Origin of the sequence: Streptomyces sp. NPDC057486, assembly GCF_042802415.1 — a bacterium.
Lineage (GTDB): Bacteria > Actinomycetota > Actinomycetes > Streptomycetales > Streptomycetaceae > Streptomyces > Streptomyces yanii.
On the sequence record NZ_JBHVEE010000045.1, the window covers coordinates 1 to 54297 of the forward strand.

A 54297-nucleotide genomic window follows, 5' to 3' on the forward strand; every position below is an offset into this window, starting at 1 on the left:
TGAATGCGCCTTTCGTCGGGCTGGCGCCCCGATCGTCGGACTGGCGCCCCGAGGGGGATGCCGGCCTCAGCCATGCTGGGCCCGGCCGTTCTCCGACCGGTCGAGCCAATACCCGTCCTCGTCGTCCACCGAGGCTCGGAGAAACCATCGGTCCCGGATCGCCGCCGACCGGGGGCGGTTGCTGTACTTCGCTGCTGTACCGCGGCGGGCTATTCGCTGAGAGCGTTCGCGAGAGCCACGAAGATGCCCACGCCGAAGACGGCGAGGGTAACGAGCCCGACAACCACCAACGAGCAACACGAGGCGACCGCCACCATGACCCACGCCCGCCCCACGGCCCGGTGATAGTCGGTGTCGTCGTCCCAGTTCTGATCAACCACGTTGCCCCCGCCACTCATTGTCTGATCGGGCACGCAGGGCACCACGACTCAACGCTTCTGAAGGTGGCTCGTCGGTTGCGCGCCCCGTTACTCGGGCAAGCCCACCCAGTTCTCCGGGACGAGCGGCGCAGGCATCAGCCACACGGCGAAGGCCACCTGGGCCATCACCTGGAGCACCAGCGGCTCGGCCATGCCCACCCCGATGAGCGGAAACGCAAAGAGCACCATGGGGAAGGCCAGCAGGCACCGGAAGAGGGCGACCTCCATGTGCTGGTGGGCCAGCCCGGCCACGATCGCCAGGAGCACCGTGGGAATGCCGGTGAAGGCCAGCATCAGCAGGCCGACCCGCATGCTACCGAGGAAGGACGAGTCCGGGACCACCAGCGCGATGACGATCCAGACGGCCATGTCCAGCAGGACGTACGACAGGACGCACCGCCCCATCCGAACCAGCACCCGGCGCATGCCAGGGCCGGCCGTCGCGTGGGTCATGGTCATCAGCACTCCTTTGTGCGACTCGCACCCCGCAGCATTTGAACATGTTCAACATAGGCCATCAGTGGTCGTATGGCGAGGATGTCCTGGCACCCGGCGGTCGCAGGCATGGGTTGGTGGAGTCTCGATGGCCGATTCAGGCCTTCAGCGATTCTGAAAACCATCGTGGCAGCGATGTCACCGTGGGTTCACATCCCACACCCACCGCAGATGAACGGCCCCTGACCACGTGAATCGGTCAGGGTCGTACTCATGTGCACTGTCCGTCGATCACCGTGATTCCCCGTCAGTTCCCGGTCGTCCGCCGCCAGGACGACCGGTGGGGCACCCTGCACACCCGCCCGTTCCTCGAGTACGCCGTCGCCCTCTCCGAGCTCTACAACCAACGCCTCCTGGAAGAGATCTGCCGCGCGCTCGATCTGGCGACCGTGCCCCGCTACCCGACCGCCGGACAGCGGCCCGTGATGGAACTCGCGGGAATCCCCGAGCAGCTCATCGACTGGGCTGCCACCCGCAACACCGCGACCATGCACCGCCTGAAAGAACTCGCCGACCAGTACCAGGAACGCACCCGTCAGCCCCTCACCACCAAAATCCGGCGCCGGATGATGGAACGCGCCTCCCACGAGACCCGGCCCGCCAAGAAGAAGGCCAGCCGGCCCCTGTCCGCCTTGCGGGAAGCCTGGCGGGACGGCGCCGTTGCCCTGGTCGGCGAGGAGGTCGTCGACAACCTTCTGCGCCTGGCCCGCTTCGCCGCCGCAGCGATCCGTACCACTGTCCGCACCGTCGTGGACGTCGCGGCCGCAGCCCTGGAGATCACCGCGATCGTCTCGGTCCACCACGGCGGCCGCTTCCGCCACCGTCACCTGCTCGCCGAAGCCCGCCGCTACCTCACCCGCACCCTCCACGGACACCCCGCCCCACCCCACACCGACACCGTCATCACCGCGGCCGCCCTCCGCGACCACTGCATCCCCGGCCACCCGCCGAACCCCAACAAGCCGATACCGCTCGCGAACCAAACCTTCACCCCGGCCTGGGCACCCAAATCGCCCCGCAGCTCGACCACACCCGCCGCCCACCGGATCCACCACCGCGCCCGCGCCGAAGCCGCACGCCGCACCGCCCTCGCTCGCTCGCGCCGAAGCGCAACAGAGGCCGCCTGCACGGCAGCAAGAGCACACCCACAGGCGGCATCACAGCAACCACCGCTCCCCGCCCCGGGCCAGGCATCCGGCAGGCGAAGCCAGTGAGTCTTTTCCAACCTCATCCCTGTACTGCTCATCGGCCTGCTGACGACTGAACCGATCTGTAGCGGGGGCGTGACCAGCAGATCCGCAGTCTGTCCCGGCGGCCCAGACGCTTCGCCGAGCATGGTCAGCGGCGCTGACAGCCGGGTTAGCAGGGGCTTAGCCCTCCGGCAGCTCCCATGAGGCGAACCAGTGGGGGAACGGTCCGGCAGAGGGCGGGAAGGCGAACGGCGGGGTGCGGTCGGTGAGCAGGCGCAGCACGAACTCGCCGGTGCCGCAGTCGAAGCGCTGCCACTCACCGTCCAGGTACTGCACCAGAACCGGCCAGTCGTCGGGATCGGCCGGTCCGGTCAGCCAGTGGAAGGTCAGCTCCTGCTCGGAGGTCCCCCATATGAGCACGCCGCCGGGCGCGGGGTGGACCGGGTATGGCCGGTACAGGTCGGCGTACCGCGCCATGTCCTGGCCCCAGGAGACTAGATCCGTGCCCAGCGCACCCGGCACCAGCAGGTCCAGGTACTCGTCGAAGCTGCCCGCGCCGAAGGCGTCGACGATGTCCTTGTAGTCACCGGGCAGCGCGGTGCCCAGCGCTGCCTCCGTCGCGGCCCAGTCGACGCCGCACCGATCGGGCTCCGTCCGCCCGGTGGCCTCCCGCAGCAACGCCACCCACCCGACCCCGGGCGGGCGGGTGAACGCGCGCCGGGCGAGGATCACGACGCGGCGCGGGCCATCGGCGGTGGCCGTCACGCCGTATCCGAACCAGTGCTCGGCCAGCACCCACCCGCGCAGCTCCAGCAGCCCGCCCTCCCCGCCGATGGGGAGCCCACCCTCCCCGCCCACCGGCGGACCGTCGGGCACCCCTGCCGCCCTACCCCCGACGACCCAGGCACGTACCGGCAGACCCGCCCCGTCAACCACGTCCGCAGCGACGCGCTCCAGCTCGGCCAGATCCTCCGCGTCACTGGGCACACAGACATGCCCTGCCCCATGAATGGGCAGCGGGCAGTGCAATTCGGGCGCGCGCCAGGCGTCGTTCAGACGGGCGCGCAGAGCTGAGGCGTCCACGCGGCCAAGTGAACAGCACGGCACTGACATTGAGCCTTTTCAACCTGCATAAGCAGTACGCCGTTGGGCTGACAACAGGATGAAGCCCCTGGTAGGTGGGTTTTCAACCAAGATCACTAGTCTGTCAGGAGCTTCCGCGTGCTTGTCTACCCGTCCGGTATCGACCTGTCCAGCCGCTCTCTGCAGCACCTATCCGGTCTCCTCGCAGGCCACCGTCGACGGATCGGCTCCCGCTGGCGTCGCCTGACCTGTGGCCGGCAGGCCGTGCTCGTCCTGGCCCACCTGCGATGCGGCGACACCTACGCCCGCCTCGCAGCAGGTTTCCGCGTCGGAATCGCGACGGTCCACCGGTACATACGCGAGGCCGTGGACCTCCTGGCCGCTCTCGCGCCCACGCTGGAACAGGCCATAACGACGGTGCGGAAGAAGGCGTACGTGATCCTCGACGGCACCGTACTGCCGATCGACCGCATCGCCGCCGACCGCCCGTACTACTCGGGGAAGAAGAAGCACCACGGGATGAACGTGCAGGTCCTCGCGGATCCAGCCGGCCGCCTGATCTGGGCCTCGGACGCGCTACCCGGAGCCGTGCACGATCTGACCGCGGCCCGGACCCACGGCATACCCGCCGCTCTCGCCGCTGACGACGTCAAGTGCTGGGTGCGATCTCTCGGTTTCGTGTCAGTGAATGGTGTGACAGTGGCGGGTTCCCCGTGTGTTGCCCGGACGTACTGGTCAGCGAGTCATACGTCGGGCTCGCCGGACGTGCTGCCACTGTCATGAGATGAGAGATCGGGGGTGTCGGTACTGTCACCGGGCTGTATAGGCGCAGGTCGCGTACTGACACGAAATCGAGAGATCGCACCCAGCGCGCGTTCTTCGCCGCCCCTTGCCGCCGGGCCGAGCTCAGGTTCCACAACCAGGCGATCGACCTGCTCGAGGCTGTCAGCGACGAACCCGAGGCCGGCAGAGCCTCATTTACTCGGCCATTAAGACTCCACCGACCTTCCGGGGTCAGCGCCTGTAGCGATGCCGCTTCGGCTTCTCGATCGCCATCACGATGAGGCTAAGGATCATGAGGAAGAACCCCACGATCAGTAGCCATGTCGGTCGGCCCGTGAACAACGCCACGATGGCCAGGCCCAACCCCACCACGGAGCCGATGTGCGCCCAGAAATCGGGCACGCTCATCTGTCGCTCACTCATGCAGCCCCCTCGGACGTGCCCGTGCCCTACGGGCGAGCACAGCATCATCACCTGTACCGCCACAGTCAAGATCCGAGTTCGGCCATACCGCATTGAGCGGCTGACATCAGCGCCTGACACGTGGTTAGCCGCAGGCACGCCGACCTGCGGCAGCGTGCACCCCGTACGTGTGGGGACGGTCCCATCCTGGACCCGGGAGAGAGCAGGGCCTGGGCCGTCTACCCTGCCCAGTGGTATCCGAGTTCGGCGAGCTGCGCGAGCTGCTGGTCGGTGAGTCGGTGTGTCGGGCGTCATGGGAATGTCAGTGCTCTGCGACATGTGGCGTGTCAGCGTCAGCCGAGGCTTTGGGCATGGCCCGGGTCCCGATGATCTCCTGGATATTGCGAAGATCGACGCTATGACTATCCCGCTCTCCGTCGACCGGATCTTCGGCGACCGTTCCTTCGCCGAGATCGGTGACCCCGTACTGGCCGCCGCCGACGAGCGGCGTGGCCTGCTGGCCGTGGCGGGCGGGTACGACTTCGGCGGCACTGCACCCGTCGGTGTCTACGGCACGGGTGACCTGGCCTGCCACGCCCTCGTCCGCTCACGCTACGCGGTGCACACGATGGCTTTCCATCCCACGCTTCCACTGCTCGCGATCGGCACCGGCCACTACGACGGAGGCTACTTCTTCGAAGGCGAGCTGCTCCTGCTGCACCTGGAAACGGGCACGGCCATATCGCTCATCGAGCATTGGCTGGGCCGCCAGGTCCTGGAGCTGGAATGGCTCGACGAACAGGCACTGCGGGTGGTGATGGCACCACCCGACGACTGGCAGGACGACACCGCACGCGTCGAAGGACATGTCGCGGTGGTGCGCAGGCCGGACTGGGCCACTACGCCCGCCAAGTCCCTCACCGAGTACGACCTGGCCGGCCCGCGGGTGCCGGCACCGCGTCCCGACGGCAGCGAGGTCGCCCGCCGGATTCTCTCGGAGCTGAGCACGGACTGGGAATCACGCCGCAATGTCCGCGCGGTCGAGGTCCTTTCGGACGGTCGGACACTGGCCACGCTTGACGGAGTGCAGATGGAGTCCTGGCTGCCCTCGGGGGAGCGTGCGTGGATGGTTCCGGACGAGGAAGGCGGGCGCGAGATCGTCGTCGCCACGGACGAGAGATCCGCGTGGGTCGGGCTCATACGCCGCCGCGGCATGCGCGACTCCGTTCCGCAGTCGGTCGTCCGACTCTCCCTCGCCGACGGGAAACAACTCGACAGCATCGTCCCGTCGGCGCCCGTCTCGCTGGTGCGCTGTGCGGACGGCCGGCCTTGTCACCGAACGGACGCAATGGTGACCGCAGCCGGCTTCCCGTCCGGGGTGGACGCCGCATCTACTTCCAGTCGATTCTCCGGCCCTCGGGCCAGCCGAACTCCTACAAGAGCGAGCGCTGGGTCGCGGCCGTGGACCTGCAAGGGCCCGCGACCGGGAGGCCCGTCGTACCCCTCGCACGGTCGGCCCGGCGGCTGTTCCGGTACTCCTGGGAGCCCGGCGAGACGCACTTCGGCGGTCCGGGGGTCGAGGTCGAGGACGGAACCCTGGTCCACGCCGGGACCGTGTATCACGGCCAAGGGCTCCAGCCCGGCGGGTCGTTCGTCGTCCGGCGCGAGACGACCGACGGTCGCCCGCGGTGGGTGTTCCACACCGACCGGAAAGCCACCGCATTGGACGCCGACACGGCCACCGTCTACGTCGGGTACGCCGATGGAGAGGTGGTCGCACTGGACCTGGGCGACGGCACCGTGCGCTGGCGACAGCACCTCACCGTCGGCGCGGTCTCCGCCGTACCAACTGCTCTCACCGTCACAGCCAACAGTCGGTTCCTCATCGGCACCAGCGACGGCCGCATCCTCGAATGCTCGGCCGCGTAGCGACCTACCTCCACAACGCAGATGCCGCCGTACTGGAGAAGCGATCACGGGTCAACGATCGCTTCAGCTGGAGCGATTGAGCGCAGTCAGCGGCTGGTTGCGTCTCGCCCGGCCGTTGTAGCAGCGGCTTCGTCGTGTGCGGCGAGGGTGCGGCAGAGGGTGGAGCGGCCGATGCCGAGGTGCCGGGCGATCGAGGTGACGGACTCTTCGGCGTCGCGGCGGCGGAGGGCGACGGCGAGCATGTCTCCGTCGACGGCTGGCGGGCGGCCGCCGTGGTTGCCGTTGGCCGCGGCGCTGTCCAGGCCGATCAGGGTCCGCTCGTGGATGAACTCCCGCTCGACCTCAGCCATCGCGGTGGTCGCGCTCGGCGAGGCCCTGCGCGGAGGTGATGAGCTCGACCATGTTGCGGCCGAGCCGGTCGAGCATGGTGACGGTGAGGGTGTCGGCCGGGCGCAGATCGGCGAGGGCGGCGTTGTACTCGGGGCGGATTTTCTCCCGGGTGCCGATCCTCTCGAGTGGGAATGACCATCACCGACGCCATCCACCAGGCTGTGCTGAAGATCCCGAAGAAGGCGTGGACACCGGCCTACGACGCGGGCGGCACCGAGCGGCCCGGCGCCTGGGTCGCAGAGATCACCGACATGCCCGACCTGAGCACCTGGCCCAAGGGTATGCGGCTGATCGTCCGCAAGGAACGACCGCACCCCGGCGCACAGTTGCGCTTCACCGACGTGACGGACTGCGGCTGACCTGCTTCGCGACCAACACGACCGGCGGTCAGCTCGCCGACCTCGAACTGCGTCATCGCAGGCGGGCCCGCTGTGAGGACCGCATCCGAAACGCCCGCGACACCGGCCTGCGCAACCTGCCCCTGCACGACACCGCACAGAACCGGATCTGGCTGGAGATTGTCTCCCTCGCGCTCGACCTCCTCGCCTGGATGCCGATGCTCGCCCTGACAGGCGAAACCCGCCGCTGGGAGCCGAAGAGCCTTCGCCTCCGCTTGTTTTCCGCCGCCGCCCAGCTCGTGAACACCGGCCGCCGCCGCTGGCTCCGCCTGGCCGCCCGATGGCCCTGGACATCCGTAATCACCAGCGCCATGGACCGGCTCCAGGCCCTTCCTGCGATCTCTCGGTTTCGTGTCAGTGAATGGTGTGACAGTGGCGAGTTCCCCGTGTGTTGCCCGGACGTACTGGTCAGCGAGTCATACGTCGGGCTCGCCGGACGTGCTGCCACTGTCATGAGATGAGAAATCGGGGGTGTCGGTACTGTCACCGGGCTGTATAGGTGCAGGTCGCGTACTGACACGAAATCGAGAGATCGCAGCCACACCCGACGCCCCTGGGTGGATGAACCATACGAAGGGCTCACCACGTCCCGCAGGACAACGTAGGGAACCTTGACCGTTTGCCACCGAACTTTGACGAGCGGTTGTTTCCTGCCACTGAAGTTTGACCGGCTGGGACTCGGGGCGACTTGTAGGGGCAGTGGGGGCGCCGGCAGAGGTCGACGACGGCCTGCGGCTACGTTTTCGGCCGCCGCCGATTTGAGGCTGTCAGCCACCTGTACCCGATCACCGCGCGAACCAAGATCGCCGATAGGGCGGCGCCGACCGCAGCAAAACCGCCTCGTTCCGCCCAAGTTATTCCGGGGCCTGGGCTAAAGAACGCAATAATCAGCATGAACGGCCCCGAGAGGAGCAGCGTGAATATCCGCCAGTTCGTCCACTCGGACCACGACTCTCGTTGCCGACCGTCGATGTCCACGGGAAAGATCCAGGCGGCAAGCCGCATGGACCGCCATGGCTTGGAATCGTCTTGTCTGGCACCAGGCATGGAGACGAGTGTCCCAGACAGCGGGTGCCGCGCACATCGTGGTGCCGGTCAAACTTCAGTGGCAAGCGGCCAAGGTTCAGTGGCACCGGACACTGGCGGCTCTCCCGTAGCGCTCGCCCTCCCAGGACTTGTCAACTAAGCTTCAAGTCATGAGCCTGATGGAAACGAACCTGTCGGAGCTACTGAACAAGCCGAAGGCGACACTGGCCGCGCTACGAGGCGCCCGGCGGATACTGCTCCGGCGACGCGATGACGAGGACCTGGTGCTGACCACGGCCGCCCGCGCCGAGCAGGACAGCACCGTCATGGGTGCGACCAGCCGCATGTTCGTGGAGATGATGCGCACCCCGCAGGGCCGCACCCTGGTGCTGGACGTCCTGCCGGCGACCTTCCCCTGGGTGCGCTACCTGCCCGCCCACGACGTGCGGGAGTTCTCCGTGGAGCTGGTCGAGGCGCTGGGCGCCGCCGCCGAGCTGGACAACACGGCCGCGGTCGCCCAACTCATCACCGAGTGGCGGCACACCGCCGAGGTACACGCCGACCCCGAGCTCTACGCCGCACTCACCACCGACTCCGGCGAGGACTACGGCCCCGTACCCGAACCCGGCGGAGCCGCAGCGTGAGCCCGAAGCGCGGAGACCAGGCGGCACCCCCGCCCGGCGAAGACGAATGGGACGTCCGCTTCGCCAACGGCGAGGCCGCCAAGGGATGGGAGCAACTGAGCACCCAGGCCCCGAGCAACACCCGCGCCGCCTGACACCTCATGCGGACCGACCCGGCCCCGGCCACCCGGACCGAACGGCACCACCGGCTCAAGGGCGAGCTGGCCCACGGCACCCACCGCGGGGAGCCGATGGACCGCTGGCAGATCGAGGTCACGGCCGGCGGCCGCATCTGGTACCTGCTGGACGTCGAGCGCCGCACGGTCTGGATCGACCGCGCTTCCACCGGACACCCCAAGGCCACCGACCGCTAGAACGTAGCGGACAACAGGATGGGCCCGGCCACCAGGCCGGGCCCATCCTGTTGCCCGCCTCCAGATCTCCGGCACAGGCGAAGGCCACCGCCACATGGCACGCGCGTCCATGGGAAGTTCGCGTGCGCGTGTAGGACCCCGGCGATGTTCATGTCCGGAGGCACCCCGAGGCGGTGAACTTCACCGCGCGGCGCCGGCTCCGCCGGAAGGCCTTGCGCTTCGGAATGACGCCCTTGGTCGGATGGATATGCGCTGCGATGATGCGATCTCGACCGGATGGCGGTGGACGGGGCACCAGGTGACACAGTGGCAGATCTTGCAGGGAGATGTCTTGGTCGGTGAGCTCAGTGAGTACGGCTGTGATCAGCCGTTCTTCCTGGCGCGTTTCACTCCCGGACCAGGCTGGGAGAACGTGAGGGCGTTGTTCGAGGCATGGGAGGCCTTCAGGGGCCCGGATCCGGATGGGACCAGGTTCGTCGCCCTGGTCAAGCCATTGCAGGACTTGGAGCTCACACTGGCTCCGGTTGACGGCCGACAGCCTTCGTTGCAGCTCTTCAAGAACTGCATGGTGCGTATCAACGGACCTGAGGCCCGTCTCCGCTACTGGCACAGCGTTTGACCGTCCTCTGGAGCTGGCGCAGACATATCAGGCTGCAGGCCAGTTCGAGCAGTCCATGGTGGAGGGCGGCGCGTCGTTCGTAGCGGGTGCGGAGTCGTTTGAACTGGTGCAGCCAGGCGAAGGTTCGCTCGACCACCCAGCGCACTTTGCCCAGCCCGGAGCCGTGGGCGACGCCGCGTCGGGCGATCAGGTGGTTGATGCCGCGTTTCCACAGCAGGCGGCGGTATCTGTCGAAGTCGTACCCCCGGTCGGCACCAGCGGCCTGGAGAACGCGTCAGACATTGCAGCCCGTGAGCACTACACCCTCCTCAGAGCTGCACGCGTTTCTTGGGAAGGCGGCTACAGCGAAGACCCGCAGTTCTGACTCAAGGTCCAAAACGCTCCGAATCATCCACTGATCATCCTGCGTTGTCGCACCACAAAAGTTGAGCCAGAGCCCGTTCTCGTGAACAGAGCCAGTCAGCCGACCCTCTGGGCCAGCACTTGTCCCGGCCAGGACGCGGACAGAAAGTGGTCGGTGGGAGTGAAACCGTTGCGCTCGTAGTACGCGACCAGTTTGCTCCCGCCGCCCGCCCAGCAGTCGACCCGCAGCAGAGCTACACCGGCCCGCCGGGTCTCCTCCGCGGCATGGGTCAGCAGTGCTGCCCCGATGCCCAGACCGGCGTGCTGTCGGTTGGTGACCAGCAGCCGGACGTACCGCTCGGGTTCCCCGGCCGGCGCGATCGGCATCTGCGGACTGGGCCCAGAGTCCAGCACCAGGGCTCCGGCAGCTACTCCGTCCAACTCCGCGATGTACGGGGTGTTCTCGCTCATGTATCGCTCGACCCGCGCCACTCCGCCGGGCTTCTGCGAATACGGGGTCGTGCCCCACTGCTCGGTGTTGCCACGATCGTTCATCCAGACCACCGCGGCGTCGAGCATGTCCAAAATGGCCGGTGCGTCGCCAGGTGGTTTTGTTCACGAGTCGCGACGGCGGTTGTACACGGGTTTGGGAGTCGCCTGATTCCACGGTCGGATGATGTTCACGAGTTTTGAAGGCAGTTGGGTCCTTGCAGGGACAGCATCGAGGTGTTCCTGGTGAAAGGACCTGGTCATGCCGCGGATGTCGAAGGTCGAGCTGTACGCGGCGATCAGGCGTGACCATCGCAGCGGCAGACCCCCGCCTTTGCGCAGCCATCGTCGACCGGCTCACCTTCAACGGCACGATCATCGAAACCGGCACCGACTCCTATCGGCTCGCCTCCACCCGGGCCAAGGCCGCGGAACCTGCGAAGGCCGGCTGACACCCAACGCTTCCAGCCCGCTGGTTCTGCCGCCCTCACGGGCGGCAGAACCAGCTACTCAGGCGGCCAAAGTGCCCTGATGGAAGTACATCCGCCAGCCCGTTTCCGTCAGGCGCCACAACGAGCTCCGCCGAGCCCGACGGCCGTCGTGGTCGGTGAAGAACGTCAGATGGACGAGCCCCGGAGCAAGGACGACTCCGGTCATCTCGCTGACCTTGACCGGCGCCTCCGGAGTCACTGACCCGTCACTGGTCACGGAGAGTACCGAGTCCATGTTCCACCAGCGTCCAGAAGCCCCGATCTCGGTGAACTCCGGGTCCAGAAGCTCCAGGACACGGGACGAGGAAGCACGCACCTCGGGATCGAGTAGGCGCATCTCCCCATCGATAGCTGCTTGCACGGCCCGCTCATTCTCATCCGTCATGCGGAAACCCTACGGACGCCACTTCACACGGGACAGCGAAATGTTCACCCACCCCGCGATGGGACGGCGGTGACGTCAAAACTCGTGAACATCTCTCGGCGAGATGATCACCAACCGGCTCCGGAACTCATGGACAAGTGCCGCCGATTGACGTGAACGAAGCCAGCCAGGGTTGCCCGGTCTGATCCGTATGCCATGTGTGCTGTCGTTCATGGCAGAAGCTTAGGAGCCGTTGTCTATCCGGACTTCAGAGCTGCGGTGACATGGGAGAGTGGAAAGCCGGGACGCGGTGAGGGCGGTGATGATCTGCAGGGTTTTGTCGGTGGTGGTTCGGCAGTGTGATGTCAGTGCGTCAGGTACGAGGTTTCTTCTGTTCAGCGAAGCCGTGGTTGGCGCTGAGATTGCCCTTGAGCGGGAGAGGATCCCGGCGGCGACGGCCTGCGTCGGGCTGCTCGCAGACGCTGGTGCCTACGGCGGTCTCGCCACCACTCCAGCCGGTCGTGTGAGGTCTGCGGGAAGACGGCAGTGAGCGCAGCAAACCCGGTGGCAAACAGGGTGAGCGGCAGAGTCGCCCACCAGGGGGCGCCAGTGTGCGACAGCAGGACCGGTGAGGTGACGGCGGAAGCGGCCCCGACCAGGGGCAGGGCGCGGTGATGACGGTCGTCCACCTGGAGCCTCTTTTCCTCGGTGCGGGGCGGAGTCCCCTCCCGCGTGGATGCCCGTAAGGTCTAGAGGGATGTCGCGGAAACCGGATGCGTGGCCATCATGGGGCCGAGAGGAGGGTTTTCCGCAGGTGGGACGGGGTGCGCGCGAAAGACCAGCCGCATGCCGAAGACGCCAATCGTGAGGAAGATCTTCTGCCAGAAGGGGTGCCGGAGGCGCGGGCCGAGCAGGCCGCACCCGTCTACGCCCGCAGCGTCCGCGACAACGTCCTCGCACCGCTTACCACCCAGGAGCACGAACAGCTGACCGCCATCGGCGACAAGCCCCTGGCCCACCTGGACCCCGAGGCGTTGCCCGGCGCCGGAGAGCAGGAAGAACGACCATGACCGGCTACTCCTGCCCGTAGTCGTCCTTGTCCAGCTCATGCGCGTCCGGGCGCGCAGGGCGTCGGCGGGCGGGGCGGACGGTGTGAAGCTGTAGCGGCCGAGCAGGTTCAGGTTGCGATGCTTGAGCGGGGATGGCGTTCCATCAGACGTGCGAGTCTGGACCTCGTCGGCGAGCGTGGAACGCCGCACATCGTGATCACTTAGCCATCGAGACTGAATTGCTCGATGACCTGCTTCGCAACGTCTTCTGGCGAGAGGTGGGTGTTGTCGATCCGCAGGTAGTCCGTGCGGTCCTGGAACTCCGTAGTGGAGTTGAGCCGGTGTCTCTCGTCCATGGCCAGGAGCCGGCGCTGCGAGGCATCGAGGTCGCGTTTGGACGGCTTCTCGGCGAGCCGGGACGCGCCCGTGTTCCGCTGCAGCCTGGCTTCTTGGCTTGCTTTGAGCTCGAGGTAGAGAACTTGGCCGCCTCGCTCGCGGAACGGGAGGGCGTACTGCTCCAGCGCTTGCTGATCGTCTGGCTGGTCGAATGCCCACACGTAGGTGAAGATCAGGCCGGGCAGGTCGCTCGCGGCGACTTCTTCGATCAAGCTCTGCCGGAACCCGTCGACGAGGCGCATGAACGCCGGGCTGCCGAAGTCGAAGAAGCGAAGGACCGGTTCGATGGCCATGTGGTTGTGGAACAGGCGGAGCCCGGTGCGCGTGGCGATCTCGTGACCGACGGTCGCCTTGCCAACAGCAGGCGGCCCGACGATGTACAGGAGTGTCGGAGCAGTGGAAGAAGATCCTTCGGCCATTGCCCGAACCTAGACGGGACGTGGACTCCTTGGCCAGCGCTTTCCTGCTGAGCTCCCGCCCTTCCTGGTCAACAGTCTGCACTCGGTCAGGTCAGGCCGGGCCGCTGCTCATAAGGTGCACCGCTTACGGGACAGCCCTTAGTTTGCTCACCCCCCTGCTGACCCCGGGTTCGTAGCACCCAGGCCGTCTACTCCGCCCAGTGGTATCCGAGGTTGGCGAGGGCGGTGAGCTGTTGTTCGCTGAGCCGGTGGCGTCGGCTTTTCTGGTTGCTTAGCCAGACGCCCAGTCGGACCGTGGTGCCGTCGGGGAGTTCTTCGACGTGGGCTCTTCCGACGACGGTCTTCTCCTCGCGCTGGATGTATTGCTGGAGGGCCATGATGCCGCGTGTGAACGGGTCGGAGCCCTTCGTTGCCCCTGTCTTCGGAACGCTCCGCGCTGATGTCTTTTGGGCCCGTACAGCCGGTTTCATGCCCGTCTCGCCCAGGCGGTGTTGTTGCTCCGGGTTCAGGTGCGTCCAGTCCCGTACCTGCCGGGTGAGCCAGCGTCCGATGTCGTCCCCGCGGTGCGTCACCCCGGGCACGATCTCGTCGAGACCGGCACCGCCCGCGAGGAGCGCGCCCAGGCCGACCCAGTGGCGTTGCCAGTCAACGGTCCAGCCCAGTGCCCCGGGGTTCCAGTCGGGGTCTGCGACTTCGCACTTCGATGTCACCATGAGTTCTTATTCAACTGTCTTCAGTTTTCGCTGGCTGGAAGGCAGATCTGATGACATCACGCGAGAAGAGCTCGTGACATTAAATGAGAATGTCCAGAGCATTGAGGTGAGAAGTCCATAGGGATAGTACGCCTGATACTCCAGCTGTAGAACGTGATCAGTCGTCATGAGACGCTGCCCTTCGTGATCGCCAAGCTGCAGTGCGGGGTGTTGGACTGTGCCGATGTCGTTGAGCTGTCCCGGTTCTACCAGTCGCTTCTCGGCAGCATAGTGAACCAGCCGGATCCGCGGTGGTCGCTCGGCGACGGCTGGGCGATGCTTCACACCGACGGGCTCGTGCTGGCCTTCCAGCGGATGGAAGACCATCAGCCACCACGGTGGCCGGATCCGCTCGGCCCCTGCAGTTCCACCTCGACCTGGGTGTCAAGGACCTGGACCGAGCTCAGGAAGACGTCCTCAATCGGGGCGCCTCACTGCTCGATGAGGGGGATGGGACGCGGAGTTGGCGCATCTTCGCGGATCCGGCAGGTCACCCGTTCTGTCGCGTCCGGGACTGACAGGAGACACCACAAGGGTGCTGCCACTGTTGATCATCGTGAGTTGTGTGGACTAACGATGAGACGGTGGCCGCAGGCCACAGCATAGATCCCGCCCGATGGCGGGAGGCCTTCGAGGTGGCCATGAGTCGGATCGCAGGCCGGTTCAGCCGCTACGAACCCCGCCTGCGGGCTGGGCGGTTGGTGCTCGGCCTGCTGTCGGACCTGCCGCGCAAAAACTGCTGGACGATCGCGGAGTGGGCTGGGGAGGCCAGCCCGCACGGCATGCAGCATCTGCTGTGCCGGGCTTCCTGGGATGCCGACGCCGTCCGCGATGACGTGCGCGAATACGTCGTCGAGCACCTCCATGACGAGGCAGCGGTGCTGGTGGTCGACGAGACTGGCGATGTGAAGAAGGGTGTGCGTGCCGACAATCCCGTCACCTTATGCGACCTGCGCGTACTCGTGGATGAGGCCGCCAAGGCGGTCGCGCCGGATGACACGCGATGGGTCATCGGCGGCGGGTGGTTCGGGCGCATCGACACTGTCGGGGCAGCGCTGTCCGAGTGATCGGTGAGGCCGATGTTCGGTGTGATGGGTCGTGTACTCGTCGACGACGAGGCGCAAGTGCCGCTCTCCGGTGATCAGGGCGCGGTCGGTGGTCTCGCGGCGGCATGATCCGACCCAGCGCTCGGCGATCGCGTTCATCCGGGGTACGCCCGGCAGGATGGGCACCACGCGGGCGCCGACGGCGGTGAAGACCGCGTCGAAGCCCTCGGTGAAGTAGCCGGCGTTGTCGCGGATCAGGTACCGGATGCCGGTGGTGCGTGTGTGGTCCAGGTTCATCAGGAGGTTGCGGGCCTGCTGGATGGCCCATTCGGCGGTGACATGGCGGGTGACGCCGGCGATGTGCACTCGCCGAGTGCCGTGCTCGATGAAGAACAGGACGAACAGGCGCCGCAGGAAGACCGTGTCCACGTGGAAGACGTCGACGGCAAGGATCCCCTGGGCCTGGGCGGTGAGGAACTTCGCCCAGGAGCGGTCGGCACGCTGGGGCGCCGGATCCACCCCGGCCCGCTGCAGGATCTCCCAGACGGTGGAGGCGGCGACCTTCCAGCCCAGGTTGAGCAGTTCGCCGTGGATCCGGCGATACCCCCATCCGTCGTTCTCGCGGGCCAGGCGCAGTACCAGGGCACGCAGGGCCTCGGGCTTGGCAGGGCGGCCCGGCCCTCGGTGCGGGTAGGTCCACTTCTTCGCGACCAGCCTCGCGTGCCAGCGCAGCACGGTACGTGGGGTGACCAGCAGCTTCAGCGTCGAACGATGACGCTTGCTCAGCAGTCGGAGCAGGGCTGCGAGCACCGCTCGGTCCCCGCGGCTGAAGGCGGGCTTGGGACTGCTGCGCTGCAGGACGGCCAGCTGGTGCCGGAGCACCAGTATCTCGACATCCTTGACCGCGGAGGACCGCGCCAGCAGGCGCAGCCAGCCGAGCATCAGGCACGCGAATCGGTAGACCAGACGGAGCGTCATGACTCCCAAGCGTGCGCCGACGGAGTCACGAGCGCTTTCGACGTGATCACATCGTGACCCTCAAATCGCAGCTCAGCGTAGGTGACAGAATTGTCGGCACCCACAGGGCTCGTTCACCGCCATGCGCTGGGTGGAGGGGCTCATGGCCGGCACCCCCGACGGCGGCCGCGACCACGGCATGGACGCCCGTACCCGCACCTTCGTGACCCGCACTACGGAAAACCTCCTGCGCGCCTTCGCGGAGGGCCCCGCCGCACACCACCGTCCCGCACCGCGCGCGAACGTCGGCGAGTTGTACAGGAGGCGCGCGGTCTGAACGGCGACCAGCCGTTGAACGCGACGCGGGCCGGTCCCGAGGGACCGGCCCGCGCTGTTTTCACCGGAACTGGGTCACGAGACCTTCTTCAGCGTGAAGTTACCGGTGACGGTGCCCCCCTTCGCGAGCTTCACCGTGGTGGTCACTGGCTGGTAGCCGTCCTTGGACACGATCACCTTGACCGGGTTGAGGCGGCTGTCGAACCACAGGCCGTAGGTGCCGTCCTTGGTCGTCCGCAGGGTGTAGCTCGTCGTCGAGGCGTTGATCTGGATGGTCGCCCCGGCCAGCGGCGTGGTGCCGCCCTTGCCGTCCTCGCCGAGCACGGTGCCGGCGTACTTGCCCCAGTCCTTCGGCGGGTTGACGTGCATCTTCACGTCGACGTTGGAGCCCGAGTACGGGGTGTCGGTCTGGACGGACAGCGCCGCGGTGTAGTCGCCGGGCTGGGTGACCTCGGCGACCGTGGCGTCCAGGCTGACGGTGATCGTGGTGCTCTCCCCGGGCTGGAGCGTCACCTTGTCCTTGCTCGTGGACAGCCAGGAGACGTCCGAGGACTCGCCACCCTGGTCGTAGCCGGGCAGCGCCTCGACGGTGGTGACCGGCGGTACGCCGCTGCCGCCAGGGTTGCCGCCGATCTTGTAGAAGCCGGTGGCGCCACCCACGCGGTAGACGCTGGTGTTGGCGTTGGGCAGGGCGGACCAGCTGCCGGCAGCCGGGTCGAAGGCGAAGCCCTGGTTGGTGATGGCGGAGCTGTTGTTGACGACACCGCTGGAGATCACCAGCTTGCCGCTACCCACGCCGTACGCCGAGCCCCACAGGTCGGCAGGCATGTCGGCGATGGGCGACCAGCTGTTGGCGCCCGGGTCGTAGACGTAGGCGTGCTTGGTCGAGCTGCTGCCGCCGTTGCCACCGGCGCAGTAGAGCTTGCCACCGATACCGCCACAGGACTGCCAGGCGATCGGCTCCGGGTAGGAAGCGAGCTGGGACCAGCTGTCGGACGACGGGTCGTAGACCGTGACGTCCGTGGTGCCGCAGGTGCTGGTGCAGCCGCCGACGACGTACAGCTTGCCGCCGAGCACGGCGCTGCCCGAACCGGCGTACGGCTTGGGCGAGGACGCCTTGGTGGACCAGCTGTTCGAGGCCGGGTCGTAGACCTCCAGCTTGGCGTCGGGGTCACCGCTGGCACCCCAGCCGCCGACCACGTACAGCTTGCCGCCGATGAAGCCGTGGGCCGGGTTGCCCTCACGGGTGTCGGCCGCGGAGGCCAGCTTGGTCCAAGTGCCGGCGCCGGGGTCGAGGGCGTACAGCGCGTTGCTGTCCGCGCTGCCGGTGTAGCCGAAGCCGGAGTAGACCTTGCCGTCGTAGACGGCACCGATGTTGTCCTGCACCGCGCCCGGCAGGTTGGCCACCGGCTGCCAGGCGTCACCCGCCGCGTTGGCGGCCGGAGCCGCATCCGCGGTCTTGCCCTTGCCGAGGGCGAGCGGGGAGTAGTCACCCTCCACCAGGTTGAGCGGCGCGCCGCCGCTGACCTGCTGTGTGAACCCGCCCGGCTGCTCGCCCAGGGTGAGGCTGGCGGGCGCCCCGCCGGTGTTCTTCACCGTCAGGTCCTGGGTGCCCTTCGTGCCCCAGCCGACGGTCTTGTCGACCGAGCCGGGGGTGAACGCCAGCTTGCCGGCCGTCAGGCTGAAGTCCGCCTTGTTGGTGGCGTCCGCCGCCACGTTCACCGTCTTGTCCACGGCGCCGTACTTCGACTTGGAGGCGGTGAACTTGTGGCTGCCGGTCTTGGACGTGAACATCCAGTAGAAGCTGCCGCCGAGCGCCGGGTCGTCCGGGGTGGCCGCGGTGGTGGCCTTGTCCTGCGCGGAGTCGGTGTTGACGACCGTGGCACCGACGACACCGTCGCCGGTGTTGGCGTCCTTCACCGTACCGGCCACCAGACCACCGTTGACCGGCTCGTAGGACCGCTTGCCCACGAACACGTTGTCGAGCTCCCACCAGTAGCCGTAGCTACCCGTGAAGTGGAACCGCAGCTGCACGCCGGGCTTCCCGGCGTAGTCGGTCAGCGGAACCTCGACGTGGGCCGGGCCGGTCAGGGTGGTGGTGCGGTTCCAGACGTTGGTCCAGGTCGCACCGCCGTCGGTGGTGACGTCGATGTTGCCGGTCTGGTTGCTGAAGCTCTTGTAGTCGGTGTCGAACTCCAGCTGCGGGCTGTTGTTACCGGTCAGGTCGAAGACCGGGGTGATCAGCGAGCTGTCCTGCTTCTTACCACTGCCGATCTTGTCACTGTCGACCATGGCGAAGGCGCCGGAGCCACCGGTCTTGTTGCCCCGGTTACCGATGTCGGTGAAGGACCAGCCGCCGGTGGTGCCGTCGGCATTGACGATGCTCCAGCCCGCGGGGGCGTCGGTGGTGGAGTCGAAGGGCTCGGTCGGGCCGGACCGCTTGACCTCATAACCGGGCGCCTTGGCCGCCTGGGCGTCCGCCGGGACCGAGACGTTCACGGTCTGCGCCGCGTCATCCACGGTCACTTGCTTGGTGACGGCCTTGTAGCCGGGGTACACGGACGTGAAGTTCAGGGTGTAGTCGCTGCCCTCGGGCAGGTCGACGCTGTACTCGCCGGTGAACGGGTCGGTGAAGACCGGGGCGCCGGGCACGTCGTTGATGGTGATCTTCGTGTAGAGCGGCCAGCCGTGGCCTGAGCCATCGGTCACCTTACCGGTGACGGTCTGGTGGGGCACCGCGTCCAGCGCGAAGTTGGTCGTGACGGTACCGTCCGCGTCGACGACGACGCCGCGGACCTTCTTGGCCTTGTACCCGTAGCCGTACGCCGCCATGTCATACGTACCGGGCGGGATCGTCAGGGTGTAGTGACCCTGGGCGTCGGTGGTCGCCCGGTAGTCACCGGCCACGACGGAGGCGCCGGCGAGCGCCTTACCGGAGCTGTCGGTGACGGCGCCGGTAACCTCGCCGTGCGAGCCGATGGCCGCGGTTGCTGCGGTGCCCTGAGTGACTGCCGTGGCGCTGGTCGCCTGGGCGACGGGGAAACCCAGGACGGCGATGGCCGTCGCGGTCAACGCAGCCAACCGTGCGGAGTTCTTCCGCGCGGCCGGTCTGGAATACCTAGAAGTGCGCAATGTGTGACTCCCATGCTGCTGAGCTGGGGTCGACCCGTGCGCTGGTTCTCGGTCGACAGTGGATGGATTCATCCACCGAGATAACTAATGCATCATGGGCATGTCCTCGACAAGAGGGCCGTGCGTGGCAAATGCATGACCTGAACCCGCCAACGCGACCGGAACCACCACAACCTGGTAGGCCGTACCCACAAGCGGCGGAGACCATTCACGCTCTCCTGGTGCAAGAAGTGCCGTCGTGGTCAGCGCGCGGCGGCGCTACCGCGGCCGGGTCTGGGTGACGCGCCACAGACGGCGGGGAAGTCCGCCCTCCACGAAGGCGTGGACCTCGTTCGATTCCCAGCCGTCGGCGAGGGCGTCGACGAGATCCCGGGCGAAGAAGTGCACCGCGAAGCCACCGCTCTCCCAGATGCCGTCGCCGTGCCCGGTTCCGGCGCCGAAGTGGGCGTCGCCGGTGTGCCGCACGGTGTAGACGAACATGCCACCGGGTCGCAGGACCCGGCGCACCTCGTCGACCAGTGCGTGGATCTCCTCGGTGGACAGGGCCATGCAGAGCAGCATGTGGGCGAAGACCGCGTCCACGGAGGCGTCGGGCAGCGGCAGCGGCTCCCGCACGTCATGCACCGTGGTAGTCACCCGTCCCCGGATCCCCTGGGCGCGGGCGGCACCCCGCAACTGCGCCAGGCCGATCGGGCTGAAGTCGACGGCCCGGACGGCGAAGCCCTCGCGCGCGAAGTACAGGGCGTCGCGGCCATGCCCGGCGCCCAGGTCCAGGACGTCCGCGGCCCCGGCCGAGCGGAACACCTGTGCGGCGTGGACGGCCGGGTCGGAGGGAGCGTCACCGTACATGCCGGGATGGGCGGCGTAGGTGTCCTGCCAGTGGCGCCGCTGCCCCTCGGCCAGCTTCCCGTCGTCTTCGGCCATGATCACTTCGCTCCCATCGAGCTCTGTGATCAGCATAGGGTCCGGGATGCCGCCCCCGCCGTCCGCTCTTCCGCCGGGCGCCCGGCACCCCGGGACGGGCGGCGGCGCCGCTGTCCCGCCCAGGGGCCCGGCGGCGCGGGCCGGGCGCCCGCGGCTGACCAACCCTCAGCAGATCCTCGGCAGTTGCTCCCCGATCGGCAGGTCGACCACCCGTGTGCCGCCCAGGCCGGTGCGAGCCACCACCATGCCCGGATGGTCCGCCACCACCTCTCCGATGACCCTCGCCTCCGTACCCAGCGGGTGTACCCGCATCGCGTCCAGGACGGCGTCGACGTGCTCGCGCGGTACGAACGTCACCAGCTTGCCCTCGTTGGCGACGTACAGGGGGTCCAGACCCAGCACGGCGTACCGGGCCGGCCATATCCCCGGCTCGCTCTCCATCCCGATGGAGGAGCTGGTCGAGCGGATCAACGAACTGCCCGAGGACACCGAGATCGTCGTGTACTGCCGTGGCGAGTACTGCGTCCTCGCCTACGACGCGGTGCGCCTGCTGACCGACCGCGGTCGACGCGCGATCCGTCTCGACGACGGCATGCTCGAATGGCGCCTGGCCGAGCTGCCCGTGGACGTCGGAGAGCTGGCATGAGCGGCGGCCCCACCGCCACGCAGCGACCGGTGTGCCGCTGAGACGATGCCGCCGACCGGGCCGACGTTCCGTGCCGGGCGCCGGTCACCGTACGGTGCTGCCTGACGACTCGTCGCCCGCGAGGTCTATCGCGCCCTGACCACCGCACCAACGGAACGAATCACACAGACCGATCTCGCGCCGGCGGCTTGACAGTCAGAGGAACGTCCCCGCACCGCCCGTAGTCCGGCCACCCGCCCCGCGCAGGACGGCCGGGCCCCCACCCGACGGCCACGGCCACCCAGCGAAGGAACACCGTGACGAGCACCGCCCCCGCAACAGCCGGCCTATCGGCCCATCCGCAGGCCCAGCGCCGTACCCTGACCGAGCGGGCTCGGCCAGATCGCGGCCGCCGCACCCGGCGAGGGCTCGACGGTCGCGAAGAACGCCCGCAAGGCGGTCGAGCTTGCGGAGGTAGTTGAAGGCCTTGTTCTCCGGGTCGCCGAAGGCGATGAAGGAGAAGAAGACGGCCGCGTGGTCCTTCGCGGCGGCCGTGAGCGCCTGGGTGGCGGGCGTCTTCGTGTCCGGGGCGCCGTCCGTCTGGAAGATCACCAGGGCGGGCAGGACGGGATCCGAGGACTTCTCGTGGTGGGTGACGACCGCTTCCACCGCCGCGTGGTAGCTGGTGCGGCCCATGCGGCCGAGGGCCGAGTGGAGGCCGTCGATCTTGCTCTCGTGCTCGGTGAGGGTGAGCTCGCCGATGCCGTCCAGCTCGGTGGAGAAGAAGACGACGTGGACCGTGGCCTCGGGGGGCGCCATGGCCGGCCTGCTGCTCGGCCGCACGGCCCCCGGCTTCGCCCGCCCGCTCGCCGTCCTGCCGACCCTCACCTCACTCGTACCGGCGGTGCTGGTCGCCGCACGCCAGGGCGGTGGCCGGGTCATCGACACGGCCACCGAGCTCACGCCCACCGGCTCGGTCCCCATCGAACTCGCCCTGCAGATCGACGGCCTCGCCGCCCTCGTCGCCATCCTGGTCGGCGTCGTCGCCACCTGCGTGCAGATCTACTCGACGGGCTATCTCCGCGACGACCCGCGCTACCCCTCGTACGCCGCTCTCGTCTTCCGGCTGGGGGAGCTGCGGACCGCCGCGAGCCGCGAGGCGCTGGAGACCTCCCGGCGAACCCGCTTCTACACGCTGTACCTGCGCACGGTGTTCTTCCCGGTGGTGGAGGCGTCGTACGCCCTGCCCGTGGCGGGGGTGCTGCTGATCGGCGGGGTGCTGCACGCGCACGGGACGGTGAGTCTGGGCGCGGTGGTGGCGTTGTATCTGCGCCAGTTCAGCCAGCCGCTCGACGAGATCCTGGTGCGGGTCGAGCAACTGCAGAGCAGCGGCGCCTCCTTCGCCCGGGTGGAGGGGCTCGCCCGGCTCCCCCGTTCGGTGCCGGAGGGCGAGGGTCCCGCTCCGGCGGACGACCGGATCGATGTGACCGGGGTGCGCTACGCCTACGACCGCGGAGGCGAGGTGCTGCGCGGGGTGGACCTGACCGTGCGGCCCGGGGAGCGACTGGCGGTGGTGGGCCCCTCCGGCGCCGGAAAGACGACGCTGAGCAGGCTGCTGGCGGGCATCGACGCGCCGACCTCGGGTTCGGTGACCGTGGGCGGGGTGCCGGTGGCCGGTCTCGCACCGGAGCGGCCGCGCCGTCAGGTCGTCCTGGTCACCCAGGAGCACCATGTCTTCCTGGGCACGGTACGCGACAATCTGTGGGTCGCCGAGCCGTCCGCCACGGACGAGGAGCCGTGGGCGGCCCTCACCGCCGTCGGCGCCGACGACTGGGTGCGCGAGCTGCCCGAGGGTCTGGACACCGCGCTGGGCGAGGGCGGCCACCGTACGGACGGCTCCCCAGGCCCAGCAACTGGCCCTGGCCCGGATGGTTCTGGCCGATCCGCACACCCTGATCCTCGACGAGGCGACGGCCCTCCTCGACCCGACTACCGCCCGCCGCACCGAACGCGCACTGACCGCCGTGCTGGAGGGCCGTACCGTCATCGCCATCGCGCACCGCCTGCACACCGCGCACGACGCTGACCGTGTGGCGGTGATGGAGGACGGCCGACTGACCGAGGTCGGGCCGCGCGACAACCTGGTGGCGGCGGACGGGGCGGACGCGGCGCTGTGGCGCTCGTGGCACGGATGACGGACCGGCGGCGCCGACCCACTTCGGTGAACGGTTCGTACAGCGAACATGACCATCCGACCAACGACCGATTCCAGCCAAGTTCTTGATGCGCACCTGACAGTTCACGCGTTCTCCTGTCAGGCTTCCCAAGGTCACTCCACAGCAGCCCCGCTGTGCCACCGCTGTGTCGTGGCTCATCACCTTCGTGCATCTGGTTCCGCGTTCCGCCTTGTTCTGCCCGGACGGTCACCCGCCGTCCGGCCCCCCTTGGCCGCGCGATCCGCGGCCACGCAGAAGGAGACAGTGTTGAGACGCAGTTCCTCTCGCAGACCCACCGCCCACGCCCCCTCCCGTCGTGCCGCGGTGGTCGCCCTCGTCGGCGTCTCCGCCCTGCTGGCCGCCGCCGTCCAGGCGGGCACCGCGGGCGCCGCCCCGGCCGGGCCCGCCCCGTCGAAGATCAACCCCGCCCACACGGCCGTGAAGCTCTCCCCCTCGCAGCGCGCCGAACTGATCCGCACCGCCGACGCGGCGAAGGCCGACACCGCCCGCGACATCGGCCTCGGCGCGCAGGAGAAGCTGGTCGTCAGGGACGTCGTCAAGGACGGCGACGGGACCGTCCACACGCGCTACGAGCGCACGTACGCCGGACTCCCCGTCCTCGGCGGCGACATGATCGTCGACACTACTTCGGCCGGGAAGACCAAGCAGGTCATCAGGGGCTCCAAGGCCACCATCAAGGTTGCCTCGCTCGCACCCTCGATCGCCGCCTCGAAGGCGGAACAGCAGGCGCTGGCCGCCGCCAAGGACGCGGGTTCGACGCGGACCGATGCCGACGGCGCCCCCCGCAAGGTGATCTGGGCGGCGAGCGGCACGCCGGTTCTCGCGTACGAGACGGTGGTCGGCGGCCTCCAGGACGACGGCACCCCCAACCAGCTGCATGTCATCACCGACGCCTCCACCGGCAAGGAGCTCTACCGCTACCAGGGCATCCAGACCGGCACCGGCAACACCCGGTACAGCGGGCAGGTCCCCCTGACCACCACGCAGTCGGGGTCGACGTACACGATGACCGACGGCGCGCGCGGCGGCCACAAGACGTACAACCTCAACCACGGCTCGTCCGGAACCGGCACGCTGTTCTCGCAGACGAACGACACCTGGGGCGACGGCACCAACACGAACGCCGCCACCGCGGGCGCGGACGCGCACTACGGCGCCGCCGAGACCTGGGACTTCTACAAGAACACCTTCGGTCGCAGCGGCATCCGCAATGACGGCGTGGGCGCCTACTCCCGCACCCACTACGGCAACAACTACGTCAACGCCTTCTGGGACGACAGCTGCTTCTGCATGACCTACGGCGACGGCTCGGCCAACAACAACCCGCTGACCTCGATGGACGTCGCCGGCCACGAGATGAGCCACGGTGTCACCTCCGCCACCGCGAACCTCACCTACAGCGGCGAGTCCGGCGGGTTGAACGAGGCCACGTCCGACATCTTCGGCACCGGCATGGAGTTCTACGCCAACAACGCCTCGGACCCCGGTGACTACCTCATCGGCGAGAAGATCAACATCAACGGCAACGGCACCCCGCTGCGCTACATGGACAAGCCCAGCAAGGACGGCGCCTCCCTCGACTACTGGACCTCCACCGCCGGAAACAAGGACGTGCACTACTCGTCCGGTATCGCCAACCACTTCTTCTACCTGCTCAGCGAGGGCAGCGGCGCCAAGGTCATCGACGGCGTCAGCTACGACTCGCCCACGGTGGACGGGCTTCCGGTCACCGGCATTGGCCGGGCCAAGGCGCTGCAGATCTGGTACCGGGCGCTGACCACCAAGTGGACCGCCTCCACCAACTACGCCGCGGCCCGCACCGGCACGCTCGCGGCGGCGGGTGAGCTGTACGGCACCTCCAGCCCCGAGTACAACGCGGTGATGGACGCCTGGGCGGCGGTCGCGGTCGGCTCGCGCTCCGGTGGCGGCGGCAACCCCGGCGGCACCGTGTTCGAGAACCAGTCCAACGTGTCGATCCCGGACGCCGGCCCGGCGGTCACCTCGCCGATCACCGTCTCCGGGGTGAGCGGCAACGCCCCGTCGAACCTTCAGGTCACGGTCGACATCGTGCACACCTGGCGAGGTGACCTCCGGATCGACCTGGTCGCCCCGAACGGGACGTCGTACCGCTTGAAGAACAACAGCATCTCCGACTCGGCGGCCGACGTGCACCAGACCTACTCGGTCAACGCGTCCTCCGCCCCGGCCAACGGCACCTGGCAGCTGAAGGTCCAGGACCTGTACGCCGGTGACACCGGGTACATCGATGGCTGGAAGTTGACCTTCCCGTAAAACCCTCCGCTAGGTCACTCGAACCTCGAGGACAGGGCGCCGTTCCGGAGATTGCGCATCCGGAAGGGCGCCCGTTCATTGCGCCGAAACACAGATCAGGCAGACGACTTTCGGCCAACATCACCTCGGGATCCTGACATGTACGCGACCTTTATGCCACGCTTCCACCGCACGGATCACCCGCACCGCAACTCACATCTTCCGCACGGCCCCCCATTCGTGCGGTCGCCCCGGCGCCGCCACCGGCAAGAAGCTCCACGAGTACCAGGGCATCGAGACCGGCACCGGCAAGACCCTCTACTCCGGCACGGTCACCGTCGGCTCGTACCTGTCGGGCTCGACGTTGCGCTTGCCGGAAACCCCATCCATGCTGCTCACGCTGCATGTTGGTACTCATTCAGGATGCCGCCGAGCCGTTCGCGTCGGCGTATGTCGAGGCGGGCTATCTCGTCCGGATCGGTGATCGGTGTGGGCAAGGGGCGTAGCGGCCGAGTGTTGGCGATGCCCTGGTGTGGGCGGTGGGAGTTGTAGAACTGCTCGAACTCGCGCAGGGCATGCAGCAGATGGCGCTGGTTCCAGATCAAGGTGCGGTCCAGGAGCTCGCGTCGGCAGGTCTGCACCCATCTTTCCATGATCGAGTTCATCCTCGGCGTCCGGACAGCGCTGAGCACGGCCTCGATCCCCGCGTCCTTGAGGATCGCGTCGAACAGGGCCGGGAACTTGCCGTCCCTGTCCCGGATCAGGAACCGGGCCCGGCAGCCGGCGTCCTCGAGGTCCATGACGAGATTCTTCGCGGCTTGCGCCACCCAGGAGGCGGTCGGGTGCGCGGTGGCGCCCAGGATCCGGATCCGTCGGTTGGTGTGCTCGATAACGGCGAAGACGTACAGCCGCGCCCCGGACAGGTTGACCGTCTCGAAAAAGTCGCATGCGAGCAGGGCGTCTGCCTGTGAGCACAGGAAGTCGGCCCAGGTGCTGGAGGAGCGCTGGGGCGCGGGATCGATCCCGGCCTCCTTCAAGATCTCCCAGACGGTGGACGCGGCCACCTTCACCCCCAGTACGAGCAGCTCGCCATGCACCCTCCTGTAGCCCCAACTGGGGTTCTCGTTCGCCAGGCGCAATACCAGGGCCCGGATGGAGTGCACGGCCCGCGGTCGTCCTGAGCGCTTGGGTCGGGAGGCGGCGCCGTGGCGGCGTGCGAGAAGGTCGCGATGCCAGCGCAGTAGCGTGTCCGGGCGTACCAGCAGCCGCACTCTGCGGAGCACATCCCTCGGGAGTCGGTGCAGTAGCGCCGCCAGGAATGCCCGATCGCTCAGGGTGAACCGCACCCTCTTCTCGCCCAGTTGGCGTTCCAGGACCGTGACCTGATGGCGCAGGGCAAGGATCTCCGCGTCCTTCTCTCGATCGCTCATCGGTACCAGGCGCAGCATGGCGAACGCGTTCGCCATGCCCAGGTAAGCCAGTCGAAGCAGCATGGTCGATCATCATGCCGTGGTGATCGACAACCACGCGAGGGCACTGGCTCAAGCGACCGCCGTGGACATCGCCTACACCGTGCACACCGGCTCCCACCAGCGCGGATGAGTTTTCGGCAGGCGCAGGTCCAGGAACTGCGCCCGGTCTCCAGCGCGCAGATCACCGAGTAGGGCCAGCCGGGAACGGGAATGTGCTGGTCCTTGCCCCGGCCGTAGGTGTGGCACAGGATCCGCTGCGGTGAGGTGTGCGCGCTGGGCCGCAGCCAGCAGGTGATGTCGGCCGCCAGTACCAGCCGACCGTCCGCCGCCCGCGGCAACGGGATCGCGGCCAGGGCTCGCCGGAGCCGGGCGACCTCGAGGCGGCCTGCGGCCAAGGCGTCGTAGAGGCCACCGTGTCCGCGACGGTGTTCGCCCACCAGCGACAGCTCCACCAGTGACCGGACCGGGCCATCCGCACACAACACGGCATCCGCAAGCTCGAACAACGCATCCGCACGCCGGGTCAGGCAGGAGTAGAAATCGCCCCGGAAGCGTGACAGTTCCGCAAACGGATCCTGCCGGACAGCGTGATGTAACAGACTCATCCCCACGGCCTTCGTGCTGAGCTTGTGTGTTCCTTGGTCGGATCACATGCTCGGCCGAAGGCCGCCCTCGTGTAAGGCGGTTGCCAGTCCGAGTGATCAAGTACGAGGAGCCGTTCGACCTCCGAGGTTAAAGATCAAGCTATGGGCTGTCCCGTAATCCCTGGCGGGCGCACGACGCCGGCTACGGCACCTCGCTGCGTTGTCGGAACGCCCGAATACACCCAGTATGAGGACGGTCCTCCGCCTTGCGATGCACCGCATCCGACGCCGCGCGCTGATCCACCAGGGATTACGGGACAGCCCTGAGCTAGTCGACGCGGGCCTGGCTGGCCAGCAGTTCGGACCGGACGAGTTCCAGGAGGCGACCCGTCCAGTTCCGGCCCCGGCCTCCGTTGTCGCCCCAGAAATCCGAGTCCGCGTCGTCGTAGAGCAAGGACGCGTCACCCGTGGCCGTAAGGACCGTGGCGAGGTCGGAGTGCTGCTCGTACTTGGCGCGCAGCAATCGGGCCATGACTGCCGTGCGGATCCGCTCCCAGCCCTCCCGTCGCGTCGCCCTGGCCGCAAGTGTGTGGGCCTTCGCCCCCGTCGCCGCGGTGACGACCGAGATGCGCGCCTCCGGTTCGGCGACGGACTGGGCCCAGTAGGCGTGCGCCACCGACGGATAGGTGACGTCGTCCAGGGTGATGGGTGCGGGGTAGTCATTACGCAGGCACCGCTTGTCCGGGTGCTCGAGCGCGCGCTGCGGATACGAGTGGTACAGCTTCACCGCGGGGGCGAAGGAGTTCACCACCCCGTCCGCCGGCACCCGCGAAGGTGCCTCGGCCAGCCGTCGGCGCCGCTCCTCGAAGTACGCGACGGCCTCGTCGTACTCCTCCTGCGAAACCCTTTCGTCGGCCCGGCAGGGGAAACGACCGCCCGGCCCCGTCACCAGGACCTGCAGGGGGCGGTCCTTGCGGTCCATGTCGCCGAGAGCGTAGTGACGCACGGTCTCGGGGATGGCCAGATAGGCGGCCCTGGCCGCGGACCGGTTCTCCTCCGTACGCTCGGTGAGGAACATTTCCACGGCGGCCAGGCAACGACGGGTCGAATCGGGGCGACCGTTCAGCTCGTCGACGGTGTCGCGGACTTCGGCGAGCAGCAGCTCCGGGGTCAGCCAGGTGTCCGGCTCACCGAAGGTCCACGAAGCCAGGTGGTGCGCGGACGCCGATCCGCCGTCGGGAAGGCTGGTGGCCACCCACCCGCTGCGGAGCTTCTTCTCGAACTCGTCGAGCGTGACCAGTTCCCAGCAGTCGACGAGACCGTCGGCGTAGATGAAGAGGTCGGTGAGGAAGTAGGTGCCGCCGTTGTATATGAACGCGTGGCGCCAGGTTCCGGGGATACGGACGCCGTCCGCCATGCGATGGGTGATCCGATTGCCGATCATCCCGTGATGATGCCCGACGGGCCTGTCGGGAAGCACGCCGATTAATCCGTTGCCGCAGATCAGAGGCTCCACAACCTCAACCCACCCCATGTCAGCCGTACGACACCACCTAACAAAGCACTACTAATGCTGAGTTCCTCAAAGGCGGTACGTATAGCGGCGGCGTAGGTGTCGGGCTGGCGGGACGGGTTTGCCCCAGATCCAGGGTCTGGCTCGGGCGTTGAGCTGGGCTGTTGCGAGTTCGGTGGCCTGGGCGATCTCGTCGGGCCCAGCGAAGGTCTGGCCGGCAAGAGCGGCCTTGCGGAAGATCCGCCACCAGCCTTCCTGGAGGTTGAGCCAGCATGCTCCGACGGGTATGAAGACGTGCCGGATGCGGGGGTGGTCCTCGAGCCAGGCCCGGATGGACAGGCTGTTGTGTGAGGACAGGTTGTCTGTGATCACGTAGATGTCGCCAACTGGGTTCGCTTGCTCCAGCATCTGTAAGAACTGCTGGTAGAAGACGCGGACGTCATCTGCTTTGGATCTCCCACCGTGATTACGCCCTAGCAGCCTGATGTCCCGGAAGGGAACGGTCGCAACCGACGCACGTCATGCCACCACGTTCTGCCGGATCTCCTGCTCCGCCCAGATGATCTTGCCGTCCGTGGTGTAGCGCGTACCCCAGCGTCGCGACAGCTGCGCCACGAGGAAAAGGCCACGCCCGCCCTCGTCCAGGGTACGTGCATGCCGCAGCCGTGGTGAGACGCTGCTCGAGTCGAAGACCTCGCAGGTCAGGACGGACTCGCGGATCAGTCGCAGGCGGATGGGACCCGAGGCGTAGCGGATGGCGTTGGTGACCAGCTCGCTCACCAGGAGTTCCGTGGTGAACACCAAGTCACTCAGGCCCCAGGCTTCGAGACACCGCCCCGCCATGGCGCGCGCGCCGGACACGGCAGCCGGGTCGGAGGGCAGATCCCATGAAGTCACCCGGTCCGCGCCGAGCCCGTGGATGCGTGCAATCAGCAGGGCCACGTCATCGTCCCGCCCCTCGGTGTCCGGCCTGTCCAGCAGCTCACCGCACATGTCCTCCAACGGCCGGTCAGGGCTCGCCAGGGCCGCGCACAGCCGTGCCAGACCGACGTCCGGATCCTGGCCGCGGACCTCGAACAAGCCGTCGGTGTACAGAGCGAGCAGGGTTCCCTCCGCCAGCTCGATCTCTGAGGACTCGAACGGCAGACCTCCCAGACCGAGCGGCGGACCCGCAGGGAGATCGGGGAGGACCACCGGCCCGTCAGGACCGACGACGGCGGGTGGCGGATGACCGGCCCGCGCCATGACACACGTGAGGGCCACCGGATCGTAGACCACGTACAGGCAGGTCGCACCGAGTTCCGACGGCGCTTGTCCGTGGTCCTCCGGGGATTCCTCGGCGATGAGCCCCAGCATCAGATCGTCGAGGTGGGCCAGGATCTCCTCGGGCGCCAGGTCGAGATTGGCAAGGGTGCGCACGGCGGTGCGCAGTCGGCCCATCGACGCCGCTGCGTTGATGCCGTGTCCGACCACATCACCGATCACCAGGGCGACCCGTGCCCCGGAGAGCGGGATGACGTCGAACCAGTCGCCGCCCACACCTCCGCCTGAGGGCAGATACCGCGTCGCCACCTCGACCGTCACCTGCGCCGCGATCCGGCGTGGCAGCAGGAAGCGTTGCAATGCCAGCGCGGTATTGCGTTCCCTGGTGAACTGGCGGGCGTTCTCCACACCGAGCGCAGCCCGTCCGACGATCTCGTCGACCACAAGGAGGTCGTCGTCGTCGAACGCCTCGCGCGGCGCACGACGGAGCAGGGTCGTCATCCCCACCACACTGCCGCGTGCCCTGACCGGGACCAGCATCAGCGCACACGGGCTGAGGATCGGTGCGGCCGTTCCGAGCAGCGCATCGGTGGCGATCCAGCCTGCGCACCCCTGCGCGGGCACGGCTTCTCTGCGAGGGGTCCCGTCGGACAGGCACTGCGCGCCCGGTGAACCCAGCGGGAACTGCACCAGACGCCCGACTGCCGCGATCCCCTCCGGCCCGTCGCCGTCGGTGCCCCTGCGCGCGACCCGCCGCAGCCGTTCGACGCCGGACAACGCTCCGTCAGGGGACTCGCCTTGCAGCACGCAGTCGAAGATGTCCACGGTGATCAGATCGGCCAGGTCCGGAACACACACCTCTGCCAGGCCCTCTGCGAGGCTGAAGACGTCGAGGGTCCTGGCCGTCCACGCTCCTGCCCTGCTCAGCAGTGCGAGATACTCCCGGGCACGCCATCGGTCGGTGACGTCGAGAACCATGTAGCAGACCCCCCGCACCGCGCCCGAGTCGTCCTCCAGCCGGAAGAACGACGTGGAGTAGGCGTGTTCGCGGTCGGGTTCGGCTCGCGTACGGCCGTGGTACTCGACGTCGACGGCGGGCCGCCCGGTCTCCAGCACCTCCCGCAGGACCGACTCGATGGCGAGCGCGTCGAGCCGTGGCAGCACATCGCCCAGACGCTTGCCCAGGCGTTCCTCGCGGCTCACGCCGCCGAGCTGCTCCAGGGCATCGTTGATCCAGACGTAGCGCAGGTCGGTGTCCATGAAGGCCATGCCGATCGGAGACCGGGCCAGGAACTGTGCCACCAGAGAGTGGCCAGACTGCCACTCTCCGCTCCCGAAGGTGCGGTCTCCCCAAGAGTCGGAGGACATGGCGGACGGGTCCTGTCCCTGGCCTTGGTCGCTGGTTTTCATCGCTGCCTCGCCATGGCCGCTCGTGGCTGATGAGGCTGTCCTCTCCAGCATGGCACCGCGAGCGAGCCTCGGCGTGGGTGCGCCGGGTACGAGTCGTCCGTGCCGGTTACGGGCGTACGCCGGCCGCCTCATGGCGGGTCCCGGCGCCGGAATGGGCCGGGGCTCATCCCCTCTCCGTACAGGCGCATATCCCTCTTCGTTCGAAGAGGCCGGAGAGGCTCATGCCGACGACTTCGTCGTACTCGTGCACGGCACGAGGGAAGAGGCTGTTGCGCTGAAGGCGGAGGATGCGATGGCGTCCGGTGGTGACCAGCTGGGCGGCCGCAACTGCGGTGTGGACATCATCGATGAGGTCCTGCTGCGCCTCGGTGAGGGTGCACAGAAAGTATGGTGCCCCGCTGACGGAAAAACTCTGACTGTCGCAGACGGCCAGGTTGCCGAAGATGTCCTGCGGGCCGCCCAGGGCGGTCACGACACCTGTGGCGATGGGGTTCGGCGGATGCGCGCCAGCAGCATGGCGCGCGTCATCAGGCCGTTGTGGAAGGTGGTGGCGCTGTTGAAGCCGGCCATCAAGCTGCCATTGGTGTGGGCGTTGCTGGTGTAGGCGTTGCTGGTGTAGGCGTAGATCAGCTCGGTGAGGCCGTGCGGCCCTGGGTTACCCATGTCGGCTGCCCCGTCCTGGGGCAGTGCGATGGCGATCGCCGTGCAGGCCAGGATCACCGTGGGCGCGACCAGCGCGTAGAGGACGACGTAGCGCATCTCGGCGACGCCGAGTCGCTTGCGCAGGTACTCCGGGGTGCGCCGACCATGAGGCCGCCGATGAAGACGGCGATCATGACGGCCATCAGCAGTCCGTACAAGAGATCGTGCTGATGCTGCTGATCCCGATCGCCCGCATCCGCACCTACGGCCGGATGATCGGCAGCCTGAAGCAGGCTTGGACCGCTGCTGGCGTTGAAGAAGCCGCCGCCGTCACCGGAGAAGAGCGTCGCTGGCCCCGCACTCCGGCGGCTACGGTCAGCAATTTCTGGGTCGGCCTGATCTACACCGTCTTCGGGCGACCACGGCAAGCGGCACGAGCACGCGCTGGTCACTTGGTCACGGCGGCATGCCTGGTCCGGCACAGCACCGAAGGGCTCGGCACCACGAAGTGGCCGGTGCTGGTCTCGGGGACGGCGGAATATGCAGCCCGATCAAGAGGGCGATGCCCCGGGCTGCGGTCGACAACTGGGGCAGCCAAGCGGTCAGTCGACTCATAGTCAGACCCTCTGCTCAGATCCCCGGAATGAACCGGGCAAAGGCGGTGTCAATCACTTTGATCGCGAGGAACGGCACGGTGATCCCGCCCAAGCCGTAGATCCAAAGGTGACGGATGAGCAGAGCAGAGGCGCTGGTTCGCCGGTAGCGCACGCCGCGCAGGGCGAGCGGAATCAGGGCGACGGTGATCGTCGCGTTGTAGATGACGGCGAACAGGGCCGCGGACATCGACTGGTGATCGCCCTGGCCGTGGCCGTCGGCGCGGCCATCCAGGTGTACCGGATCGGTGACTCGGGTGCGAAGGCGGCCTGGCAGGGCCGTTTCTCAACGAGCCGGTCCGGCGCCGAGCGGTGACGCGGCAGCAGCCACGCCAGAGGCAGTCCGGCCAGCCCGTCGTGCCTGGGCCTCCCCCGCTGGGCCTGCCCTGGGCGCAAGCCGAGGCTCAGGCGTTCCATCTGCAGGGAGTGGGCCGTTTCGCCCGCGCCGAACGCAGCGCAGCCAAGTCCCGTACGGCTCTGGAGGCACCCTCCTTCCTGGCCGCCGAACAGGCGCGCCTGCATGCCGCGCATGCATCGCTCTGCGCCGAGGCGCCAGGCGCCTGAACCTGGCACTGAACGCCGTCAAGCGCTACACACGTATCCCGGAACCCGAGCGGCTCATCCGCGCCCCCAAGTACCGGCCCACGCTGGTGGATCCCTACCGCAACCACCTGCGCCGACGCCGCGAGGATGACTCGGCCGTCCCGGTCGTGCACCTGTTCCGGGAGATTCAGGAACTCAGCTACCCAGGAAGCCTCAACCTCCTCCACAAGTCCATCAATCAGGGCCGCGTCGAGGCCGACGGCCCAGCGCTCTCACCGCGCCGGCCGGCCCGCTACCGCCTCACCCACTCCGACCACGAGGCCTCGGCCGCCAGCCTATTGGCCAGCCTGGACATGCCAGCGTAGACGCGCAGGTCAGAGTGCCTGGTCGGCACCTTCCACCGACGCAAAGCGTCCATTGCACCGGATGGCCAGGCAGCCTCGTCCTGGTCGGCGACGAAGCGCACGACACGCTGCTGCACGTTGCTCAGGTCGCCGAAGGACTGCGGCGGTTCGGCGGGATCGCCCGGGAAAACCAGCGTGAACAGCGTATGCGCCGTGTAGTACCTGTCGTAGAACCCTTCGTCGCCCGTACGGTCAGCCAGGCCGACCAGCATGGCATCGACTGCCCGGAGCGTCGTGGCTTCGGACGTTTCGGCCAGGGCCATCGCCGAGAGGCCGCTGTAAGAGCCGCTCAGGAACGACATCATCTCGGTCTCCTCAGGCGGCCGGGCGACGACCTGCGTCAGCACGTCGACGACGGCCGGGCCGGCGATGCCGAACCGCGTCAACGCGAAGGCGGAGGCCCAGCGCAGCTCGACGATCGGGCTGTCCAGGTAGCGCCCGATGAAGGGGACGGTCGCTGGCTCGCCGAGCAGACCGAGGGCAACCAATCCCGTCGCTGCCGCGCCGGGCGAGCCTTCATCGGCGATGAACGCCTTCAAGAGCGGGATCGACGTCGCCGCGGACTCGGGGAACCAAGCCATCAAGTTCGCTGTCTCGGCCCGCAGTTCAGAGCTGTCCGAGGTCAGCAGGACGGCGAGCGCGGGAAGCGCTTCCCGGACGGCGTCATAGGAACGCACCACCGCTTCAGCGTCGATGAGCACTTGCGCACAGCTCTCCTCGCGCTGTTTGCGCTGCTTATCGTCCGCAGCTTCGGCGATCCACTGAGCCCAGTCGTCGGCTTCGCCGCGTAGATTCGCCAAGTTGGCGCGGTCTTCCTCAGGGTCATAGCCATTCGGCAGATAGTTGTTGTCCAACCCGATCGCGATGGCGACCAGCAGACCGACGAACCGATGCCTGTTGACCAATCTCGGGTCGAGTGCCATCCGCACGAGGAACGGAACGGTGTGCACTGCAGCCTGCGATCGCGTGCCCTGGTGCACGATATGGTTCGCGAGCTGCGCACTCGGCGGGTACTGGCCCTCCCAAACCCCCGCCTGCATCGCCCGGAGGTGTCCGGGGACGTCGTCGGCCATGCCGTAGGAGTGCTGCAGCTGGGCCCAGGGCACATCGTCCAGGCCGGTAAGAGGGTCGTCATCCATCACAGCAGCAGATCCTGGCATACCAGGATTCCGTCCTGCGATTCGAATGTCTGATCAGGCGATGGTCATGGGATCACCTTCGACCCCGGGTCGAGGAACACACACGCGCGCGGCGTGCACGAGTGACCGGCTGGCCCGACACCGGTCAGGTCAGAGCCACTGGACCCAGCCGAAGGTCGCGATGTATGCACGCTCGATCGCCTTCCAGCTCCGTCCGCCGCGTCGGCGGACGACGGCCAAGGCCAGCGCAAACCAGACCGCGGACACGCCACCGATGATCAACGGCCACTCGGTGCCCTCCAAGTACCCGACCGCACCGAGTGCCAAGGCCGTCACAACCAGACCGAAGTGCGCACCGCCCCGACTCGAGCGCAGTGCCTCCCGGAACACCCGCCGATCCTCTGCGAGGACCCGCTCGTACGCGTTCGGTGCTGCCTCCGCGCTGCGCTCCCGCTCCACGTCCTTCTCCACGCCCCCTCAACAGATCCAGCCCTACGCAGGGCCGACCCACACCCCCACAGACGCACCACCCTTCACGACCGTGCCGCCGCCACCGCCTCACCGACCAACAACTCACCGCCCTCGCCAACCTCGGGCTGGAATGGGCGCAGCAGCCGCAGCAGGGCGGTGAAGCCTGACACGTCATACCGACCGGCAACCAACTGACCTGCATCATCGCCAAAAGCTCAGCCCCAGACCGGCATTCGTGTCACCACTCGAATCACCAACCACAACAAGCTGAACAGAAGAAGCCCCGTACCTGACGCACTGACATCACACTGCCGAACCACCATCGACAAAACCCGCAGATCATCACGATCAGGTGGGTAAAGCCCACGGAGCCGACCGACCCACCCACGAGCCGCGCATCAGTCGACTGCCCGCCGCCTCGCCGTCGGCCTCGCGCTCGTCGTGCGTACGCGTCCCAGCTTCTCCGCCACTTCCGGCACAGCGCGGCGCTGTTTTGCGTGTCCTGGTCGCTGGCCGGCCCGCGGTGGCGGAGCCGAGACGACGTCGGTACTTCCCCCACCGACGACGCCCGGCATCTTCTCACCTACCTCAGCGGCGGACTGACCGATGAGTCCATCGCCCGCGAACTCGGCGTCAGTGAACGAACAGTGGGACGCCGCATCGCCCGCCTCCAGGAAGTTCTGGGCGCACAGACCCGTTTCCAACTCGGAGTCCAGGCCAGCCGCCACGGCTGGCTCTGAGCTTGACTCTGTCGGGGATCTTGGAGTGGTCGGGATCAGGTGCCGAGGGTCCGCCAGGACTTTGACCGGGGAATCCTCTGTTGGTCCAGGTAGGTCTGGAAGGTCGTCGGCGGTCTTGGTGGCGAGCCCTCTTCGGTCACCGACCACCTGCTGAGGCGTTCGATGTTCACGGCGATGGCAGTGAGTACGTGTTGCAGGTGGGGCAGTTGCTCCCTGGCCAGCGCCAGACCCTCCTGCCCGTCGGCGGCCTCGGCCACCATCTCGATGTCGTCTTCGAGGTTGAGGAGCGCGTGGAATCCGCTGCGAATGAGCGGCTGCGACCAGCAGGACGCGAATCATGGCATCTGCTCCACGGGGAGTTCGGCCTGGACGGTGAAGCCGCCCTCGTCGCGCGGTTCGGCGCGCAGTAGGCCGCCGAGGGCGGTGACTCGTTCGCGCATGCCGAGCAGCCCGACGCCGGGCACCGGGGCGGTGCCCGGCGTGGCCTTGCCGTCGTCGTCGATGCGTATCGCGAGGGCGTCGGGCCAGTAGTCGATCCGGACCGATGCCGTAGTGGCGGCGGCGTGCCGGACGATGTTGGTGAGCGACTCCTGAACGATCCGGTAGGCGGTCCGGCCCACCGCGGCCGGCACGTCGTGCCGCTGTCCCTCGATCGTCAGCGTCGCCTCCAGACCGGCCCTGCCGACCCTCTCCACCAGCTCCGGGATCTGGCCAAGCCCCCGCGGCGGGGTCGTGTCGTCGTCGCGCAGTACCTGGAGGGTCGCGCGCAGTTCCCGGCTCGCCTCACGTCCGGCCTCCTGGATGGCCAGCAGGGCCTCCGGCACCTTCTCACCGCGTCTATGGGCCACGTGGACGGCGACCTCGGACTGCACCTTGATGATGGAGATCTGATGGGTGAGCGCATCGTGCAGCTCCCGCGCGATGTGCAGCCGCTCCTCATCAGCGCGACGCCGAGCGGTCTCCTCCCGGGTGCGCTCGGCCTCGTCCGCCCGCCGCTCGGCCTGCCGCAACGCCTCCCCCGCGGCAAAGGCGGCGATGAGCCAGGCGATCTCCAGGGTGCCGCGGGCCTGCACCAACGCCTCGCTCACGGGCCCGTTACGGACGGCCAGTGCCGTGAGCTGGAGAGCCACCAGCAGGGTCACGGACGCCGTAACCGCGAGGGCACGGTGCCCGGCCCGCACCGCGCCGTACACCGCGACCAGGTACGCGACGGCGAGCACGTCGAACCCGGCCGCCTGGTAACCGACCGCGCACAGCCCGGTGACGGCCAGGACGACAACCGGAGCCCGGCGGCGCGCGGCCAGCGCCAGGCCACCGACCGCCAGCAGCGCGTAGCCGAGCAGATCGGGTCCCGTGCCAGGGTGCTCCCCGGACGACCCGGTGCCCAGCATCAGCGCCGCCACGCCCACGGCGATCACCCAGTCCCCGACACCAGCCGGGACACCGAACCGTCGTTTGCTCATGCGCGCAACCTAGCCGGATGCCTGCGCGGGCGAGTCCCGCTCACGGACGAACGGCCCTCTACCGCGCCCGCGGTACCTGTGCGGCTCCTGCAGCGTCCGCGGTAGCCGCGTGCGCCATCGGCGGCAGCGCGAAGTGCGTCCGTCTGCGGGACGACCGGTGGTGGGTCCGGCGGACAGGATCGGGCGACGTCCACCAGCAGGAGTCGTACGAGGAGAAGGAGCACCTCTTGTCTGTCCGTTACGTGCTTGCCGCCATCGCAGGCGCTTTGCTCGGAGGGTTGGGGTTTGCCGCACCGGCGGCCGCGCATGCCTCGGTTCAGCCGGTCGCCGCCGATGCCTCCCTGACCGCCGGGCGACTCGTGGGCACCGTGGCCGCGCTGGTGTCGCTGGCCGGCGTGGTCATCGGCGGGCTGGCCCTGGCCCGCTCCGCCGGCCGAATCGGCAACGGCAAGGGGAAGAGGGGGGCCTTCGTGGCCCTGGTGGCGGGGCTGATCGGCATGGTCATCGGCGCGGTGAATCTGGCCGTCGCCGACGGCGGTCCCGGTACCGGCAACGGAGTGATCGGTGGCGCCCTGGCCCTGGTGCTGGGGCTGATCGCCGCGGTCCTCAGCCGGCTGGCTCTGTCCCGCTCCCGCCGCACCGGCCGACCGGCTGACCGCCCCGGCTACGAGCGCACGTTCAAGTGAGAGAGGGACAGGGACTTGAGGAGACAATGATGGCAACCGAAACTGCCCCCAGAGGCGGGACTCTGGCGGGACTGGGCCGCTTCTGTTTCCGGCGCCGCCGCCTGGTCCTCCTGACCTGGATCGTCGGCGTGATCGTCGTCGCGTTCGTCGGCTTCAACTACGGCGCCGCCTCCGACGACGACTTCTCCGGCGGAGACTCCGGGTCCGCCAAGGCGCAGGAGCTGATTGAGAAGCACTTTCCCGAACGGTCAGGGGACACGCTGACCCTCGCGATCAAGGCGGACAAGGGAATTGATGACCCTGCCGCCCAGCGGAAGATCGAGAAGGTCGTCGCCGATATCTCCGACTCGTCCATCACCGGGCCGGTGGTCTCGCCGTATCGGGACACGAACCTGGTGACGGAGGATCGTCGTATCGCCCGTATGACCATCCCGCTGAGCGACAAGGAGGTGGAGAAGAGCGACGTCAAGCCCTTGGTGGACGTGGTCAAGGACGCCTCCGACGACAGCGTCACCCTCGGGCTCGGCGGGTACATGGCGGAAAAGGCCGAGACACCCAAGCAGGGTCCGACCGAAAGTGTGGGCATCCTGGCGGCAGCGGTGATCTTGTTCATCGCCTTCGGGTCGCTGGTGGCGATGGGCCTGCCGATCGTGACCGCCCTGCTGGCACTCGCGGCCGGCCTCGCGCTGATCAAGCTGGTGGGGCACGTGGCCCCGGCGCCGGGCTTCACTGTGATCTTCGGCGCGATGATCGGGCTCGGTGTGGGCATCGACTACGCCCTGTTCATCGTGACCCGCTACAAGGACGGCCTGCGGGACGGCGATGAGCCCGAGACCGCAACCGTCGCAGCCGTCACCACCGCCGGTCGCGCGGTGCTGTTCGCCGGCCTGACCGTCGTGATCGCGTTGCTGGGCCTGATCGTCATGGGACAGCGGCTGATGACCGGGGTAGCCGTCGCCACGTCCATCGCGGTGCTGTTGACGATGATCGCCGCGGTGACCCTGCTGCCGGCGCTCCTGGGGTTCACCGGCTACAAGATCAACTCGCTGCGCCTGCCTCGTCGCGCGTCCCGCCGGAACCAGCCGCTCGATGCCCAGTCCCAACGCCGTACCCCCGCCGAGCGTTGGGCCGGCGTGGTGCAGCGCAGGCCACTGATTGCTGCGATTCTGGCCGGCGGGTTCCTGCTGGTGCTGGCCGCCCCCATGCTGGACATGCGGCTGAGCCTGCCCGACGCCAGTGTCCAACCCCGCGACCGGAGCAGCTACACCTCGTACAAGATCCTCTCCGAGGGCTTCGGTCCGGGCTTCGGAGCGCCCCTGATCTTCGCCACCGAGGTCGACTCCGCGGACGCTGATCTGAGTCCTGTTGTCGCAGCGGTCAGCAAGACCGAGGGCATCGCCCAGGCCACGCCGCCCCAGGTCAGCAAGGACGGGAAGGCCGTGGCCTTCACGGCCTTCCCCACGACCGGATACCAGGACGAAGCGACCGCGGACCTGGTGCACAAGCTCCGCAACGATGTGCTGCCCAAGACGCCCGGCGGTGAAAAGGTCCTCATCGGCGGGCCGAACGCCAGCACCATCGATGTCTCCGAGGACTCCGCCGAACGTCTGCCGCTGATGATCGGGGTCGTCATCGCGCTGTCCATGGTGCTGATGCTCGCGTTGGTCCGGTCGGTCACGATCGCCCTGCAGGCCGCGGTGATGAACGCGCTCTCGATCGGCGCCGCGTTCGGTGTGGTGGTCGCGATCGTGCAGTGGGGATGGCTCGGCACGGCCTTCGGCTTCCCCACCAAGATGCCCGTCACGAGCTGGGTGCCGATGACGATGTTCCCGGTCCTGTTCGGCCTGTCGATGGACTACCAGGTATTCCTGATCTCGCGGATCCGTGAGGAGTACGAGCGAACCGGCGACATCCGGCTGTCCGTCACCCGCGGGCTGGCACGGACCGCCAGGGTCATCACGGCCGCGGCCGCCATCATGATCGCCGTCTTCATGACCTCCGTGCTCGGGCCCGACGTCGCAGTCAAGCAGGGGGCAGTGGGCATGGCCATCGCCGTGTTCATCGACGCCACCGTCGTGCGGATGGTTCTGATGCCCGCGGTGATGGAACTGTTCGGCGAGGCCAACTGGTGGATGCCCGGACGCCGGGCACCGAAGACGGTCTCGGCACCCCCGGCCGAGGTCGAGGGAGGGGTCAAGGTCTGACCCTCCTTCACATTCAGCGGCGCACCCGGGCCGTCTCCTACAGCTTGACGATCTATAGAAGCTTCAGAGTCAGGCGCTGAAGACCGTCCCCGCGCGTACGGGGTGCACGACGCCATGACCACCGGCCTGGTCGACGTGACGGGACCGTCCCCGCGCGTACGGGGTGCACCTCGATGCCCTCGTGCGTGCCCTGCACGACACCCATTACGCCCTCGGCCCGGGGAGGCCAAACAGTGAGCACCAGATCAATGAATTGCATAATTTTGCAATTCGATACATGATGTAGAGGCTGTATCCGTAGGTAGCCGCGGGCACAGCGCCAAGCGATGTCGCAGATACCTGGGCGATGGGAGTGTGCCAGAGCGTGCCGGTTCCGCTGTATGAGGCCAAGGCCGAGTTCTTCCGGATGCTCGGGCACCCGGTGCGCATCCGGGTGCTGGAGCTGTTGCAGGACGGTCCGATGCCGGTACGCGACCTGCTGGCGGCGATCGAGGTGGAGCCGGCGGCGCTGTCACAGCAGTTGGCGGTGTTGCGCCGCTCGGGGATCGTGATCTCTGCCCGGAAGGGCTCGACCGTGGTCTACGAACTGGCCGGCGGGGATGTCGCGGATCTGATGCGGGCGGCGCGGAGGATCCTGACGGAGATGCTGACCGGGCGGAACGAACTGCTGGCTGAGCTGCGGGAAGCAGAGGTAGCAGCCGAGTGAGAACGCTGCTGGACCGGTCCTGGGGCCGGGTGCGCTCCCTGCTGCCTGCCCGCGCCGACTACGCGGTCATGGCCCGTAACCCGCGCCGTGACCTGCTCTCCGGCCTTACCGTCGCCATTGTGGCGCTGCCACTCGCGCTCGGGTTCGGTGTCTCCTCGGGGCTCGGCGCCGAAGCCGGGCTTGCTACCGCCGTGGTGGCGGGAGCCTTGGCCGCGCTGTTCGGCGGCTCGAACCTCCAGGTCTCCGGCCCCACAGGGGCGATGACGGTGGTGCTGGTGCCGATCGTCGCGCAGTACGGGCCCGGCGGAGTGCTGACGGTCGGGCTGATGGCCGGTGTCCTGCTGATCGTGCTCGCCCTGCTGAAGGCCGGCCAGTACATGCGCTACGTCCCGGCCCCGGTGGTGGAGGGATTCACCCTGGGCATCGCCTGCGTCATCGGACTTCAGCAGATCCCGGGCGCCCTCGGCGTGCCCAAGCCCGAGGGCGACAAGGTCCTCGGCGTGACCTGGCGCGCGATCGAGGAGTTCACGAAGGCACCGAACTGGACCGCCGTGGCTCTCGCGGCCGGTGTCGCGGCCATGATGCTGCTCGGTGCACGCTGGCGCCCGGCCGTCCCGTTCTCCATCGTCGCCGTGATCGCCGCCACTGTGGCTGCCCAGCTCTTCCACCTCGACAAAGCCGCCCCGATCGGTGATCTGCCGTCAGGGCTGCCTGCCCCTTCGCTCGGCTTCCTGGACCTGTCGGCCCTGGGTTCGCTGCTCGCCCCCGCGGTCGCGGTGGCCGCACTCGCGGCGCTGGAGTCGCTGCTGTCGGCCACCGTCGCGGACGGCATGACGGTCGGGCAGAAGCACGACCCGGACAAGGAACTGTTCGGGCAGGGCATCGCGAACCTGGCCGCCCCTCTGTTCGGCGGCGTTCCGGCAACGGCCGCCATCGCCCGTACCGCGGTCAATGTCCGTACCGGGGCGGGCTCCCGGCTGGCCGCGCTCACCCACGCCGCCGTCCTCGCTGTGATCGTATTCGCCGCAGCTCCGCTGGTCGCGAGGATCCCGCTGGCCGCGCTGGCGGGGGTGCTGATCGCAACCGCGATCCGCATGGTCGAGGTCGGTGCGCTGCGGGCAATGGCCCGCGCGACCCGCTCCGACGCGATCGTCCTCGTCCTGACTGCGGCTGCCACGTTGGCTCTCGACCTTGTCTACGCGGTCATCATCGGCCTGGTGGTGGCCGGGGCGCTGGCGCTTCGGGCGGTGGCCCGCCAGGCCCGGATCGACGAGGTGGACTTCCGACCCGATCTGCCCGGTGAGCACAGTGAAGAGGAGCACGCGCTCCTGGCCGAGCACATCGTCGCGTACCGGATCGACGGGCCGCTGTTCTTCGCCGGCGCCCACCGCTTCCTCCTCGAACTCTCCGAGGTGGGCGACGTGCGAGTGGTGATCCTGCGGATGTCGCGGGTGTCGACGATGGACGCAACCGGCGCTCTCGTATTGAAGGACGCCGTGGAGAAGCTGAACCGTCGCGACATCGCGGTGATGACCTCCGGCATTCGCCCCGGTCAGCGCCAGGCCCTCGATTCCGTCGGCGCCTTGGGCCTGTTGCAGCGGCAGGGGCGCGACTACACCTCCACTCCGGAGGCCATCGCCGGGGCCCGTACCCACCTGCAGAAGGCGGGGCTGCTGCCCGCTCCCAGTCTGATCTCCCCTGCCATCGAAAAGGCTTCCCGATGACCGGCCCCCACACCCGCCGCATGGTCGAGGTGTCCATTGCGGAAGCCCTGTGGCTGCTGGAAAGCGTCGTCCAGGGGCGTCTGTTCTACTTCCAGCGCGAGAGCGCCGTGGTCCGCCCGGCCGTGCACGTCCTGCACTACGGGCGGCTGATCGTCCGCGCCCCGGCCCAGGAGGCCGCCCTGGCCGAGCGAGTCGCACTGACCTACCAGGCGGACGAGATCCGGGCCGGCGGCACCGGCTGGACCGTCACCGTGACCGGACCGGCCGAGGTCGTCGCCGACCCGGACGAGAGGGCCCACTACCGCCGTACGCTGCCAGGCTGGGCTCACGGACCGCACAACACCCTCATACGGATCCGTCCGCAGGCAGTTACCGGCTTTCGCCTCGCCCACCGGGAGGCCCGGTGAGTATGCAGCTCGAAACCCTGCCGTACCGGCATGTACTGACCCTGCCCACCATGGGCTCGGCCGTCCGGATAACGCGTGAGACGACGGAGCAGGTACTGGCGGAGTGGGGTATCAGCCGCCACCATCCGAGCGTGGATCCGGCGCTGCTGATCCTGGCGGAGCTGGTAACCAACAGCGTGCGTCACGCCGCCGTGCTCTCCCCGAACGTGACGGTCATCTTCGCGGGCGGGCCGGACACGTTCGCTTTTGCCGTCCACGACCGCCACCCCTACCGGCCGCCCCTCTACGACGCGGTCATCGGCACCGGCAGCACTGGGCTGGCCACCGTCGTCGAACTCACCCTGCAGATCGGTGGCACCGCGGTCGTACGCGGGGACGCGGACGGCCAGGGCAAGAGCATCTGGGTCACCCTTCCCCTGTAGAAGACTGAGGCAGCGACAATGACCATCGAGTGGAGCTACACCTCCCACCACAACCTCGGCGTCCTCTCCCTCGCCGGATATCTCGGCGCAGACGCTGTCCACCGGTTCACCGGCGCCATCGGCTGGGTCCAGGCACGCGGCACCGGACCGGTCATCCTCGACCTGACCGAACTGCGCGGCTGGTCCGCCGCCGGCCAGCTCGCCGTCGCCCAGGCCGCCCGCCAACTTCACAGCGACGGGCGGCGTCTGGAACTCGCCGGAATTCCTGCTGACGGCTCTCTCGTCCCCGACGGCACCCACCCGCCAGTCCCCGTCCACCGCGACCTGCCCACCGCCCTCGCCACCCACCAGGACCCGGTCGGGGACGGGCGGGGATGGTGCACGGACGAGTGGCCCGGCACCCACACCAGCACCGACCCATGCCTGATCCAAGCAATGCACAGCAACGAACCGAGCAAGGAAGAACCATGAGTGACGTGACCGTGAAGGACAGCAACGGAACCGTTCTGGACGACGGTGACTCCGTCACCCTGATCAAGGACCTGAAGGTGAAGGGCACGTCCGAGACCCTCAAGCGCGGCACCCTGGTCAAGAACATCCGCCTCACCAGCCGGCCCGGCGAGATCGAGTGCAACACCAAGAAGGTCAAGGGCCTTGTTCTGAAGACCGAGTTCCTGAAGAAGGCCTGACCCAGGCCGCATTTCTCGCACGCGCTGCGCCCCATGCTTCACAACGGGGACGGCGCGTGCGATGTTTCCCCCGGCCTTGAGACGTGCGACAGCGCGCGAGCCGCGTCCAGACTCGTCGTCCAGCACGCACTGTCCACCACCCACACCGTCCGACTGCGGCCCCTACCCCGGCCCAGCCGCTGCCACTTCGACCACGCAGGCATTCAGCAGGCTGTCCGACCTCAGAGGACTCAAAGACACAGCAATGGCGTTCTGCCGTTACAGGCCAGTCCAGGCGTGGTCACTTGTGGGCGTTCTCGCCCACATAGAACAACAGCCAGACGAATCCCGCGAACAGGTGCGTGCCGAAGATGTAGAAGAAGGCACGCAAGGCCACGCCTTTCTCCTTCCAGGACTCGACGCCGGCACCGCCGCCCTCGGGGGCGGGCTGGTTCTGGTGTCGGACGGTTTCACTCATGAACCCTCTCCCGTTCTGTCTTCGGTACCCGGGACGGGCGGGTACCGGCGTGCAGACGCGGACGCACCCGCGCAGTGCCGCCGTTCCGGGCGGCGAGTGTGCCGACCTCAGTCGCATCCGCAGCGCGCATGACCGGTCCGCCACTACATCCACGGACAGGCCCGAAACGCACTTTGTTCGCCGCAGCGGCAGCTACGGTGACCACCACCTCCGTATCGGGCGAGCGCTCGGCATGCCGTAGGGCATGGGCGGCGAGTTCACGCACAACCAGCAGCCGTCATGGCATGCCGCTTCACGTCCGGCAGGTCACGCCCGCCTGCGGGCGCGTGCTGGCGAATACCCCAGGTCACGACACCGTCCGCGATTCGGCGCTGTGCAACTGTTCGAGCAGGTCCTGCTGCCCTGCGAGCATCACGGTCAGGATCCGGCGCGCGGCCCGCATCAGCTCCGCCACATCCCCGCCGGCCAGCTCATAGACGACGGTGGAACCCTCGCGGGTCGCAATCACGATCCCGGAACGGCGCAGTACGGCCAGCTGCTGCGAAAGGCTCGACGGTTCGATCCCGATCTCTGCCAGCAGGTCCCGCACAGGCAGCGGCCCATCCTGCAGCAACTCCAGCACCCGGATACGGACCGGGTGGCCTAGCATCCGGAAGAACTCCGCCTTCGCCTGGTACAGCGGTACCTGAACCGCGCTCACGCCCCGCCCATCCCATCATCCGTGCGGATGTCATGCTCGCGTGCCACCCGCAGCGCGTCGTCCAACTCGCCCTCGGCCAGGGCCGCCCCATAGGCATCCTCAGCATCCAAAGCCGCCACAAGCTGGACCCGCGCCCGACGGACCCGCTCCCGTACCTCGTCGGCGAACACACCCACCACCACGCTCTCCACATACCTCTTGACTAGTGCGATAACTAACAAATTGCAGAACTCTTCAATTCTAGGGCGCGACGGCGCGGCGCACCACACGCACCAGTGACCCGTATCGTCCCGCCGGCAGAACATGAAGAACGGGGCCGGCGCGTTCATCCAGGCATACAACGCCCAGGCCGTGGTGGACGACGCGCACCAGATCATCACCGCCGCCGACGTCACGACCAACCCCGCCGACGCACTCAACCACACCGGCATGCTCGACCAATCCGCCGCGAACACCGGAATCCACGCACGTCAGGCGCGGAACCCCCGGACTGGCCGCCGCCCGAGCCTGAGCGCCCAGGCGGCAGCATCACCCTCCACAGCAACCACACCCCGCACCCGCCCCGACACCGCCGACAACCCCGGACCGCCAGGGATCCGACCACCAACCCTCGACGGCTTGCTCGTTACCGACCCACGCTCCTAGCCGAGCAAGTGCCGCTGCTCGCCGCGCTGGACGCGCGCCAGCGCGTCGACGAGGCCGGCACCCAAGGCGTCTGCCACCTGTACGGGCGCCCGGCGATGCCCCATCAGGCCGCGGTGATGAACGCGCTCTCGATCGGCGCCGCGTTCGGTGTGGTGGTCGCGATCGTGCAGTTGGTAGCACCAGCCCATAGCCGGAAAGTTGCAGCAGATCACCGGGACGCAGCCCTGCGGCAACCGTGTCGATGTCCGACGGCGTCAGGGTGGTCTCGACTCCGAAACTGGTGACGAAGGTACGCTCGCCACCGCCGTCGATCAGGACCACGGTGAAGCCGGTGTCGCCGTCTGTACGGGCAGGCAGCAGCGTTTTGATGCCCTCCGCCGGCCTGCCCGGCTCGTCGAGGGCGGCATCGCTGCCCACAAGGATTTTCGCCTTGCCGTGACGGAGCGTCACGGCAAGGCCGTACCCGGAGCAGCAGCGATGCGCCGACGTGCGCCACCACACACCGGGCTCTCCCCAGTTTGCCGCTACCGGGGTGTGGTGGCATTGAGCCAGTCGTCGACGGTGACGACGTCCGCCCACTGCGGGAACAGCTTCTCGGTGAGGAACCGGTGGACCTCGGCGTCGGTGTCCAGGCAGGCGTCGGCGAGGACAGTGAGGTCGAAGTCCAGGTCGTTGGCCTGGCACAGGGTGTGCAGCACCACGGCGCTGGTGGCGATGCCGGTGAGCACGAGGCTGTCGATGCCGTGCGCCCTGAGCACCACGTCGAGGTCGCTGCCCGAGAACGCGCTCGCCCGTCTCTTGGTGACCACCACCTCGCCCGGCCGAGGCGCGACATCGGGGTGGATTTCGGTGCCGGGGTCGCCCTCGACGTGGAGCCCGGCTCGCGCGACGGCGGTCAGTGCCCTGTTGCGCGGGCCGACTTCCGGAAAGCCCGGGCGTAACGCGATGATCACGTAGATGACAGGAATGTCCGCCGCCCGGGCACCGTCGATCGCCCTGCGCAGGCGCGGGAGGTATCCGGAGCCGTCGTCGGCGATGTCCACGATGGCTCGCTGGACGTCCATCACCAGAAGGGCGCTGCTCATACGGTCTCCAGGAACGACGTCAGTTCGGCGTTGAAGCGGGCCGGGTTCTCCATGTTGGGGTAGTGCGCGGCCGCGGGCACCGTGGCGGTGTGCCCGCCGGGGACGAGCTTCGCCAGGCGGCCTGCCATGGCGAGGTGGTCCGGTGCGTCGAGGGCACCGTTGATCGCGCACACGGGGACGGCGATCCCGGGCGCGCGCTCCCAGGTGGCCGTGACCGGTACCCGATGGTCCGCTTCGCCGGGCGCGTGCTTGCCGAGCGTGCCGAGTGCCATCTCTCGCACCCGTCGCATCAGGTCGGCATCGACGTCGGCCGGGTCGCGGTGCGGGCCGGCGACGAACCGCTGAAACGCTTCGACCCAGCCGGCCGCGTCGCCCGCCGCCAGCGCCCGCCCCTCTGCCGAAAGGACATCCAGCGCCCACGGGTCCTCGAAGACGGGCTCACTGGTGCCGACACCGCTGACGACGACCGCGCGGACCAGGTCCGGGTGTTCCAGCGCACAGTCGACGGCGGTGGCCCCACCCATCGACACTCCGACGAGTACTGCCGGGTCCGCCTCCAGGCCGCGCAGCAGCGCGGCGACGTCGTCGGCGGGCCGGAACGGGCCGGTCGCGTTGTCTGAGCCGCCATGCCCGCGGGCGTCGAACGCGATGACCCGATGGCGTGCGGCGAAGACCAGGATCTGTTCCTCCCACATGCGGTGATCGAGGAAGCCGCCGTGCAGGAACACCAGAGGCGGCCCGGAACCGGCCTCACGGTAGGCGAGTAGGCCATCGACCGTCTGCAGGGAACGGATCGGAACGGATGCGAGATCGACACTCATGACAACTAAGGTGTCACTCTCGGGGCAACTTGGCAACCAAGGTGTCATGATGAACGCATGACGGACGAACATACCGAGGCCCGCCCAGCGCTCTCCCGGGACGAACTGGCCGGACGCCTCACTGAGGTCTTCGACGTGGTCGGCCCGCTCTACCGGCGGGTCCATCGCAAGGTGGAGCAGACGGCGCCGATCGAGGGCCTGTCGGTCGGGGTGCGAGCGGTGCTCGATCTCCTGCGTGCCCAGGGGCCGACGACGGTGCCGCAGATGGCGCGGGCGCAGGCACTCAGCCGGCAGTTCGTTCAACGCATGGTGAACGATGCGACGCGGCACGGCCTGGTGGAGAGCGTAGCCAACCCCGCGCACCGTCGCTCGTCACTCATCAGGCTCACCGATGAGGGCCGGGCCGCGATCAGCGCCGTACGAGCCCGCGAACTCGCGCTGTTGCGTCGCGTGGACGGCGACCTGACCATGGCGGACGTCGACGCGTGCCTCCGCGTACTCGGCGCGATGCACACGCTGTTCGTCGACGTGGACGTGGACGTCGACGTGGACTGAGCCTGGGCACTCGTTCGGTCTCCCGCGGGTCGTGGTGGGGGCCCGGTCGGCCGCATGACGTTGGCCGGCCCGCTTCCGAGCAACGTGGATCCGGTCCAGGGCCGGGACAGTTGCGAGTCGGCACAGGGCGGGCTACCCGAAACGGCCGCACGCTGGCCCCAGTTCACCGGCTGCTGCCACCATGAGCCCCGGCTCGGCGATGTGCTGCCCTTGGACGAGCTGACCGTGCGAGTGGCGCACGCCGCCGGGCTCTGGCCCTACTTCATCCGGGGACAGCGCAAGGACTTCTTCACGAGGCAACTCGATAAGCCCACCGGCATCGGACACCGGTGGACCAACCACGAGGAGCATGGTCCCGCACTGCGACTGTTCGTCGAATTCGGTGACCTCGATGCCGTTCCCAACGACATCTGCCAAGTCTGGAGACCCGCCGCCTGGCCGCAGGGCACTGAACCGGCCGTCCGGCTCCTTGACCAGCCGGCCCCGCTCGGCCAACCGCCGGGCCTTGGCTCGAACTCGCTCCACCCCGGCGGCCGAGGTCTCCCAGCGCAACCGGCCAGCGATCTTACGGCAGTTCAGCGACCGGTCCCCTCCCGCACCGCCGCCTCCAGGGCGCCGATGATCCGCTGGTAGTCCGGGGCGAGGACGGTCGGCTTAAGGCCCGGCCGCCAATCGGGCACGATCGTGCCCGGCGCCGCGGCCGCGGTCCAACCCCCACTATCCGGCGGCGGACCGTCCGCCGCGCGGGCCTCTGCCGGCGCCGCCGCGAACTCCTCCTGCGCGATCACCGCGCGCGCAGGCCCGCTCGGCCCCGGTGAGCGCGGCCTCAGCGCGCTCTGCCTCCTCACGGCACTCCTCCAAGCGCTGACGCGCGGACAGCTCCCGCTCCTCCAGCAGCCCCATGGGCGACGGCATCCAACCCTCCGACGGTGCGGTGACACGACACCGCCATCCCTGCCGCCCACTCGCCGACAACATGCCTGACCTGCGAAATCAAAGCCACCACGCTCGGATTAATAACGGCTTCTCAGGCACTCTTCTCCTGCCTCTCTATCGTCGAGGCCGGATGAGGAGCAGGGCGATGTCATCTTTGTGGGGGTTGGTTCTCTGAGCGTGGTGGACGACGGTGTCGGCGAGGGCGTCCAGGTTCTGGCATTGGGCTTGAGTGAGCTGGGCGGCGAGGTCGACAGTGGCCTCATCGATGTCTACGCCGGGAATTTCGACGAGGCCGTCGGTGTACAGCGCGAGCACGGCCCCGGGCGGCAGTGGGATGTCGGTCTCCCGGTAGTCGGCGGCGGGGTCGATGCCGAGCAGGAGCCCGGGCGTCAGCGGGAGGACCTCGGTGTGCAGGTCGGGGTGGCGCAGGAGTGGGGGCGGGTGGCCGGCGGTGGCCAGACAGGCGCGGTCGCGTGCCAGGTCGAGCTGACCGTAGACGCAGCTGGTGAACAGGTCCGTGTCGAGATCAGTGAGCAGGCGATTGATGCGGGCGAGGACTTGGCCGGGCGGGGCGCCGGCGGTGGCGTGGACGGCGGTGCGGACTTGCCCCATGAGGGCGGCGGCGTTCACGTTGTGGCCTTGGACATCGCCGATCGCCACGGCGACAAGGTCGGTGTCGAGATGGATGAGGTCGTAGAAGTCGCCGCCGACGTCGATGCCCTCAGTGGTGGGGAGGTAGCGGGTGGCCACGTCCAGGCCGGGGACGCGGGGCAGTGTGTGGGGTAGCAGGCTGGCTTGCAAGCTGTGGGCGAGAGCGTGTTTGGCGTCGTAGAGGCGGGCGCGGTCCAGAGCCTGGGCAATCAGCCCGGCGGTCGAGGTGAGGACAGCTCGTTCCTCGGAAGTGAAGGGGTGCAGCCGGTCGTACGCGAGGACCAGCGAGCCGACGGGGCGGCCGGAGGTGATCAGGGGCAGGAAGGCCCAGGCGGCCTTGCCGTCCTGCAGGACGGCGGGGGGATAGGCACGCTTGAGGTCTGCGAAGGTGGCGTAGAAGCGGGGGGCGCCGCTGGTCAGGACACGCACGGCAGGGGTGTCCGAGGCCAGGGGGGCGCCGTCGAAGCGGTCCATGAGTTCGGCGGTGTAGCCGCGGTAACCGATGATCCGCAGCCGGCCCTCCTCGGCGATCATCAGGGCGAGAGCTTGGGCCTCGAAAGCGGGCAGGATCAGGTCGGCGATCCGGTCGATCACGTCCGTGACCCCGATGGCCTCGGTCAGCGTGGCGGCGAGGTGCATCAGGTGGTAATGGGCGGTCGACCGGCCCGGTGCTGCCGGCGGTGCGGGATATGGAACCTCTGGCGTCTCCGAGGCAGGGGCTGGGGAAGCCGGGGCGACGCGGACGCTGATGCCGGAGACGTTCGGGTAGAGGTGGAAGGACAGCCACCGGTCCGGTGGGCGCAGGGCGGTGAAGGAGGTTGCCTGCTGGCTGAGCACCGCAGCCCGGTAGTGGCCTTCGACGACTGGGTCGTCCAGCCATGGCAGGACCTGCCGGGGCAGCGCGCCCAGCAAATCGACGGCGCTCGCACCGAGGAGGTCTGCGGCGGCGGTGGTGATGAAGGTGATTCGGCCATCGAGGTCCAAGGCGCAGCATCCTCCGGGCAGGCGCTCGGCGAAGTCCGCCGCTGCCACCTCCTGGGTTGGCCCGCGAGCGTTGGCACGCAGCGAGGCCAGAGCCTGCGGCTCTGGCCCAGGCAGCAGCGGGTGGCCGCTGTCCGCGGCCTGCCGCAGGACAAGGCCCAGGCGGCGGCAGGAGGCTCGGACCGCGTCGCGTTCGTGTCGCCTCAGCCGCGATGGATGCGAGCAGGGCCACCGCGCCACCAGGGCGCCCCAAAGGGTGGTGCCGGTGGCGATGGGGGCGGCGGCTATCGAGAAGGGATAGGGCATCGCGAGCGCCAACTGCGGATAGTGCCGCGCCATCTCTTCCTGGTCGCCTATCCACACCAGACGCCGCTCGCGCACGGCGTCGGACGCGGGGGTGCGGGCCGCCAGCGGCACCTGCGTCCACTGCGCGGCGATCTGTCGGGGAAACCCCCTCAGCACCGACAGGCGCAACACCCGCTCGCCCGGCAGCAGCAGGTATACCAGACCTCCACAGGCACCTGTCTCCCGCATGAACTGGGCCAAAGCGGCGTCGAGCAGATGCGTGCCGGAACCTGTGCCAGTACCGAAACCGGCAAGATCCGGCAGGCCTCCACCCTCCCGAGCGGTACCGGGCAGAGACCCCCCATGGCGCCCGAAACGACTTCGGGCCGCATCCGCACTGATGCCCAAGTAGGCGCCGATCTGCGCCCAGCTGGCCCCGGCCCGTCGGTCCGCCAGCACAGCCCAGCGCACCAGCTGCCCAGCCAGCTCGGGCACCTCCGCCACGGCGGCAATATGGCAGCACTCTGCTCCTCGCCCAGGGCGCGACTCTTTCGCTTGTCGGGTTGCGGCCTGCACCTGCGCCAGGAGATCGACTTCGGCGAACACCAGCGCCTCCCGCGCTGGTGCTGCACTTCGCCAGCGACGTCTGGCTCGCCAGGCCGCCTGCCGGTGAGCCGAATGGCAATACTGCCGTCCCCGGCCTGCCGACTCTGGCAGTGAAGCTTCGCACCAGCCACACCGATCGTCACCCACCTATCCATCATCTCCCGTATCGGAGTAAATAGCTCGATCCCGGTGACGACGGACACCCACCTCAATCCGGCCGGTGGCAGGCCCGACCTGGTCGGCCCAAGCCACCGGCCCTGGTGGAGTGCTCGGTGCTGGTCCAGAATTCTCGGACGGTCATGCTTGAGACCCCCCGTCTGCTCCTTCGCCGTTGGCGAGAGGAGGACGTTGTGCCCCTGACTGCCGTCAACGCCGACCCGGAGGTCATGCGCTGGATCGGTGATGGCGGCGTCCGTAACGAACAGCAGAATCGCGGCGGGATTGAAGCGATGGAACGCGATTGGGAGGCACAGGGCTTCGGTCTGTTCGCCGTGCATGCCTCCATGCGCGGCCAGTCCGTAGTTGGTGCGGATGCGCTCGTTGCCTCGGTGTGGGCGAGCGTGAAGAGCTGAGGACATGCGGGACGGTGGCACTGCCCGTCGGGATGTACGTCGACAGTGTGTCGGACAGGACTGGTGTCGAGCATGCTGTGGGTCGGGGTGCAGGCGGCGGCCTCGCAGAGGATGCCGCTGCCCGAGGAGTCCCCGCCGTCACCATTGCGTACTTCCGGGGAAGACTCGCCCGAGCATTCCGGCGGCCCGTAGTGACCGACAGACAGCGGTCAACGTTCTGAAGGTGCCGGCGCTTTCGGCGGCGCCCCCTGCTGCAACAGCAATTCCCGTCGCATGTCACTGCGCGGTCTTCGAACCGCCGTCGATGGGGATGGTCTGCCCGGTGATGGACTTGGCGCTGTCGGAGGCGAGGAAGAGCGCCAGTGCGGCGATGTCGTCGGGGTCGGTGAAGTATTTGAGGGACTGGATGCTCAGGGCGTCGGAGGTGACGTCCGCCAGTGGGCGTCCGCTGGCATCGGCCCGGCCCTGCAGGACTCGCTGGATGCGGTCGCCGGCGACGGCGCCCGGCGCGATGGCGTTGACGCGGATTCCGTCGTCCCCGAGTTCGAGGGCGAGGGTCTCGGTGAGGGCGATCAGGCCGCGCTTGGTGGTCGCGTAGGGGCTGCGGTTCGGGTAGCCGTAGCGTCCGCCGACGGAGGACATGATCAGTACGACGCCGGAGTCGGACTTCTTCAGGAAGGGGATGGAGAGCCGGGTGACGTTGAAGGTGCCGGTGAGGTTGACGGCCAACACCTTCTCCCACTGATCAGGGTCCATCTCTTCCACTGGTGCGGTGGGACCGGAGATGCCCGCGTTGTTGACCAGTACGTCGATGCCGCCAAGGGTGTGGGCCGCGGCCTCGACGAAGTTCTCGACCGAGGGCCGGTCGGACACGTCGCAGACTGTTGCGGTGATCACCGGATCGGCCTCGGTGATCTGTTCGAGGGCCCGTTCGTCGATGTCGCAGATGTGCACACGGTCGCCGTTGGCCGCGAAGGCCCTGGCCGTCGCGAGTCCGATGCCGGCGGCTCCCGCTGTCACGACGACTCGTCGTTCAGTGTTCATGAGGGTTCCCTCCTCGGTCGTTGTGGCCACGCTGCCCGGTTGCCGCGCGGGTCAGTTGGGTTCTGCCCGGCGCCAGGTGAGGGCCGAGTTGACGGTCTTGCCGCTCGACGTGATGGGGGATGCGGTGCTCAGGCGCAGCGTGTCGCCATCGAGCTGCACCACACGTGGCTGCGTCTGGCCGGTCCAGTTGGGGAACAGGGACACGAACATGGAGTGGGTGAGGGTCTGCTTCTCCTCGTCGACGTGGAACGGTCCCGAGTAGG

General features: G+C 68.2%; 56 protein-coding genes and 13 pseudogenes (1 of these 69 only partly in view). 29 read left to right on the forward strand and 40 right to left on the reverse strand.

The annotated features are described in order from the left end of the window. Positions 1-209: 209 nt before the first annotated feature. Together ACFU6I_RS21515 and ACFU6I_RS21520 are read right to left on the reverse strand one after the other, a co-directional pair. Complete coding sequence (locus ACFU6I_RS21515) at positions 210-413, reverse strand: hypothetical protein (protein ID WP_384369059.1); 204 nt, start codon at positions 411-413, stop codon at positions 210-212. 54 nt (positions 414-467) lie between these two features. Further along, on the reverse strand, positions 468-878 hold the full coding sequence (locus ACFU6I_RS21520; RefSeq protein WP_384369062.1) for a hypothetical protein: 411 nt from the start codon (positions 876-878) through the stop codon (positions 468-470). 272 nt (positions 879-1150) lie between these two features. On the opposite strand from ACFU6I_RS21520, the gene ACFU6I_RS21525 reads away from it, so the two are divergent. Next, positions 1151-2128 carry a relaxase domain-containing protein gene (locus ACFU6I_RS21525; RefSeq protein WP_384369065.1) on the forward strand — a complete coding sequence of 326 codons (978 nt, stop codon included), beginning with the start codon at positions 1151-1153 and terminating at the stop codon, positions 2126-2128. A gap of 156 nt (positions 2129-2284) precedes the next feature. Here the strand turns inward: ACFU6I_RS21525 and ACFU6I_RS21530 are convergent, their stop codons facing one another. Further along, positions 2285-3187, reverse strand: a complete 903-nt coding sequence (locus ACFU6I_RS21530) for a hypothetical protein (RefSeq protein ID WP_384369068.1) — start codon at positions 3185-3187, stop codon at positions 2285-2287. 138 nt (positions 3188-3325) lie between these two features. Here ACFU6I_RS21530 and ACFU6I_RS21535 point away from each other — a divergent pair. Next, a pseudogene (locus ACFU6I_RS21535) lies at positions 3326-3847 on the forward strand (transposase family protein); the annotation flags it as partial. A gap of 354 nt (positions 3848-4201) precedes the next feature. Here the strand turns inward: ACFU6I_RS21535 and ACFU6I_RS21540 are convergent. The 3 genes from ACFU6I_RS21540 to ACFU6I_RS21550 all read right to left on the reverse strand — a co-directional run bounded on the left by ACFU6I_RS21540 (position 4202) and on the right by ACFU6I_RS21550 (position 5240). After that, on the reverse strand, positions 4202-4393 hold the full coding sequence (locus ACFU6I_RS21540) for a hypothetical protein (protein WP_384369071.1): 192 nt from the start codon (positions 4391-4393) through the stop codon (positions 4202-4204). Between the two features lie 301 nt (positions 4394-4694). Continuing rightward, entirely contained in the window at positions 4695-4967 is a 273-nt protein-coding gene (locus tag ACFU6I_RS21545) for a hypothetical protein (RefSeq protein ID WP_384369074.1), read from the reverse strand. Between the two features lie 12 nt (positions 4968-4979). Beyond that, a complete protein-coding gene (locus ACFU6I_RS21550; protein ID WP_384369077.1) occupies positions 4980-5240 on the reverse strand; it encodes a hypothetical protein in 261 nt (86 codons plus the stop codon). A 461-nt stretch (positions 5241-5701) separates the two neighbouring features. On the opposite strand from ACFU6I_RS21550, the gene ACFU6I_RS21555 reads away from it, so the two are divergent. After that, positions 5702-6301 (forward strand): PQQ-binding-like beta-propeller repeat protein, encoded by a 600-nt coding sequence (locus ACFU6I_RS21555; protein WP_384369080.1) that lies wholly within the window; start codon positions 5702-5704, stop codon positions 6299-6301. An 86-nt stretch (positions 6302-6387) separates the two neighbouring features. Here the strand turns inward: ACFU6I_RS21555 and ACFU6I_RS21560 are convergent, their stop codons facing one another. Continuing rightward, positions 6388-6651: a helix-turn-helix domain-containing protein gene (locus ACFU6I_RS21560; protein WP_384369083.1), complete on the reverse strand. Its 264-nt coding sequence runs from the start codon at positions 6649-6651 to the stop codon at positions 6388-6390. Further along, positions 6644-6808 carry a recombinase family protein gene (locus ACFU6I_RS21565; RefSeq protein ID WP_384369240.1) on the reverse strand — a complete coding sequence of 55 codons (165 nt, stop codon included), beginning with the start codon at positions 6806-6808 and terminating at the stop codon, positions 6644-6646. The genes ACFU6I_RS21560 and ACFU6I_RS21565 overlap by 8 nt, the downstream gene beginning before the upstream one ends. A gap of 8 nt (positions 6809-6816) precedes the next feature. Between ACFU6I_RS21565 and ACFU6I_RS21570 the strand changes: the two are divergent. The 4 genes and pseudogenes from ACFU6I_RS21570 to ACFU6I_RS21585 form a co-directional block, all read left to right on the forward strand. Beyond that, a pseudogene (locus tag ACFU6I_RS21570) lies at positions 6817-7427 on the forward strand (transposase); the annotation flags it as partial. Between the two features lie 858 nt (positions 7428-8285). Beyond that, a complete protein-coding gene (locus ACFU6I_RS21575; RefSeq protein WP_384369086.1) occupies positions 8286-8759 on the forward strand; it encodes a DUF6247 family protein in 474 nt (157 codons plus the stop codon). After that, complete coding sequence (locus tag ACFU6I_RS21580) at positions 8756-8893, forward strand: hypothetical protein (RefSeq protein WP_384369089.1); 138 nt, start codon at positions 8756-8758, stop codon at positions 8891-8893. Before ACFU6I_RS21575 ends, ACFU6I_RS21580 begins: the two co-directional genes overlap by 4 nt. 6 nt (positions 8894-8899) lie before the next feature. Beyond that, the gene (locus ACFU6I_RS21585; RefSeq protein ID WP_384369092.1) at positions 8900-9112 is read left to right on the forward strand and encodes a hypothetical protein; all 213 of its coding nucleotides are present in this window, start codon (positions 8900-8902) and stop codon (positions 9110-9112) included. 575 nt (positions 9113-9687) lie between these two features. On the opposite strand, the pseudogene ACFU6I_RS21590 reads toward ACFU6I_RS21585, so the two are convergent. Together ACFU6I_RS21590 and ACFU6I_RS21595 are read right to left on the reverse strand one after the other, a co-directional pair. After that, a pseudogene (locus ACFU6I_RS21590) lies at positions 9688-9984 on the reverse strand (transposase); the annotation flags it as partial. 206 nt (positions 9985-10190) lie between these two features. Continuing rightward, positions 10191-10652 (reverse strand): GNAT family N-acetyltransferase, encoded by a 462-nt coding sequence (locus ACFU6I_RS21595; protein WP_384369095.1) that lies wholly within the window; start codon positions 10650-10652, stop codon positions 10191-10193. Positions 10653-10879: 227 nt separating this feature from the next. On the opposite strand from ACFU6I_RS21595, the pseudogene ACFU6I_RS21600 reads away from it, so the two are divergent. Continuing rightward, positions 10880-11014, forward strand: a pseudogene (locus ACFU6I_RS21600) (AAA family ATPase); the annotation flags it as partial. 58 nt (positions 11015-11072) lie between these two features. On the opposite strand, the gene ACFU6I_RS21605 reads toward ACFU6I_RS21600, so the two are convergent. After that, positions 11073-11438 (reverse strand): DUF4440 domain-containing protein, encoded by a 366-nt coding sequence (locus tag ACFU6I_RS21605; RefSeq protein WP_384369098.1) that lies wholly within the window; start codon positions 11436-11438, stop codon positions 11073-11075. Positions 11439-12241: 803 nt separating this feature from the next. On the opposite strand from ACFU6I_RS21605, the gene ACFU6I_RS21610 reads away from it, so the two are divergent. Next, a complete protein-coding gene (locus ACFU6I_RS21610; protein ID WP_384369101.1) occupies positions 12242-12487 on the forward strand; it encodes a hypothetical protein in 246 nt (81 codons plus the stop codon). Between the two features lie 200 nt (positions 12488-12687). Here the strand turns inward: ACFU6I_RS21610 and ACFU6I_RS21615 are convergent, their stop codons facing one another. Both ACFU6I_RS21615 and ACFU6I_RS21620 read right to left on the reverse strand, forming a co-directional pair. Then, entirely contained in the window at positions 12688-13281 is a 594-nt protein-coding gene (locus tag ACFU6I_RS21615) for a hypothetical protein (protein ID WP_384369104.1), read from the reverse strand. 188 nt (positions 13282-13469) lie between these two features. Continuing rightward, positions 13470-13994 carry a helicase associated domain-containing protein gene (locus ACFU6I_RS21620; protein ID WP_384369107.1) on the reverse strand — a complete coding sequence of 175 codons (525 nt, stop codon included), beginning with the start codon at positions 13992-13994 and terminating at the stop codon, positions 13470-13472. Between the two features lie 183 nt (positions 13995-14177). On the opposite strand from ACFU6I_RS21620, the pseudogene ACFU6I_RS21625 reads away from it, so the two are divergent. Beyond that, positions 14178-14551, forward strand: a pseudogene (locus tag ACFU6I_RS21625) (VOC family protein). Between the two features lie 123 nt (positions 14552-14674). After that, a pseudogene (locus tag ACFU6I_RS21630) lies at positions 14675-14950 on the forward strand (transposase); the annotation flags it as partial. Positions 14951-14974: 24 nt separating this feature from the next. Here ACFU6I_RS21630 and ACFU6I_RS21635 read toward each other — a convergent pair. After that, on the reverse strand, positions 14975-16057 hold the full coding sequence (locus tag ACFU6I_RS21635) for an integrase core domain-containing protein (protein ID WP_384369110.1): 1083 nt from the start codon (positions 16055-16057) through the stop codon (positions 14975-14977). Between the two features lie 142 nt (positions 16058-16199). On the opposite strand from ACFU6I_RS21635, the gene ACFU6I_RS21640 reads away from it, so the two are divergent. After that, the gene (locus tag ACFU6I_RS21640) at positions 16200-16373 is read left to right on the forward strand and encodes a hypothetical protein (RefSeq protein ID WP_384369113.1); all 174 of its coding nucleotides are present in this window, start codon (positions 16200-16202) and stop codon (positions 16371-16373) included. Positions 16374-16447: 74 nt separating this feature from the next. On the opposite strand, the gene ACFU6I_RS21645 is transcribed toward ACFU6I_RS21640, so the two are convergent. The 3 genes and pseudogenes from ACFU6I_RS21645 to ACFU6I_RS21655 form a co-directional block, all read right to left on the reverse strand. Beyond that, a complete protein-coding gene (locus tag ACFU6I_RS21645; RefSeq protein WP_384369116.1) occupies positions 16448-19444 on the reverse strand; it encodes a carboxypeptidase regulatory-like domain-containing protein in 2997 nt (998 codons plus the stop codon). Between the two features lie 318 nt (positions 19445-19762). After that, positions 19763-20464, reverse strand: a complete 702-nt coding sequence (locus ACFU6I_RS21650) for a class I SAM-dependent methyltransferase (protein ID WP_384369119.1) — start codon at positions 20462-20464, stop codon at positions 19763-19765. Between the two features lie 129 nt (positions 20465-20593). Then, positions 20594-20833, reverse strand: a pseudogene (locus ACFU6I_RS21655) (AIR synthase-related protein); the annotation flags it as partial. Positions 20834-20873: 40 nt separating this feature from the next. On the opposite strand from ACFU6I_RS21655, the gene ACFU6I_RS21660 reads away from it, so the two are divergent. After that, positions 20874-21074 (forward strand): rhodanese-like domain-containing protein, encoded by a 201-nt coding sequence (locus ACFU6I_RS21660; protein ID WP_345509430.1) that lies wholly within the window; start codon positions 20874-20876, stop codon positions 21072-21074. Between the two features lie 195 nt (positions 21075-21269). Here the strand turns inward: ACFU6I_RS21660 and ACFU6I_RS21665 are convergent, their stop codons facing one another. Continuing rightward, entirely contained in the window at positions 21270-21872 is a 603-nt protein-coding gene (locus tag ACFU6I_RS21665) for a VWA domain-containing protein (RefSeq protein WP_384369122.1), read from the reverse strand. 112 nt (positions 21873-21984) lie between these two features. Here ACFU6I_RS21665 and ACFU6I_RS21670 point away from each other — a divergent pair. Next, positions 21985-23300: pseudogene (locus ACFU6I_RS21670) on the forward strand (ABC transporter ATP-binding protein); the annotation flags it as partial. Positions 23301-23536: 236 nt separating this feature from the next. Further along, entirely contained in the window at positions 23537-25582 is a 2046-nt protein-coding gene (locus tag ACFU6I_RS21675; protein ID WP_384369125.1) for a M4 family metallopeptidase, read from the forward strand. 374 nt (positions 25583-25956) lie between these two features. On the opposite strand, the gene ACFU6I_RS21680 is transcribed toward ACFU6I_RS21675, so the two are convergent. The 8 genes and pseudogenes from ACFU6I_RS21680 to ACFU6I_RS21715 all read right to left on the reverse strand — a co-directional run bounded on the left by ACFU6I_RS21680 (position 25957) and on the right by ACFU6I_RS21715 (position 33288). Further along, positions 25957-27054 carry an integrase core domain-containing protein gene (locus tag ACFU6I_RS21680; RefSeq protein WP_384369128.1) on the reverse strand — a complete coding sequence of 366 codons (1098 nt, stop codon included), beginning with the start codon at positions 27052-27054 and terminating at the stop codon, positions 25957-25959. A gap of 125 nt (positions 27055-27179) precedes the next feature. Further along, positions 27180-27638, reverse strand: a pseudogene (locus ACFU6I_RS21685) (transposase); the annotation flags it as partial. Between the two features lie 307 nt (positions 27639-27945). Beyond that, complete coding sequence (locus ACFU6I_RS21690) at positions 27946-29061, reverse strand: NADAR family protein (protein WP_384369131.1); 1116 nt, start codon at positions 29059-29061, stop codon at positions 27946-27948. Positions 29062-29199: 138 nt separating this feature from the next. Further along, on the reverse strand, positions 29200-29616 hold the full coding sequence (locus ACFU6I_RS21695) for a transposase (RefSeq protein ID WP_384369242.1): 417 nt from the start codon (positions 29614-29616) through the stop codon (positions 29200-29202). A 33-nt stretch (positions 29617-29649) separates the two neighbouring features. Continuing rightward, a complete protein-coding gene (locus ACFU6I_RS21700; RefSeq protein ID WP_384369134.1) occupies positions 29650-31761 on the reverse strand; it encodes a SpoIIE family protein phosphatase in 2112 nt (703 codons plus the stop codon). Positions 31762-31966: 205 nt separating this feature from the next. After that, positions 31967-32275, reverse strand: coding sequence for a hypothetical protein (locus ACFU6I_RS21705; RefSeq protein WP_384369137.1), 309 nt, complete (start codon positions 32273-32275; stop codon positions 31967-31969). Then, positions 32272-32592: pseudogene (locus ACFU6I_RS21710) on the reverse strand (potassium-transporting ATPase subunit KdpA); the annotation flags it as partial. The gene ACFU6I_RS21705 and the pseudogene ACFU6I_RS21710, both read right to left, overlap by 4 nt. 483 nt (positions 32593-33075) lie before the next feature. Beyond that, a complete protein-coding gene (locus ACFU6I_RS21715) occupies positions 33076-33288 on the reverse strand; it encodes a hypothetical protein (RefSeq protein ID WP_384369139.1) in 213 nt (70 codons plus the stop codon). A 167-nt stretch (positions 33289-33455) separates the two neighbouring features. Between ACFU6I_RS21715 and ACFU6I_RS21720 the strand changes: the two genes are divergently transcribed. Both ACFU6I_RS21720 and ACFU6I_RS21725 read left to right on the forward strand, forming a co-directional pair. Then, positions 33456-33662, forward strand: coding sequence for a hypothetical protein (locus tag ACFU6I_RS21720; protein ID WP_384369254.1), 207 nt, complete (start codon positions 33456-33458; stop codon positions 33660-33662). Next, a pseudogene (locus ACFU6I_RS21725) lies at positions 33632-33958 on the forward strand (ISL3 family transposase); the annotation flags it as partial. The gene ACFU6I_RS21720 and the pseudogene ACFU6I_RS21725, both read left to right, overlap by 31 nt. Here ACFU6I_RS21725 and ACFU6I_RS21730 read toward each other — a convergent pair. Together ACFU6I_RS21730 and ACFU6I_RS21735 are read right to left on the reverse strand one after the other, a co-directional pair. Then, positions 33934-35187, reverse strand: coding sequence for a HEAT repeat domain-containing protein (locus tag ACFU6I_RS21730; RefSeq protein ID WP_384369142.1), 1254 nt, complete (start codon positions 35185-35187; stop codon positions 33934-33936). The pseudogene ACFU6I_RS21725 and the gene ACFU6I_RS21730 overlap by 25 nt on opposite strands. Before the next feature lie 147 nt (positions 35188-35334). Then, complete coding sequence (locus ACFU6I_RS21735) at positions 35335-35655, reverse strand: hypothetical protein (RefSeq protein ID WP_384369145.1); 321 nt, start codon at positions 35653-35655, stop codon at positions 35335-35337. Positions 35656-36152: 497 nt separating this feature from the next. Here ACFU6I_RS21735 and ACFU6I_RS21740 point away from each other — a divergent pair, with 497 nt between their 5' ends. After that, complete coding sequence (locus tag ACFU6I_RS21740) at positions 36153-36395, forward strand: response regulator transcription factor (protein ID WP_384369148.1); 243 nt, start codon at positions 36153-36155, stop codon at positions 36393-36395. Between the two features lie 200 nt (positions 36396-36595). On the opposite strand, the pseudogene ACFU6I_RS21745 reads toward ACFU6I_RS21740, so the two are convergent. After that, positions 36596-36703: pseudogene (locus ACFU6I_RS21745) on the reverse strand (DNA-binding response regulator); the annotation flags it as partial. A gap of 27 nt (positions 36704-36730) precedes the next feature. Continuing rightward, the gene (locus tag ACFU6I_RS21750; protein ID WP_384369152.1) at positions 36731-37858 is read right to left on the reverse strand and encodes a sensor histidine kinase; all 1128 of its coding nucleotides are present in this window, start codon (positions 37856-37858) and stop codon (positions 36731-36733) included. Between the two features lie 227 nt (positions 37859-38085). Here ACFU6I_RS21750 and ACFU6I_RS21755 point away from each other — a divergent pair, with 227 nt between their 5' ends. From ACFU6I_RS21755 to ACFU6I_RS21790, 8 genes are all read left to right on the forward strand, one after another. Continuing rightward, positions 38086-38544 (forward strand): DUF6223 family protein, encoded by a 459-nt coding sequence (locus tag ACFU6I_RS21755; RefSeq protein ID WP_384369155.1) that lies wholly within the window; start codon positions 38086-38088, stop codon positions 38542-38544. Between the two features lie 29 nt (positions 38545-38573). After that, entirely contained in the window at positions 38574-40748 is a 2175-nt protein-coding gene (locus ACFU6I_RS21760) for an MMPL family transporter (protein WP_384369158.1), read from the forward strand. Positions 40749-41112: 364 nt separating this feature from the next. After that, positions 41113-41454, forward strand: a complete 342-nt coding sequence (locus ACFU6I_RS21765) for an ArsR/SmtB family transcription factor (protein WP_384369161.1) — start codon at positions 41113-41115, stop codon at positions 41452-41454. Between the two features lie 68 nt (positions 41455-41522). Continuing rightward, positions 41523-43178 carry a SulP family inorganic anion transporter gene (locus ACFU6I_RS21770; protein WP_384369245.1) on the forward strand — a complete coding sequence of 552 codons (1656 nt, stop codon included), beginning with the start codon at positions 41523-41525 and terminating at the stop codon, positions 43176-43178. Next, positions 43175-43585, forward strand: a complete 411-nt coding sequence (locus ACFU6I_RS21775; protein ID WP_384369164.1) for a pyridoxamine 5'-phosphate oxidase family protein — start codon at positions 43175-43177, stop codon at positions 43583-43585. Before ACFU6I_RS21770 ends, ACFU6I_RS21775 begins: the two co-directional genes overlap by 4 nt. A 2-nt stretch (positions 43586-43587) precedes the next feature. Next, positions 43588-44007 carry an ATP-binding protein gene (locus ACFU6I_RS21780; RefSeq protein ID WP_384369167.1) on the forward strand — a complete coding sequence of 140 codons (420 nt, stop codon included), beginning with the start codon at positions 43588-43590 and terminating at the stop codon, positions 44005-44007. A gap of 18 nt (positions 44008-44025) precedes the next feature. Next, positions 44026-44478: an STAS domain-containing protein gene (locus ACFU6I_RS21785; protein WP_384369170.1), complete on the forward strand. Its 453-nt coding sequence runs from the start codon at positions 44026-44028 to the stop codon at positions 44476-44478. Next, on the forward strand, positions 44475-44696 hold the full coding sequence (locus ACFU6I_RS21790) for an alkylphosphonate utilization protein (RefSeq protein ID WP_384369173.1): 222 nt from the start codon (positions 44475-44477) through the stop codon (positions 44694-44696). The genes ACFU6I_RS21785 and ACFU6I_RS21790 overlap by 4 nt, the downstream gene beginning before the upstream one ends. 280 nt (positions 44697-44976) lie before the next feature. Here the strand turns inward: ACFU6I_RS21790 and ACFU6I_RS21795 are convergent, their stop codons facing one another. The 3 genes from ACFU6I_RS21795 to ACFU6I_RS21805 form a co-directional block, all read right to left on the reverse strand. Continuing rightward, entirely contained in the window at positions 44977-45153 is a 177-nt protein-coding gene (locus tag ACFU6I_RS21795) for a DUF6126 family protein (protein ID WP_384369176.1), read from the reverse strand. A 346-nt stretch (positions 45154-45499) separates the two neighbouring features. After that, on the reverse strand, positions 45500-45853 hold the full coding sequence (locus tag ACFU6I_RS21800) for an ArsR/SmtB family transcription factor (protein WP_384369179.1): 354 nt from the start codon (positions 45851-45853) through the stop codon (positions 45500-45502). After that, positions 45850-46023: a hypothetical protein gene (locus ACFU6I_RS21805; protein ID WP_384369182.1), complete on the reverse strand. Its 174-nt coding sequence runs from the start codon at positions 46021-46023 to the stop codon at positions 45850-45852. Before ACFU6I_RS21805 ends, ACFU6I_RS21800 begins: the two co-directional genes overlap by 4 nt. A gap of 133 nt (positions 46024-46156) precedes the next feature. On the opposite strand from ACFU6I_RS21805, the pseudogene ACFU6I_RS21810 reads away from it, so the two are divergent. Then, positions 46157-46330 (forward strand): annotated as a pseudogene (locus ACFU6I_RS21810) (IS1182 family transposase); the annotation flags it as partial. Positions 46331-46494: 164 nt separating this feature from the next. Here the strand turns inward: ACFU6I_RS21810 and ACFU6I_RS21815 are convergent. From ACFU6I_RS21815 to ACFU6I_RS21825, 3 genes are all read right to left on the reverse strand, one after another. Beyond that, complete coding sequence (locus ACFU6I_RS21815; RefSeq protein WP_384369185.1) at positions 46495-46686, reverse strand: hypothetical protein; 192 nt, start codon at positions 46684-46686, stop codon at positions 46495-46497. Positions 46687-47022: 336 nt separating this feature from the next. Then, the gene (locus ACFU6I_RS21820) at positions 47023-47583 is read right to left on the reverse strand and encodes a cysteine hydrolase family protein (protein WP_384369188.1); all 561 of its coding nucleotides are present in this window, start codon (positions 47581-47583) and stop codon (positions 47023-47025) included. Then, entirely contained in the window at positions 47580-48404 is an 825-nt protein-coding gene (locus ACFU6I_RS21825; protein ID WP_384369191.1) for an alpha/beta fold hydrolase, read from the reverse strand. Before ACFU6I_RS21825 ends, ACFU6I_RS21820 begins: the two co-directional genes overlap by 4 nt. 57 nt (positions 48405-48461) lie before the next feature. Between ACFU6I_RS21825 and ACFU6I_RS21830 the strand changes: the two genes are divergently transcribed. Next, a complete protein-coding gene (locus ACFU6I_RS21830) occupies positions 48462-48959 on the forward strand; it encodes a MarR family winged helix-turn-helix transcriptional regulator (protein ID WP_384369194.1) in 498 nt (165 codons plus the stop codon). A gap of 575 nt (positions 48960-49534) precedes the next feature. Here ACFU6I_RS21830 and ACFU6I_RS21835 read toward each other — a convergent pair. Both ACFU6I_RS21835 and ACFU6I_RS21840 read right to left on the reverse strand, forming a co-directional pair. Next, a complete protein-coding gene (locus tag ACFU6I_RS21835) occupies positions 49535-49807 on the reverse strand; it encodes a hypothetical protein (RefSeq protein ID WP_384369197.1) in 273 nt (90 codons plus the stop codon). A 202-nt stretch (positions 49808-50009) separates the two neighbouring features. Further along, positions 50010-52136, reverse strand: coding sequence for a SpoIIE family protein phosphatase (locus tag ACFU6I_RS21840; protein ID WP_384369248.1), 2127 nt, complete (start codon positions 52134-52136; stop codon positions 50010-50012). A gap of 581 nt (positions 52137-52717) precedes the next feature. Here ACFU6I_RS21840 and ACFU6I_RS21845 point away from each other — a divergent pair. Next, a complete protein-coding gene (locus ACFU6I_RS21845; protein WP_384369251.1) occupies positions 52718-52990 on the forward strand; it encodes a GNAT family N-acetyltransferase in 273 nt (90 codons plus the stop codon). A gap of 276 nt (positions 52991-53266) precedes the next feature. Here ACFU6I_RS21845 and ACFU6I_RS21850 read toward each other — a convergent pair whose 3' ends face one another. Further along, positions 53267-54034 (reverse strand): SDR family oxidoreductase, encoded by a 768-nt coding sequence (locus ACFU6I_RS21850; protein ID WP_384369200.1) that lies wholly within the window; start codon positions 54032-54034, stop codon positions 53267-53269. A 51-nt stretch (positions 54035-54085) separates the two neighbouring features. Beyond that, positions 54086-54297, reverse strand: partial view of a lipocalin-like domain-containing protein gene (locus ACFU6I_RS21855; RefSeq protein ID WP_384369202.1) — the 3' end only. The gene runs 244 nt beyond the window's last position; 212 of the gene's 456 nt are visible here — the last part of the coding sequence; the start codon falls outside the window, past its right edge; it ends in the stop codon at positions 54086-54088.

Bases quoted from the DNA above. Each gene is read 5' to 3' on its own strand.
- ACFU6I_RS21690 (WP_384369131.1), bottom strand. From the start codon at position 29,061: ATGATCGGCAATCGGATCACCCATCGCATGGCGGACGGCGTCCGTATC.
- ACFU6I_RS21850 (WP_384369200.1), bottom strand. From the start codon at position 54,034: ATGAACACTGAACGACGAGTCGTCGTGACAGCGGGAGCCGCCGGCATC.
- ACFU6I_RS21790 (WP_384369173.1), top strand. From the start codon at position 44,475: ATGAGTGACGTGACCGTGAAGGACAGCAACGGAACCGTTCTGGACGAC.
- ACFU6I_RS21770 (WP_384369245.1), top strand. From the start codon at position 41,523: ATGGCCCGTAACCCGCGCCGTGACCTGCTCTCCGGCCTTACCGTCGCC.
- ACFU6I_RS21520 (WP_384369062.1), bottom strand. From the start codon at position 878: ATGACCATGACCCACGCGACGGCCGGCCCTGGCATGCGCCGGGTGCTG.
- ACFU6I_RS21620 (WP_384369107.1), bottom strand. From the start codon at position 13,994: ATGGTGACATCGAAGTGCGAAGTCGCAGACCCCGACTGGAACCCCGGG.
- ACFU6I_RS21760 (WP_384369158.1), top strand. From the start codon at position 38,574: ATGGCAACCGAAACTGCCCCCAGAGGCGGGACTCTGGCGGGACTGGGC.
- ACFU6I_RS21605 (WP_384369098.1), bottom strand. From the start codon at position 11,438: ATGACGGATGAGAATGAGCGGGCCGTGCAAGCAGCTATCGATGGGGAG.
- ACFU6I_RS21650 (WP_384369119.1), bottom strand. From the start codon at position 20,464: ATGCTGATCACAGAGCTCGATGGGAGCGAAGTGATCATGGCCGAAGAC.
- ACFU6I_RS21680 (WP_384369128.1), bottom strand. From the start codon at position 27,054: ATGCTGCTTCGACTGGCTTACCTGGGCATGGCGAACGCGTTCGCCATG.
- ACFU6I_RS21820 (WP_384369188.1), bottom strand. From the start codon at position 47,583: ATGAGCAGCGCCCTTCTGGTGATGGACGTCCAGCGAGCCATCGTGGAC.
- ACFU6I_RS21785 (WP_384369170.1), top strand. From the start codon at position 44,026: ATGACCATCGAGTGGAGCTACACCTCCCACCACAACCTCGGCGTCCTC.
- ACFU6I_RS21845 (WP_384369251.1), top strand. From the start codon at position 52,718: ATGCTTGAGACCCCCCGTCTGCTCCTTCGCCGTTGGCGAGAGGAGGAC.
- ACFU6I_RS21665 (WP_384369122.1), bottom strand. From the start codon at position 21,872: ATGGCGCCCCCCGAGGCCACGGTCCACGTCGTCTTCTTCTCCACCGAG.
- ACFU6I_RS21635 (WP_384369110.1), bottom strand. From the start codon at position 16,057: ATGACGCTCCGTCTGGTCTACCGATTCGCGTGCCTGATGCTCGGCTGG.
- ACFU6I_RS21595 (WP_384369095.1), bottom strand. From the start codon at position 10,652: ATGCTCGACGCCGCGGTGGTCTGGATGAACGATCGTGGCAACACCGAG.
- ACFU6I_RS21830 (WP_384369194.1), top strand. From the start codon at position 48,462: ATGACGGACGAACATACCGAGGCCCGCCCAGCGCTCTCCCGGGACGAA.
- ACFU6I_RS21575 (WP_384369086.1), top strand. From the start codon at position 8,286: ATGAGCCTGATGGAAACGAACCTGTCGGAGCTACTGAACAAGCCGAAG.
- ACFU6I_RS21715 (WP_384369139.1), bottom strand. From the start codon at position 33,288: ATGTCCGCGGCCCTGTTCGCCGTCATCTACAACGCGACGATCACCGTC.
- ACFU6I_RS21640 (WP_384369113.1), top strand. From the start codon at position 16,200: ATGGCCGGCACCCCCGACGGCGGCCGCGACCACGGCATGGACGCCCGT.
- ACFU6I_RS21560 (WP_384369083.1), bottom strand. From the start codon at position 6,651: ATGGCTGAGGTCGAGCGGGAGTTCATCCACGAGCGGACCCTGATCGGC.
- ACFU6I_RS21750 (WP_384369152.1), bottom strand. From the start codon at position 37,858: ATGAGCAAACGACGGTTCGGTGTCCCGGCTGGTGTCGGGGACTGGGTG.
- ACFU6I_RS21780 (WP_384369167.1), top strand. From the start codon at position 43,588: ATGCAGCTCGAAACCCTGCCGTACCGGCATGTACTGACCCTGCCCACC.
- ACFU6I_RS21615 (WP_384369104.1), bottom strand. From the start codon at position 13,281: ATGGCCGAAGGATCTTCTTCCACTGCTCCGACACTCCTGTACATCGTC.
- ACFU6I_RS21815 (WP_384369185.1), bottom strand. From the start codon at position 46,686: ATGGGCTGGTGCTACCAACTGCACGATCGCGACCACCACACCGAACGC.
- ACFU6I_RS21700 (WP_384369134.1), bottom strand. From the start codon at position 31,761: ATGTCCTCCGACTCTTGGGGAGACCGCACCTTCGGGAGCGGAGAGTGG.
- ACFU6I_RS21775 (WP_384369164.1), top strand. From the start codon at position 43,175: ATGACCGGCCCCCACACCCGCCGCATGGTCGAGGTGTCCATTGCGGAA.
- ACFU6I_RS21660 (WP_345509430.1), top strand. From the start codon at position 20,874: ATGGAGGAGCTGGTCGAGCGGATCAACGAACTGCCCGAGGACACCGAG.
- ACFU6I_RS21825 (WP_384369191.1), bottom strand. From the start codon at position 48,404: ATGAGTGTCGATCTCGCATCCGTTCCGATCCGTTCCCTGCAGACGGTC.
- ACFU6I_RS21540 (WP_384369071.1), bottom strand. From the start codon at position 4,393: ATGAGTGAGCGACAGATGAGCGTGCCCGATTTCTGGGCGCACATCGGC.
- ACFU6I_RS21550 (WP_384369077.1), bottom strand. From the start codon at position 5,240: ATGTCCTTCGACGCGTGCGGTGTCGTCCTGCCAGTCGTCGGGTGGTGC.
- ACFU6I_RS21585 (WP_384369092.1), top strand. From the start codon at position 8,900: ATGCGGACCGACCCGGCCCCGGCCACCCGGACCGAACGGCACCACCGG.
- ACFU6I_RS21795 (WP_384369176.1), bottom strand. From the start codon at position 45,153: ATGAGTGAAACCGTCCGACACCAGAACCAGCCCGCCCCCGAGGGCGGC.